49 protein-coding genes are annotated in these 48,823 nt (G+C 63.2%); 25 read left to right on the top strand and 24 right to left on the bottom strand.

The features are described from left to right. Positions 1-128: 128 nt before the first annotated feature. Positions 129-701 carry a hypothetical protein gene (locus tag ACZYOF_RS20760; RefSeq protein ID WP_463716954.1) on the bottom strand — a complete coding sequence of 191 codons (573 nt, stop codon included), beginning with the start codon at positions 699-701 and terminating at the stop codon, positions 129-131. Between the two features lie 225 nt (positions 702-926). Here ACZYOF_RS20760 and ACZYOF_RS20755 point away from each other — a divergent pair, with 225 nt between their 5' ends. Next, positions 927-1,382, top strand: a complete 456-nt coding sequence (locus tag ACZYOF_RS20755; protein ID WP_282530206.1) for a hypothetical protein — start codon at positions 927-929, stop codon at positions 1,380-1,382. 65 nt (positions 1,383-1,447) lie between these two features. Here the strand turns inward: ACZYOF_RS20755 and ACZYOF_RS20750 are convergent, their stop codons facing one another. Genes ACZYOF_RS20750 through ACZYOF_RS20730 form a run of 5 tightly spaced genes read right to left on the bottom strand, consistent with a single transcriptional unit; the run spans position 1,448 to position 6,214 of the window. Continuing rightward, positions 1,448-2,257 carry a GntR family transcriptional regulator gene (locus ACZYOF_RS20750; RefSeq protein ID WP_130581603.1) on the bottom strand — a complete coding sequence of 270 codons (810 nt, stop codon included), beginning with the start codon at positions 2,255-2,257 and terminating at the stop codon, positions 1,448-1,450. Next, positions 2,241-2,744 carry a MaoC family dehydratase gene (locus ACZYOF_RS20745; protein ID WP_130581604.1) on the bottom strand — a complete coding sequence of 168 codons (504 nt, stop codon included), beginning with the start codon at positions 2,742-2,744 and terminating at the stop codon, positions 2,241-2,243. Before ACZYOF_RS20745 ends, ACZYOF_RS20750 begins: the two co-directional genes overlap by 17 nt. A 4-nt stretch (positions 2,745-2,748) precedes the next feature. Beyond that, on the bottom strand, positions 2,749-3,873 hold the full coding sequence (locus ACZYOF_RS20740) for a CaiB/BaiF CoA transferase family protein (RefSeq protein WP_463716953.1): 1,125 nt from the start codon (positions 3,871-3,873) through the stop codon (positions 2,749-2,751). Further along, positions 3,870-5,039, bottom strand: a complete 1,170-nt coding sequence (locus ACZYOF_RS20735) for a CaiB/BaiF CoA transferase family protein (protein ID WP_463716952.1) — start codon at positions 5,037-5,039, stop codon at positions 3,870-3,872. Before ACZYOF_RS20735 ends, ACZYOF_RS20740 begins: the two co-directional genes overlap by 4 nt. Next, on the bottom strand, positions 5,036-6,214 hold the full coding sequence (locus ACZYOF_RS20730; RefSeq protein ID WP_463716951.1) for an acyl-CoA dehydrogenase family protein: 1,179 nt from the start codon (positions 6,212-6,214) through the stop codon (positions 5,036-5,038). Before ACZYOF_RS20730 ends, ACZYOF_RS20735 begins: the two co-directional genes overlap by 4 nt. Before the next feature lie 213 nt (positions 6,215-6,427). On the opposite strand from ACZYOF_RS20730, the gene ACZYOF_RS20725 reads away from it, so the two are divergent. The 9 genes from ACZYOF_RS20725 to ACZYOF_RS20685 are packed head-to-tail and all read left to right on the top strand — an operon-like array spanning position 6,428 to position 14,759. Then, positions 6,428-7,291: a branched-chain amino acid ABC transporter permease gene (locus ACZYOF_RS20725; RefSeq protein WP_463716950.1), complete on the top strand. Its 864-nt coding sequence runs from the start codon at positions 6,428-6,430 to the stop codon at positions 7,289-7,291. Continuing rightward, positions 7,288-8,265: a branched-chain amino acid ABC transporter permease gene (locus tag ACZYOF_RS20720; RefSeq protein ID WP_463716949.1), complete on the top strand. Its 978-nt coding sequence runs from the start codon at positions 7,288-7,290 to the stop codon at positions 8,263-8,265. Before ACZYOF_RS20725 ends, ACZYOF_RS20720 begins: the two co-directional genes overlap by 4 nt. After that, positions 8,262-8,966: an ABC transporter ATP-binding protein gene (locus ACZYOF_RS20715; protein WP_282530213.1), complete on the top strand. Its 705-nt coding sequence runs from the start codon at positions 8,262-8,264 to the stop codon at positions 8,964-8,966. Before ACZYOF_RS20720 ends, ACZYOF_RS20715 begins: the two co-directional genes overlap by 4 nt. Before the next feature lie 35 nt (positions 8,967-9,001). Continuing rightward, positions 9,002-10,177: an amino acid ABC transporter substrate-binding protein gene (locus ACZYOF_RS20710; protein WP_282530214.1), complete on the top strand. Its 1,176-nt coding sequence runs from the start codon at positions 9,002-9,004 to the stop codon at positions 10,175-10,177. A gap of 7 nt (positions 10,178-10,184) precedes the next feature. After that, the gene (locus ACZYOF_RS20705; RefSeq protein WP_282530215.1) at positions 10,185-10,949 is read left to right on the top strand and encodes an ABC transporter ATP-binding protein; all 765 of its coding nucleotides are present in this window, start codon (positions 10,185-10,187) and stop codon (positions 10,947-10,949) included. Next, positions 10,942-11,649 (top strand): nitroreductase, encoded by a 708-nt coding sequence (locus ACZYOF_RS20700; protein ID WP_463716948.1) that lies wholly within the window; start codon positions 10,942-10,944, stop codon positions 11,647-11,649. The genes ACZYOF_RS20705 and ACZYOF_RS20700 overlap by 8 nt, the downstream gene beginning before the upstream one ends. 7 nt (positions 11,650-11,656) lie before the next feature. Beyond that, positions 11,657-12,616 (top strand): hydroxymethylglutaryl-CoA lyase, encoded by a 960-nt coding sequence (locus ACZYOF_RS20695; protein ID WP_463716947.1) that lies wholly within the window; start codon positions 11,657-11,659, stop codon positions 12,614-12,616. Next, positions 12,613-13,572: an HpcH/HpaI aldolase/citrate lyase family protein gene (locus ACZYOF_RS20690; protein ID WP_463716946.1), complete on the top strand. Its 960-nt coding sequence runs from the start codon at positions 12,613-12,615 to the stop codon at positions 13,570-13,572. The genes ACZYOF_RS20695 and ACZYOF_RS20690 overlap by 4 nt, the downstream gene beginning before the upstream one ends. Then, positions 13,569-14,759 (top strand): CaiB/BaiF CoA transferase family protein, encoded by a 1,191-nt coding sequence (locus tag ACZYOF_RS20685; RefSeq protein ID WP_463716945.1) that lies wholly within the window; start codon positions 13,569-13,571, stop codon positions 14,757-14,759. Before ACZYOF_RS20690 ends, ACZYOF_RS20685 begins: the two co-directional genes overlap by 4 nt. Before the next feature lie 93 nt (positions 14,760-14,852). On the opposite strand, the gene ACZYOF_RS20680 is transcribed toward ACZYOF_RS20685, so the two are convergent. From ACZYOF_RS20680 to ACZYOF_RS20670, 3 genes are all read right to left on the bottom strand, one after another. Continuing rightward, the gene (locus ACZYOF_RS20680) at positions 14,853-15,038 is read right to left on the bottom strand and encodes a hypothetical protein (protein ID WP_463716944.1); all 186 of its coding nucleotides are present in this window, start codon (positions 15,036-15,038) and stop codon (positions 14,853-14,855) included. 229 nt (positions 15,039-15,267) lie between these two features. Further along, positions 15,268-16,494: a class I SAM-dependent methyltransferase gene (locus ACZYOF_RS20675; protein ID WP_463716943.1), complete on the bottom strand. Its 1,227-nt coding sequence runs from the start codon at positions 16,492-16,494 to the stop codon at positions 15,268-15,270. A gap of 70 nt (positions 16,495-16,564) precedes the next feature. Beyond that, positions 16,565-16,807 carry a DUF3551 domain-containing protein gene (locus tag ACZYOF_RS20670; protein ID WP_130581505.1) on the bottom strand — a complete coding sequence of 81 codons (243 nt, stop codon included), beginning with the start codon at positions 16,805-16,807 and terminating at the stop codon, positions 16,565-16,567. Positions 16,808-17,132: 325 nt separating this feature from the next. On the opposite strand from ACZYOF_RS20670, the gene ACZYOF_RS20665 reads away from it, so the two are divergent. Beyond that, a complete protein-coding gene (locus ACZYOF_RS20665; RefSeq protein ID WP_282530221.1) occupies positions 17,133-17,444 on the top strand; it encodes a hypothetical protein in 312 nt (103 codons plus the stop codon). 18 nt (positions 17,445-17,462) lie between these two features. On the opposite strand, the gene ACZYOF_RS20660 is transcribed toward ACZYOF_RS20665, so the two are convergent. From ACZYOF_RS20660 to ACZYOF_RS20650, 3 genes are all read right to left on the bottom strand, one after another. Next, positions 17,463-19,442: a hypothetical protein gene (locus ACZYOF_RS20660; protein ID WP_463716942.1), complete on the bottom strand. Its 1,980-nt coding sequence runs from the start codon at positions 19,440-19,442 to the stop codon at positions 17,463-17,465. A gap of 409 nt (positions 19,443-19,851) precedes the next feature. Further along, complete coding sequence (locus ACZYOF_RS20655) at positions 19,852-20,355, bottom strand: class I SAM-dependent methyltransferase (protein WP_463700242.1); 504 nt, start codon at positions 20,353-20,355, stop codon at positions 19,852-19,854. 122 nt (positions 20,356-20,477) lie between these two features. After that, positions 20,478-21,035, bottom strand: coding sequence for an HNH endonuclease (locus ACZYOF_RS20650; RefSeq protein WP_028163793.1), 558 nt, complete (start codon positions 21,033-21,035; stop codon positions 20,478-20,480). A gap of 190 nt (positions 21,036-21,225) precedes the next feature. Between ACZYOF_RS20650 and ACZYOF_RS20645 the strand changes: the two genes are divergently transcribed. Then, complete coding sequence (locus tag ACZYOF_RS20645) at positions 21,226-22,986, top strand: chloride channel protein (protein ID WP_463716941.1); 1,761 nt, start codon at positions 21,226-21,228, stop codon at positions 22,984-22,986. 13 nt (positions 22,987-22,999) lie between these two features. Here the strand turns inward: ACZYOF_RS20645 and ACZYOF_RS20640 are convergent, their stop codons facing one another. The 8 genes from ACZYOF_RS20640 to ACZYOF_RS20605 all read right to left on the bottom strand — a co-directional run bounded on the left by ACZYOF_RS20640 (position 23,000) and on the right by ACZYOF_RS20605 (position 33,711). Beyond that, the gene (locus ACZYOF_RS20640; protein ID WP_463716940.1) at positions 23,000-23,974 is read right to left on the bottom strand and encodes a peptidyl-alpha-hydroxyglycine alpha-amidating lyase family protein; all 975 of its coding nucleotides are present in this window, start codon (positions 23,972-23,974) and stop codon (positions 23,000-23,002) included. A gap of 128 nt (positions 23,975-24,102) precedes the next feature. Then, positions 24,103-25,890: a flavin-containing monooxygenase gene (locus ACZYOF_RS20635; protein ID WP_463716939.1), complete on the bottom strand. Its 1,788-nt coding sequence runs from the start codon at positions 25,888-25,890 to the stop codon at positions 24,103-24,105. Between the two features lie 92 nt (positions 25,891-25,982). Beyond that, positions 25,983-27,068, bottom strand: a complete 1,086-nt coding sequence (locus ACZYOF_RS20630) for a DUF2855 family protein (protein WP_463716938.1) — start codon at positions 27,066-27,068, stop codon at positions 25,983-25,985. Positions 27,069-27,312: 244 nt separating this feature from the next. After that, complete coding sequence (locus tag ACZYOF_RS20625; RefSeq protein WP_463716937.1) at positions 27,313-28,674, bottom strand: FAD-binding oxidoreductase; 1,362 nt, start codon at positions 28,672-28,674, stop codon at positions 27,313-27,315. Between the two features lie 110 nt (positions 28,675-28,784). Then, positions 28,785-29,645 carry a helix-turn-helix domain-containing protein gene (locus tag ACZYOF_RS20620; RefSeq protein WP_463716936.1) on the bottom strand — a complete coding sequence of 287 codons (861 nt, stop codon included), beginning with the start codon at positions 29,643-29,645 and terminating at the stop codon, positions 28,785-28,787. A gap of 133 nt (positions 29,646-29,778) precedes the next feature. Further along, positions 29,779-31,347 carry an acyl-CoA synthetase gene (locus ACZYOF_RS20615; protein WP_463716935.1) on the bottom strand — a complete coding sequence of 523 codons (1,569 nt, stop codon included), beginning with the start codon at positions 31,345-31,347 and terminating at the stop codon, positions 29,779-29,781. Continuing rightward, positions 31,337-32,518, bottom strand: coding sequence for an ABC transporter substrate-binding protein (locus tag ACZYOF_RS20610; RefSeq protein ID WP_463716934.1), 1,182 nt, complete (start codon positions 32,516-32,518; stop codon positions 31,337-31,339). The genes ACZYOF_RS20615 and ACZYOF_RS20610 overlap by 11 nt, the downstream gene beginning before the upstream one ends. 218 nt (positions 32,519-32,736) lie before the next feature. Then, entirely contained in the window at positions 32,737-33,711 is a 975-nt protein-coding gene (locus ACZYOF_RS20605; RefSeq protein WP_463716933.1) for an NAD(P)H-dependent flavin oxidoreductase, read from the bottom strand. A 133-nt stretch (positions 33,712-33,844) separates the two neighbouring features. Here ACZYOF_RS20605 and ACZYOF_RS20600 point away from each other — a divergent pair, with 133 nt between their 5' ends. After that, the gene (locus ACZYOF_RS20600; RefSeq protein WP_463716932.1) at positions 33,845-34,732 is read left to right on the top strand and encodes a LysR family transcriptional regulator; all 888 of its coding nucleotides are present in this window, start codon (positions 33,845-33,847) and stop codon (positions 34,730-34,732) included. 99 nt (positions 34,733-34,831) lie between these two features. Here ACZYOF_RS20600 and ACZYOF_RS20595 read toward each other — a convergent pair whose 3' ends face one another. Further along, entirely contained in the window at positions 34,832-35,482 is a 651-nt protein-coding gene (locus tag ACZYOF_RS20595; protein WP_130583376.1) for a DNA-3-methyladenine glycosylase family protein, read from the bottom strand. Between the two features lie 117 nt (positions 35,483-35,599). On the opposite strand from ACZYOF_RS20595, the gene gluQRS reads away from it, so the two are divergent. Together gluQRS and ACZYOF_RS20585 are read left to right on the top strand one after the other, a co-directional pair. Continuing rightward, a complete protein-coding gene (gene gluQRS / locus ACZYOF_RS20590) occupies positions 35,600-36,472 on the top strand; it encodes a tRNA glutamyl-Q(34) synthetase GluQRS (protein WP_463716931.1) in 873 nt (290 codons plus the stop codon). Between the two features lie 86 nt (positions 36,473-36,558). Then, positions 36,559-37,809, top strand: coding sequence for an ATP-binding protein (locus ACZYOF_RS20585; protein WP_463716930.1), 1,251 nt, complete (start codon positions 36,559-36,561; stop codon positions 37,807-37,809). Here ACZYOF_RS20585 and ACZYOF_RS20580 read toward each other — a convergent pair. Beyond that, the gene (locus tag ACZYOF_RS20580; RefSeq protein WP_130583378.1) at positions 37,736-38,629 is read right to left on the bottom strand and encodes a YihY/virulence factor BrkB family protein; all 894 of its coding nucleotides are present in this window, start codon (positions 38,627-38,629) and stop codon (positions 37,736-37,738) included. The two genes, ACZYOF_RS20585 and ACZYOF_RS20580, sit on opposite strands and share 74 nt — an antisense overlap. Positions 38,630-38,750: 121 nt before the next feature. Here ACZYOF_RS20580 and ACZYOF_RS20575 point away from each other — a divergent pair, with 121 nt between their 5' ends. The 6 genes from ACZYOF_RS20575 to ACZYOF_RS20550 all read left to right on the top strand — a co-directional run bounded on the left by ACZYOF_RS20575 (position 38,751) and on the right by ACZYOF_RS20550 (position 42,906). Beyond that, positions 38,751-38,945 (top strand): twin transmembrane helix small protein, encoded by a 195-nt coding sequence (locus ACZYOF_RS20575; RefSeq protein WP_035690040.1) that lies wholly within the window; start codon positions 38,751-38,753, stop codon positions 38,943-38,945. Between the two features lie 42 nt (positions 38,946-38,987). After that, positions 38,988-39,560, top strand: coding sequence for a cob(I)yrinic acid a,c-diamide adenosyltransferase (locus tag ACZYOF_RS20570; RefSeq protein ID WP_130583379.1), 573 nt, complete (start codon positions 38,988-38,990; stop codon positions 39,558-39,560). A 162-nt stretch (positions 39,561-39,722) separates the two neighbouring features. Next, positions 39,723-40,472, top strand: coding sequence for an electron transfer flavoprotein subunit beta/FixA family protein (locus ACZYOF_RS20565; RefSeq protein ID WP_130583380.1), 750 nt, complete (start codon positions 39,723-39,725; stop codon positions 40,470-40,472). After that, entirely contained in the window at positions 40,473-41,423 is a 951-nt protein-coding gene (locus ACZYOF_RS20560) for an electron transfer flavoprotein subunit alpha/FixB family protein (protein ID WP_394569795.1), read from the top strand. 234 nt (positions 41,424-41,657) lie between these two features. Beyond that, positions 41,658-42,539 (top strand): 3-hydroxybutyryl-CoA dehydrogenase, encoded by an 882-nt coding sequence (locus ACZYOF_RS20555; protein WP_130582593.1) that lies wholly within the window; start codon positions 41,658-41,660, stop codon positions 42,537-42,539. Between the two features lie 178 nt (positions 42,540-42,717). Next, the gene (locus tag ACZYOF_RS20550; protein ID WP_028163775.1) at positions 42,718-42,906 is read left to right on the top strand and encodes a putative motility protein; all 189 of its coding nucleotides are present in this window, start codon (positions 42,718-42,720) and stop codon (positions 42,904-42,906) included. Here ACZYOF_RS20550 and tlpA read toward each other — a convergent pair. After that, complete coding sequence (gene tlpA, locus ACZYOF_RS20545) at positions 42,903-43,580, bottom strand: thiol:disulfide interchange protein TlpA (protein WP_463716929.1); 678 nt, start codon at positions 43,578-43,580, stop codon at positions 42,903-42,905. The genes ACZYOF_RS20550 and tlpA overlap by 4 nt on opposite strands. Positions 43,581-43,700: 120 nt before the next feature. Between tlpA and argH the strand changes: the two genes are divergently transcribed. The 4 genes from argH (at position 43,701) to ACZYOF_RS20525 (ending at position 47,378) form a co-directional block, all read left to right on the top strand. After that, positions 43,701-45,098 carry an argininosuccinate lyase gene (gene argH, locus ACZYOF_RS20540; RefSeq protein WP_463716928.1) on the top strand — a complete coding sequence of 466 codons (1,398 nt, stop codon included), beginning with the start codon at positions 43,701-43,703 and terminating at the stop codon, positions 45,096-45,098. A gap of 92 nt (positions 45,099-45,190) precedes the next feature. After that, positions 45,191-45,463 (top strand): LPS translocon maturation chaperone LptM, encoded by a 273-nt coding sequence (gene lptM, locus ACZYOF_RS20535; protein WP_282530242.1) that lies wholly within the window; start codon positions 45,191-45,193, stop codon positions 45,461-45,463. A gap of 7 nt (positions 45,464-45,470) precedes the next feature. Continuing rightward, positions 45,471-46,736 (top strand): diaminopimelate decarboxylase, encoded by a 1,266-nt coding sequence (gene lysA / locus ACZYOF_RS20530; protein WP_463716927.1) that lies wholly within the window; start codon positions 45,471-45,473, stop codon positions 46,734-46,736. A 414-nt stretch (positions 46,737-47,150) separates the two neighbouring features. After that, positions 47,151-47,378, top strand: coding sequence for a hypothetical protein (locus ACZYOF_RS20525; RefSeq protein WP_130582602.1), 228 nt, complete (start codon positions 47,151-47,153; stop codon positions 47,376-47,378). Positions 47,379-47,714: 336 nt separating this feature from the next. On the opposite strand, the gene ACZYOF_RS20520 is transcribed toward ACZYOF_RS20525, so the two are convergent. Then, complete coding sequence (locus tag ACZYOF_RS20520) at positions 47,715-48,623, bottom strand: NAD(P)-dependent oxidoreductase (RefSeq protein WP_463716926.1); 909 nt, start codon at positions 48,621-48,623, stop codon at positions 47,715-47,717. Positions 48,624-48,823 lie beyond the last annotated feature (200 nt).

The following is a 48,823-nucleotide window of genomic DNA, read 5'->3' as shown; positions in this document are numbered from 1 at the left end:
CTGAACAACGGACGTATCCGCTTCTTGATCTCCCGAAGCGACGCCGCCCACAACGCAAGCGTCTCCTCAATCGACGCTGCCTGCGTCCACGATCTTCGAATCATGGTTGCCCATGGATTCAGAAACCACTAAAAAAACAACTGTAATGTTAGGGCCAGGAGTTCGCCTAACGCCCGAGTAAATGGCTTGTCCTTGGTGCGAGCTTTCCAGGAGTCATTGATGAGGCCCCAGAGTTTTCTGAGACGGTCGGTCACATCAGCCTGTACCCCGGAATTGAGCGGGACGAACACGGCCTCCTTGCCTGTAAGGCGCTCAGCAATCACCACACCGGGAAAGATGATTTGATTGTTGGGAAAAAGGCTTCGTGCGAAAGCAACAACCGGGCTCTCGGTCCGAATTGCTCCTAGTCCATCGATCTTGACGTCGCGAACGACTCGGGACTTAGGTGCCCCTTCGTAAAGGGCGAAGACATTTGGTCCGGTGTCGTTGGCGATGGAATCGCTCTTCAAGTATTGAAATACCGAGACATCGATCTTCTCGTCGACTAAAACGATCGCGAAAATGCCAGCATGACGCGCTTCCAGCTTCGCCAGCGCTTCTGAACTCAAAAGGTCCTGGGCGGAGCGGATTTCACCGGAAAAGTTCTTCGTCCCTGGCTCCGCGGATAGCGCTTCAAGCAGAGGCCTTAACGGTTCAGCCATGATCGCGGGGCTCCCAATTCTTGGTGCTGTGCCGTTACTCGAATTCAGCTAGCGCGAGTTCTCAAGTAGCGTGAGACTACCATAAGTTGTTTATGCTTGCAGTATCGATTCCGGATCTATCGAAACTTCGTGTCCCGGAGCGTCCGGAAAGCCGAAAAATCTCAATGATTCCGTAGCCGGTGCGACACATAAAAAGGTCGCATGGGACTCAAAAGAGCATCCAGGATGAGCATGATGATCCGAACGGCTTTCTCATTTGTGGCTCTGCTGGCCGTGGTCCAACCCGCGATGGCCTGCCGTCACGTGCAGTGGCATACGAGCACCCTGTTGGACTCGCTGCCAGCGGGGGCCCGGGACGAGCCGGTCATCGCGCGCGTCGAGCCGATTCAGCTCTTGAGGCCACCATGGGTCAACGGCGACGACTGGAGATCGACGCCTCTGATCAGAGTACGCGTGATTGAAGCCATCAAAGGCGTGCAGGAAGGGCAGACATTCGTCGTTGATAGCCGTGGCACGTCTTGCGACCAAGCCTTTCCCCGGAACGATCCGAGATTCCAGGCTTACATGATCAACTGGCGTCCCTACATCGTGGGCCGCTTCGAATCCAGCAATTCCGGTGAAGTCTTTCGTGGCGCGTGGAGGCGAGACCTGGCGACCGGCGAGCTCTTGTTTGCGCCCTGATGATCGCACCGCGCTTGGTTAGGAACTCACCAAGATCGTTCTGAGGTTGCAGATCTGGCCGCAAATCATCCCCTCACGCGCCGCATCGTCATCGAGTGGCGGAACCGCGAGGCCGGGTGCGTATTGATGGCGACCTGCGCGATCTTTCCCGTCGCCAACTTGTAGGTACGCTGCACTTCGAGCGCCGTCGTTCCAGCTTTCACTTTCAGTCCGCTCGCCAGGGCGGGCGAAATCAAAGCCGCGGCGATCTCCTGGTGAACTTCGACGATGCTTTGGCCGAACAGATCTTCGATCAAATGGAAGATCGGCCCTCTGTGGCGCTGCAATAGCCGGCCGACCGCGGCAAACTCTCTGTTGATATAGACCTCGGTCCAGCATACGGGAAGTTCGCTGCCCTCGGTGTGGCGGAAGCCGCGCACCGAAAGCCAATGTTCGCCGCTTGCGATTCCGGTCCGCGCGGCGAGCTTGTCGTCGATCTCGATCATTTCGATCGTGTCGATCGCGAAGCGCACGCCGGTCGCGAAGGCGACGAGGTCGTTGATCGACATGACCTCGTGGACAAAGGAATCGGCGGGTCGGGGAGGGACGACCGTCGTGCCAGCGCCTTGACGCGAGGAGACCAGATTGTCCTCGCGCAGTCGTCTCAGGGCTTCCCGCACCGTGTAGCGGCTGACCGCGAATCGTTCGCACAGCTCCTCTTCGGTCGGAAGCTGCGATCCCACAGGATAGACGCCGCTTACGATCTCGTCCTTCAAGGCACGGACAACCTGGAGATAGAGTGGTTCGTCGGACTTGACGTTGGCCGGCGCACGGCTCGGCGGCCTGCCTTTCGGCGTGCCGCTGCGACGTGCCTTCGTGTCAATCTTCGATCCCATAACCTCTCTTGGCGATCAGCGCGGTGCGCTCGAAGCTGATGAACTGTGTCCCGTCAGCCTTTTTGCCGATTGTGCGGACCGTGACAAGTCCTTGTCCGGGCCGCGAGGTCGATTCTCGCTTCGCGAGCACCTCCGATTCTGCGTAGATCGTATCCCCGACGAATACGGGGGCCGTCAGCTTGATGTCGTTCCAGCCGAGATTGCCGACAGCTTTCTGGCTGATGTCGCTGACGCTCATGCCGACCACCATCGACAGGGTCAGGCAACTATTGACCAGCGGCCGCTTGAACTCCGACTTGGCGGCATATTCCTTGTCGAAATGCAGGGGATGGGTGTTCATCGTGATCAGGGTGAACCAGGTGTTGTCGCTTTCGGTAATGGTGCGGCCGGGCCGGTGCTCATAGACATCGCCAACGTTGAATTCGTCATAGTACCGTCCAAAGCTTTCGCGGTAGCGCTGGGGGCCGGTCTGATCGTAGCTTTGCATGCTGTCACTCCGAAGCTGGGATGTCGTTGAGGAATGCGGCCGTGTGCTCACCCAACCCAGGTTCATGCAGATTGGGCTGGGCGGGCTCGTGACGGAAGCGGATGGGGGGACCGATATGACGTCGGTTCAGCTCATCGCGCCGGATCATCCCGCGTGCGATCAGGTTCGGGTGCGCCAAAGCTTCAGGCAGGGTGTTGACACGGCCATAGCAGACATCGATCGTCGCAAGATACGCGTTCCATTCCGGCAGCGTCTTCTTGCGGAATTCAGCGGTGAGGAAGTCCATGACAGGCTTTTGATGCGGCCCTGGACCGCGCAGGCACGGTTCGGCCAGATCCGGCCGACCGAACGCGCCGAGCAGGTTGTGAATGAATTTGGGCTCCTGCCCGGCGAGGACGAGATAGCGGCCATCAAGCGTTTCATAGGGGCGATAGAAGGCGGCGCCGCCGGTCGTGCGTTCGTGCGCCGGAATCGGTTGGCGGTTTTCCGCAAATGCAGGCCCCAGGATATTCAACATCCCGCCGACCATGACCTCGTGCATGCTGATGTCGATGTAGTCGCCGACTCCCGTCTGTTCGCGACGCAGCAGAGCCATCAGGACGCCGGACAATCCCTGAAGTCCGGCGAGAACGTCGGCGGCGGGAATGCCGGGCATCGCCGGCTTTTCGTCACTGCCCAGCGTCATGCTGAGCAGACCGCTTTCAGCTTCCAGGGCCAGATCGTGCGCCGGCCGGCCGCGCAGATCGCCATCCTGCCCGAATGCGCTGATCGAGCAATAGACAATGCGTGGATTGCACGCTCGCACAGCCTCGTAGCCGACGCCGAGGCGGTCCACTGTCCCCGGCCGGAATGACTCGACGAAGACGTCGGCCGTCTCGCAAAGCGAGAGCAGGGCGTCGCGTTGAGCGCGATCCTTCAGGTCGAGCACGACGCTGTTCTTGCCGCGATTGAGATTGCGAAAGAAGACCGTGCTCGGCCCGTCGGAAAGCCCGATGTGCCGGCCGGGATCTCCCTCGCCGGGGGCTTCGATCTTGATGACCTCAGCGCCATGGTCGGCCATTGCCAGGGTGAGATACGGGCCCGGCAGAAACACCGAGAGGTCGATGACGCGGATACCTTCGAGCTTCATGGAGAACGAACCGGTGCAGTCGAGCGCGCCTTGCCGACATAGGTCGGATTGTCGGCCCCGTATGGCGAGCAAGCCGCCTGGCTCGGGCGCTGCCCATTGATCTTGATCGGGTTCGCAAGCACCCGCATGTTCGGCTTCGCCGGGTGCGAGATGACATTGATCATTCCCGAGGTCTGCAGGAAGGGATTGTCGAGCGCCTGCGCCAGATCGAGCACGGGGGCGACGGGCAGCACGCCATTGAGCTTGCCAAGCCAGTAGGATGTCGAATGCCGGCGCATATCGGCATCGATGATGGATGTTAGCTCATCGCGATTGGCCTGACGCAAGGCCTGGGTAGCGAAGCGTGGATCGGAGGCAAGATCCTTCCTTTCGATCGCCTTGATCAGCTCCCCCCAGAACTTGTCGGTCATGCACATGATGAACAGCCAGCCGTCCGAGGTTGGAAAGGTCTGGACCGGAGCGACCGAATAGTGGGCGCTGCGTGGTTGCCGCGAGGAAATGTGGCCCTCGTTAAGATACCAGGTCGCGACATAGCCGAGCTGGTGCAGCGCGACGTCGAGCAGGCAGGTGTCCACGTCGCAGCCTTTGCCGGAACTGCGAGCCTGAATGATCGCGGAGAGGAGCCCCACGGCTGCGGTCAGTCCGGTGGTCTGATCGATGATCGAAGGAGCCCCGAGGCGCGACGGCGGGCCGTCAGGCTCGCCGGTCAGATGCATGAGGCCCGCTTCCGCCTGCATCAGGTAATCATAGCCTGGCCATGACGCGCGATCGTTGTCCCGCCCGTAGGCCGAAAGATGGACGCACACGATGCTTGGGTTGACCGCCGCCAGTGAGCTGTAGTTGAGGCCGAGCTTCGAGGGCAGGTCGCCCCTCAAGTTGTTGAGAAGGGCGTCCGCGCCCGCCGCCAATTCCCTCAGCGCCGCCCTTCCTTCTTCGCTGCGCAGGTCGATGGCGACACTCTTCTTGTTGATATTGAAGGCCTGGAAGTACTCGCTGTCATTGGTACCCAGCATGAACGGGCCGGTGTTCCGCGACGGGTCGCCGCCGATCGCCGCGTTCTCGATCTTGATGACTTCGGCGCCGAGATCGGCGAGCAGCATGGTGGCGTAGGGACCCGCGCCGAACTGTTCTACCGAGACGATGCGCACACCCTGGAGTGGCTTCATAGCGCGGGGTTCCTCTTGATGAGCTGCTTGGAGATGATGATGCGCTGCATTTCGTTGGTGCCTTCGCCGATGCAGGTTAGCGGCGCGTCGCGATACAGGCGCTCGATGTCGAATTCCCGCGAATAACCATAGGCGCCATGGATGCGCATGCCTTCGATCGAGTTCTCGAGCGCGGTTTCGCTTGCGAAATACTTGGCCATGCCCGCCTCCATGTCGCAGCGCTCACCGCGGTCGAATGCCTGGGCGGCGTCGAGCGTGAGCAGCCGCGCGGCACGCGCGCGGGTTGCCATTTCGCCGAGCTTGAGCTGAATGGCTTGATGCTCGCAGATCGGCTTGCCGAAGGTCTTGCGGATCTGGGCGTATTCGGCAGCGAGTTTCAGCGCCCCTTCCGCGATGCCGACGCCCCGCGAAGCGACGTTGATACGGCCTAGTTCCAGTCCTCCGGTGGCCTGAAAGAAGCCCTGGCCTTCGACCCCGCCGATCAGGTGATCGGCGGGCAGGCGATAATTCTCGAAAATCAATTCTGCGGTGTCGATCGACTTGTAGCCGAGCTTCGGCAGCTTGCGGCCGACCGTGAAGCCTTCCTGCTTCGGCGCAATGAACAGGCTCATGCCGTTATAGCGCGGCTGGGCGTTGGGGTTGGTCTTGACCAGCATTGCGAAGCACGAGCCTTCGGCGCCGTTGGTGATCCAGGTCTTGGTGCCGTTGATGACGTAATGGTCGCCGTCGCGCCTGGCGTTCATCCGGATGCCCTGCAGGTCGGTGCCGGCATCCGGTTCGGTCAGCGCCAGCCCGCCACGAATCTCGCCCGAGGCGAGCTTCGGCAGCCACCGCGACTTCTGCTGCGAAGTGCCGAATTTCTGGATCGCCAGAGCGAGCATCAGGTGCGAATTGATGATGCCCGTGATCGACATCCATACGGACGAGATGCTCATGACGATCTTGGCATAGGTTGATGCCGACAAACCGAGGCCGCCATATTCCGGCGCGATGACCGCCCCGAACAGGCCAAGCTCCTTCATCTGCTCGACGACCTGATGCGGATAGCGATCGGCGTGATCGTACTCGCGCACGATCGGCTTGAGCTCGCGCCCGACCCAGCGCTCGATCGTGTCCAGGATCTGGCTTTCTTCGTCCGCGCCCATCGGCGTGTAGCTGCCAAGCGCCTGCGTCATCGGGCGAATCCTCCAAAGTTGTACGGACAAATTATCCGCTTCTTGCAAATTGATCTATAAACGCAGCCTTGACGACAAGTAAAGTACCAAGTAGTTGTCAGGACAAAATTGGGATCTTGATCGGGGAGGAATTATGTCGCGCATGCAATCCGGCCATCCTGAATCGTTCAATGCATCGCGCCGCGCTTTGTCGCTGCCCGTGGTGGTTCTTCCATGCCGGTAGCGGATCTTTTGATCGGCGGGATTTTGCTCGGCGGCGTCTACGCCTTGATGGCGTGCGGGCTCAATCTGATCTTCGGCGTGATGCGGGTGATCAATTTCGCGCATGGCGACATTCTTGCAATTGCCGCGCTGTCCACCGTCTCGATCGCCGTCGGTTTCAAGCTGCCGTTCTGGGTCGCCATCCTAGTGGTCCCGCTCGGTTGCGCGGTGTTCGGCGTCCTCATTCATCTGCTGATCCTGCGGCGCATTGAGGGGGCGCCGATGATCATGTCGCTGCTTGCGACCTACGCGCTGTCGACGATACTGGTCAACGTGGCGATCCTGATCTGGGGCGGCGGCTACAGCGGTCTGCCCGGCGTGCTCAGCGGATCGCTGCGCGTCCTCGGCGTCAACGTATCGATTTCCCGGCTGGTGTCGTTCGCCTGCGCGATTGGTGTCAGCCTTGCCGTATGGTGGTTGCTCGAGTTCACCCGCTTCGGTCGCGCGGTGCGGTCGGTGTCGCGTGCGCCGGAGCTCGCGAGCATTTCCGGCATCGCCATCGAGCGGATTCGCCTTATGACCTTCGCGTTGGGCACCGCGATGGCCGGGTTTGCCGGCGTTCTCGTCGCGCCCGCGTTTGCGGTCGATCCGCAGCTTGGCTCGCGTTTCATCATCAAGGCCTTCGCGGTCATCATCGTCGGCGGCATGGGTAGCTATCCAGGCGCCATTGCCGCCGCGCTGCTGCTTGGTGTGATCGAGGTTGTCGGGAGCTATCTTGCCGGCGCGGTGATCGGCTCAGCCTTCCTGTTCCTGTTGATGCTGGCTGTGCTCCTGGTTCGCCCGCGCGGACTGCTTGGTGCGGGAATGCGCGTATGAACCGTATGAAGAAGGTCAATTCCCTCGGCGTCGCGGGTGTGGCCGGCGTCGCCGCACTCGTTCTGCCTCTCATCGGCTCCGACTATACCGTCTCCTTTTCCATCCAGCTCCTGATCTTCCTGGTGCTGGCCTACTCCTGGAATTGGATCGGCGGATATGCCGGCTATACCCATTTCGGACAGGTGGGTTTCTTCGGCATTGGTGCATATGTCGGGTCGCTCCTGAACTTTCACTTGGGCGTGCCCTGGTATTTCGCCGCCATCATAGCGGGCCTTGCGGGAGCTTTAACCGCGATCCCGCTCGGCGGCGCCATGCTGCGCTTGAAGGGACCGTTTTTCGCCATCGGCATGTTTGGCCTGACGCGGGTATTGGAAGCCTTTGCGCTCGGCTTCGACTCCGTTACCGGCGGCGGCACCGGCATCTATCTGAAGCCGGTCAGCGATCTCCGTCCGGTCTACTATGTCGCGGCGGCAGTGGCCGGGGTCATGCTGTTCCTGACCTGGAAGCTCGACAACTCCCGGCTCGGCCTCAAGCTGCTGGCGATCCGCGAGGACGAGGATGCCGCGGAGTCGTTGGGCATTCCAACCACGCGACTGAAGATCGGCACGTTCGTGGCGTCGGCGATCGCGCCGGCTGCGATGGGCTCGCTCTATGCGGTCTATCTCGGCTTCATCGATCCGCCCACCGCCTTCGCCCCCAATATCGAGCTCACCACCATCGCGATGGTGCTGCTCGGTGGCATGGGTACGGTGCTCGGGCCGCTCTGCGGTGCGGTCGTGCTCTCCGTGGTCAACGAATTGCTGTGGGCCAACTATCCTCAGATCTACCTGGCCTCGGTCGGCGTGATCATCTTGCTTGCGGTGCTTTTCATGCCGCGTGGCATCGTCAGCCTCGGCATGAAGACCGGCTGGGTCACCGTGAGCCGGCCGCTGTTTCGCCGGCTTGCCGCACGCCATGGCGAGGCACTGTCATGAGCGACACAATCGTTGCCGTCGAGAAGGTCTCGAAGCGTTTCGCGGGCCGGATCGCGCTCGATTCCGTGGACATTGACGTGACGCGGGGTTCGATCACCGGCGTGATCGGCCCCAACGGTTCCGGCAAGTCGACGCTGTTCAACATCATTGCCGGCACGTTACGGCCCGACACCGGTCGCGTCCTGGTCGACGGGCGCAACATCACCTCGGCGTCGGCGGCGGAGATTTGCGGGCTGGGCGTTGCGCGCACCTTCCAGATCAGCCGACTGTTCGCGGAAATGACGGTGCTGGAAAATCTCGTGGCGGTCGCGCGCGGCCGTGACGATCGTGCAGCGATTGCGCTGGCAATGGAACTGCTGGAATTCCTGGAGATCGCTGATATCGCCGACCGCTGGGGAGCGGAGCTTTCCTACGGTCAACGCAAGCTCGTCGAGATCGCCCGGGCGTTGATGCTGCAGCCCAAGGTCATGCTGCTCGATGAGCCGTTCGCCGGCATCAATCCGCGCCTGCAGAACCGCATCGTCGAACATTTGAGGACGCTTTGCGCCAAGGGCATCACGGTGTTCTTCATCGATCATGAAATGCGCATCGTCCTGAACGAGTGCGATCTCGTCTACGTCCTGGCCGAGGGACGGTTGATCGCCCACGGCGATACCGCGACCGTCCGCAACGACGCCAGGGTATTGCAGGCCTATTTCTGAACAAAAAACCGCGCACAGTTGCAGGGAGGAAAGAGATGATATGGAGGTTCGTTCTGGCGGCAGCCGTAACCGTTGCCGCGCTTGCGCCAGCCGCCTTTGGCAACGCGGCTGAGCCGGTGCGGATCGGTGTGGCGTTGTCGCAGACCGGCAATCTCGCGGACTCCGCGGGGCCATATTTCAAGGGCCTCGACCTCTGGCGCGAACAGGCCAATGCTCGCGGCGGACTGGCCGGCCGCCCGATCGAGTTCGTCGTCTATGACGACCGCTCGGATCCGGCGACTGCGGCGCGGCTCTATGAGAAATTGATCACCAATGACAAAGTCAATCTTGTGATGTCCTCGCTGGGATCGGCGACCGCCGCCACGGGGTCGGCGGTGGCGGAGAAGCACAAGGTTATCATGATCAATGGCGGCGGCGCGGCTGAAGCCATCCAGCAGCGCGGTTTCAAATATGTATTCCAGACCGCCGCGCGGATCTCTTCCTATGCTGACGGCATCGTGCCGATAACGGGGAAGTACCACATCAAGTCGATAGCGCTGGTCTCGCGCGACTATGCCGCCGCACGCGACATCAGCAAGGCGATCAAGGAGTCGCTGAGCGGCAAGGACGTCAAGGTGGTGATAGACGAATATTTTCCGGCCGGCACTGCCGACTTCTCGTCCCAGATCGCCAAGGGACAGCAGCTACAGCCCGACCTTTGGATCGGATTGCTTTACCCAAGCGAGGCCATCGAAACGGTCCGCCAGTTTCACTCGATGAACTACATGCCGAAATTCTTCATCGCCAATGGCGTCTCGCAGGAGGATTTCATCACCTCCGCGGGGAAGGACGCTGAATATGCGCTCGGCATGTCGCTCTACGAGCCGTCGCTGCCGAGCGAAGGCAACAAGGAGTTCGTCAAGACCTACCGCGACAAATACGGCGTCGACCCCGGCTACTACGCGGCCTTTGGGTTCGTCGCCGGCACGGTGCTTGAGGCCGCTGTGAAGAAAGCGGGCTCGATCGACACCGAAAAGGTTCGCGAGGTTCTCACCACCTTGAAGCTGGGCACGGTGATGGGCAAGCATGAGGTCGATCCGACCACCTATATGCAGATCGGCGTACGCGGCCTCGTGGTTCAGGTCCAGAACGGAAAACGCGAGGTGATCTGGCCTGAGGAGTACAAGACCGCCGAGCCGAAATTGCCGATCCCCGCCTGGGACAAGCGCTGAGGTCCGCATGACCGTAATCCCTGCGCCACTTGAGGTTCGGAACGTCACGTCGGGCTATGGCGACGTCGCGGTCATCCGCGGCGCGAGCCTGGTTTTCCCGAAGGGTGTGATCACGACCATCGTCGGCTCGAACGGCGCCGGCAAGTCGACGGTGGTCAAAGTCGCGGCTGGCCTGCTGCGAGCCTGGAAGGGCAACATCAAGGTGCACGGCACCGACATTACCCGAGAGCCTGCCGACCGGCGGGTCTACCGCGGCATTGCTTATGTCCCGCAGGGCCGCATCGTCGTTCCGGAAATGACGGTGCGCGACAATCTGATGATCGGCGCGCATATTCTCGGCAACAACCGCGCGAGGATCGAGGCGGCGACCGAGCGTGTGATGCAGTTGTTTCCTGCACTCAAGCCACGCATGAAGCAGCAGGCCGATACCATGAGCGGCGGCGAGCAGCAGATGCTTGCAATCGGCCGGGCGCTGATGACGAGCCCCGAGATCATCATGCTTGACGAACCCTCGCTTGGCCTATCGCCGAAATTTGTCGATATCGTCTTCGAGCGGCTGATGTCGCTGCGTGACGAGGGCATGACCGTGGTGATGGTCGAGCAGAAGGCTTCGCACGCCCTCGGCATCTCCGACCGCGGCTATGTCATGCACCTCGGCCAGGTGGCCTGTGAAGGCAGCGCCAAGGATTTGCTGGCCAATGAGGATGTCAAGCGGCTGTTTCTCGGAGAGATCCCGGAAAGCATGAAGGCGCTGAGCTTCACCGATGCATGAAAAGTCAGAGTCCGCCAACGTCGCTTCCGTTGTCGATGAAGCCATTAACTCGCGCCAATCCGTGCGGGCTTTCCTGCCGACGCCGGTCGCGCGCTCCACCGTCGAGGAACTGCTGAGGCTCGCGAGCCGCAGCGCCAGCGGCAGCAACATCCAGCCATGGCGGGTTCGGGTGATCGCGGGGGACGTCAAGCAACGGTTGACGAAAGCGATCTTCGATGCCGTCGCGCGCGACGGCTTCGGGCCGTATCAGCGCGAATGGAACTATTACCCCGTTAACTGGCGCGAGCCGTTCCTGTCCCGCCGCCGCAAGATCGGCTGGGACATGTACAGCCTGCTTGGCGTCGCCAAAGGCGATTTCGAGGGCACGCAGCAGGCGCGGATGCGCAATTACGAATTCTTCGGCGCTCCCGTCGGCATCATCTTCACGCTCGACGAAGACCTGGAGATGGGGAGCTGGCTCGATCTCGGGATTTATCTCGGCACGCTCATGATCGCAGCACGCGGTCGGGGACTGCACACCTGCCCGCAAGCGGCATTCGCCGATTTCCACAAGATCATCCGGCCGATCCTCAACATTCCCGAGAAGGAGATCGTCATCTGCGGGATGGCGCTCGGCCACGTCGATCTGGAGGCGTCGATCAACGCGCTTGTGACCGAGCGCGCGGCGCTGGAGGATTTCGTCACCTTCGAAGGCTTGTGAGGCCGCGATGTCGCTCAGTCTTCCCCAGAAGATGGTTGTCGCCGAAGTCGGTCCGCGCGATGGGCTGCAGAGCTTCGCAGGCTGGATCGACACCGACACCAAGGTCGCGATGATTGATCGCTTGTCCGATCTTGGGCTGCCGGTCATCGAAGTCTCGAGCTTTGCCCATCCGAAGGCCGTTCAGCATTTGCGCGATGCGGAGGAGGTGTTCGAGCGTATCAAGCGGCGGCCGGGAACGGTGTACCGTGCGCTGGTGCCGAACGCCCGCGGCGCCCAGCGCGGCACCAAGGTTCGGGTCGACGAGATGCTCGGCCTCATCACCATCAGCGCGACCTATACGCGCAAGAATCAGAATATGACGATCGACGAGGCGATCGCGCAGAACCTCGAATCGTTTCGGATCGCCGAAGCGGGATCAATCCCCTTCGTCATGGCGCTCGGCATGGCCTTCTGGTGTGCTTATGAGGGATTGATTCCGGAAGACAATGTGATCGCCGTGGTCCGCCGGCTGCATGACGGCGGCGTGCGTCGTTTCTATCTCGCGGGCTCCCTCGGCATGGAGGATCCGGCGCATGTCAGTCGCCTGGTCTCCCGCCTGGTCGAGCTGTTTCCGGATTCGGCCTTCGGTTTTCACATCCATAATCTCGCGGGGATGGCGACGGCCAACATCCTCGCCGCGCTGGACGCTGGCGTTGCTTGGCTCGAGGGCGCGATCTGCGGGATCGGCGGCGGTATTGCAATGCCGACCAGGCTCGGCTCAGTCGGCAATTTCCCGACCGAGGATCTGGTCGCGATGCTGGATGAGATGGGGATTGCGACGGGGATCGATCCGGAGCAAGCGGTGCTCGCGTCGCATGAGATCGCACGACTGCTGCGAATCGAGCCGAAGAGCCATCGCGCGAACGGAGCGACGCGCAAATCCGTAAGCGAACTCGGCGCCCACAACCCTCATATGAGATACTCATGACGTCCAAGGTGACCTTCCGATCGCTTCTCGCTGTGCCGGCTACATCGCCGCGCTTTCTCGAGAAGGCCGCACAAACGCCCGCGGATGCGATCTTCATCGATCTCGAGGATGCGGTGATCGCCCCGCTGAAGGAGGGGGCAAGGGGTGATGCGATCAAGGCCATCAACGAGCTCGATTGGGGCCGGCGCGTCGTCGCCGTTCGCGTCAACGGTTTCGGCACCCCTTGGGGCTGCCGCGACATCCTGGACGTGGTCGAGGCCTGCGCGCGGCTCGACTACATCTTGCTTCCGAAATGCGAATCCGCCGCCGACGTGCATGCGGTGGAGGTCATGATCGCGTCCGCCGAGGCGGCCGCGCCGCGCGAGCGCAAGGTGGGGATCATGGGACTGATTGAGACCCCGCGCGGGGTCGCCGACGTCGAAGCCATCGCCCGCTCGGGCGGTCGGCTCGGCGCCCTGGTGTTCGGCGGCGGCGACTATCAGCTCGATCTGGGAAGCTTCCAGCGGGCGGTCGGCGCGCCGTCCGCCGACTACGTGGTGCTGACCGACGACGACGGGCGCGGCGGGCGGGAACGCCACTGGAACGACCTTTGGCATTTCGCGACCGCGAGGATCGCGAACGCCTGCCGGGCCTTCGGTCTTCTGCCGATCGACGGCCCGTTCTCGGTGATCCGTGATGCGGACGGCTTGCGCGCAGCGGCAAGGCGTGCAGCGGCGCTAGGCTACGAAGGCAAGATGGCGATCCATCCCTCGCAGATCGACACCATCCACGAGGTTCTGACGCCATCAGCGGATCAGATCGCGTGGGCGCGCGAGCTGATCGATGCCATGGAAGTGGCGGCTCGTGAGGGTAGGGGCGCGGTAAAGGACAAGAACGGCGACATGATCGACCTGATGCACGTCAAGCTCGCCAATAAGCTCTTCGAACGGGTGGCCCGCATCCGGAGCGTATCATGAGCGCGCTGGCGGGAATCCGGGTCCTCGATCTTGGTACGTTCATCGCCGGGCCGCACTGCGCCACCATCCTTGGCGAGTTCGGCGCCGAAGTCATCAAGGTCGAGCCTCCGAAGACTGGCGACTCGCTGAGGCGGCTCGGAACCAATACCGATTGCGGCGATACCCTGGTGTGGCTGTCCGAAGCGCGCAACAAGAAGTGCGTGACGCTGGATCTCGGCAGCGAGCGGGGGCGTGAACTCCTCCGGCAACTTGCGGCGAAGTGCGACATCATCGTGGAGAACTTCCGGCCCGGCACACTCGAAAAATGGGGGCTCGGTTACGACGAACTTAAACAGATCAATCGGGGCGCGATCCTCGTTCGGATCTCGGCCTATGGACAGGACGGGCCGATGCGCGCGCAGTTGGGCTTCGCGCGCATTGCGCACGCCTTCTCCGGATTGACTTATCTCGCCGGCGAACCCGGCGGCGTCCCGGTGGTGCCGGGTTCGACCTCGCTCGCGGACTACATGTCCGGGATGTATGGTGCGATCGGAGCCTTGGTCGCGTTGCGCGCCCGGGAGACGACCGGTGAGGGCCAATGCATCGACCTGGCGCTCTACGAGTCCGTATTCCGTGTGCTCGACGAGATCGCGCCGGCATTCCAGAAGTTTGGTTATGTGCGCGAGCGCATGGGGGCCGACACGGTGAATGTCTGCCCGCACAGCCACTACCAGACCAAGGACGGCAAATGGGTGGCCATCGCCTGTACGAGCGATCAGATGTTCGCGCGCCTGGCGGAAGCGATGGGCCGGCCGGATCTCGCCTCGGCAGAGCGCTACGGTCCGAAGGACCTTCGACTCGCTGCCCGCGAGGAGGTCAACGCGATCGTCGGCAACTGGGTCGCCTCGCTCGACTGTGAAGCCGTGCTCAAGCTCTGCGCCACCGGCGGCGTCCCGGCAAGCCTGATCTATAGCATCGAGGACATTTTCAGGGATCCGCAGTACCGTGCGCGGGGTAACATCCAAATGAAGGACTCCCGCGCCGGTACGATCGCGGTTCCGGATGTGGTGCCACGCCTTTCGGAGACGCCGGGCGAGATCCGATGGCTGGGCGCCGGCCTCGGCGCCCAAAACCATGAGGTCTATGGCAAATTGCTGGGGCTTGGCCCGGATGAGATCGACGATTTGCGAAGGAACGGGATAATCTGACCGTTCCTCAAGATTGCTTCGATCGGCATTCGAGACCGCCCGACGTCTCTCCGCTCACCTCGGCAAAACACCTACGCAGAACGGTTGATCGGTTCAATCTGGAGGGAATTCCTGGGCTATGGCGGGGCCGATGACGGCGGCACGCCGGACCAACGAGATCGGGCCAAAGACCGAAGAACCCAAAAGCCCGACGGCTCTATCCAAATCATCGGCGCCGGAATGCTGACCAGCCAGGAAAAGCAAATCCTGACCGACGAAGAACGGCAGAATCTCGTTCAATAGGGGCTGCCGGCGTTTTGTGGAATTTCGCCTGCGGCGCGACCCGAGATACCATCGACAAGGCGATCAAGAGGCGACGGTGTTGCGCTTGCAACACCGTCGTGAAGGGCGCTCCCTAGAGCATGATCTTTTCGGAAAACCGGTTTCCACCTTTCCGGATCATGCTCTAGCATTTCGTCCTGCTCAGGAGCTTCGGCTTCGCCCTTCGGTCATGATCTTTCCAATTCGGTTATCGCTCATGAGCGACAGGCAAGCTGTCGATACTCCACAAGGCCAAGGACTTGTCCGAATAGTCGCCGCCGGCCTCCGTGCAACCCTCATTGAGTATTGTATCCGGACTGGGAAACAGAAATGGAGCAGACCGAAGGTTCAGCGGCCGCCAGTCTCCATCTTCAATATCACGGTTCTGGCGAATACCCGGGAACGTCGTCGTTAGTAGCCATTTGCTTCCGGATCGCTTGATGTTTTCGATCGCGCGGCTGATCTGCGCAAATGAGAAATGCACGAAACAATCCCTGCACAAGACAAGATCGTGTCGTGGAATTGGATCTTCGACAATGTCCATGCGTCGAAATTCCCGGTCGTCCTTGCTATGCTTCAGCAAATTGGCCTCGATGATCTCAGGTACAATATCGGCGCCAAGATATCGAATGTCATCCAGGTCAGTCTCAGCCATCCATGAGAAGTCGCCGCAGGGCAGATCCAGAAACGTTCTCACGCCCAGGCCGCGCAGCAAATCCGACAATTCCTTGCGAAGCTTCTGCGTCGCAGTGATTTCGGAGCCGACGCCCGATACAGACGATTTTGCTCCCCAAAGATTGGTCTGATAGATCAGTTTGAAGCGCGCGGCGCGATCGAGGCCGATGAATTCCTGTCGTCGCTCCGCAAACCGCCTTTCGGCAAGTGCCGGACTACGTTCCCTACCAAGAAGGGTCACACAGGAACGAAGAAGCTCATATTGGCTCGCCGAGGTCTCGTTAAAGGCTTCGTCTCTGTTGCTGACGATATCGTCGTAGCCGATCGGACTAACGAATTGGCCCGCCGTAAAATCAACTCTGCGTCCATCGAGGCAATTGTAGAAATGCCACGCCCCATCGACCTTTGTCTTCAGGATATCTCCACCGAGCATTTCCTGAACCACCAAGGCGGTGACTGCGCATTGCCCTGCTGCTGGGTTGTCGCGCTGCCATTTGCTGCTGGTCTCGGCGGACCATGATTGTTGCAGCCGTCTATAAAGATCAAGGTATGATGAACATCCGGCTGTCAAAGGTGGATCCCCGTTGTAGCGGGCACCACAGTAGCGGGTGAGGCCAGATGCGACAACCATTGGATGAGTATCCGCCTTCACTCGAGGCGGGTTCGTCCCGGCTGCCCGAACATTCGAGCTGCCTATCAGCACGTCGGCTACCGGGCCAATACCAGACTCCGGGCCAATACCAGACTTGGCCGCTGCCATCACATGATCGATTTCGCCTTATGATGCACAGCGGACCAAGCCATCTGATTTGCTTGCGACACACGTGGCGTCAGCGGTGGTGCGACCTGACCCGAATTGTCGGGACGATCACAAAATCAGGGTTGGCAGCGCAGTAGGCCAAGCGGCCTGATGCGGTAGCCTGACATTGCTGGTAGCTGGTGAATCCACAATCGCCCGTGCCAGCAAACTCTTCGCCTTGGAGGCAGTACCGGTACTCGCTAGCTGCGACCGGGGTTACGCCAGTTGCGAGGACGGTCGCGGACGTCGCGAGAGCAAGAAGGAAGGTACGCATCTTTCTCTCCCACGTTGAAGTGCCCCACTCGACGCTGGGACCAAACGTGGGGGTTCGACGTGAACTGGCTCACATCACTGGACTAAAATTTTCGAGATCGACCGCGCAGATGATCGTAAGCAATGGTCCTTGGAGCTTGGGAGCGTCGAAAATGTTAACCTCTCGGCCTCGAGAATGCCGTCAGCCCCGACCGGTACAGTCTTTTATGGACCGGCGGCCAAGGTGATTGCAGACTGGTGCGACACAGCAGCCACGACATCTTGGTAGACGTCCGTGAAAGACTGGCGCAATCTCATGCGTTGTCATCCGCACGAGGAGCAGTCAAATGAAGGCCATGTCAGCGCTCGCAGCACTGGTGCTTTTGCTCGCCCCGGCTTCCGGCGCACAGGCATCCACGTTCGGTCATTGGTGTGAGCGGGCGGTGAAACAGCGGACGCTGACGCCCTCAGCGTATCGCCGGGTCAATCTCATCGAATGGCAGCAGCCGGTCTTCTTCACCCCCTATTTTGCGTGGCCTCCGCAGCAGCCGCACAGCCGCCTCGAGGCGTTCGTAGAGTATGACATTCACAACAGGTTCGGCGTTCCGCTGCGGTCTATGGCCAAGTGCGTCTATGGTCGAGAAAGCGGTTGGCCTTGATATTCCCTGTACCGCGATTCAGGTGTGCGTCGGCCAGTGTCGCTCGCGAAACCAGGTGCGGTACTCCGACGACATCTTCGTGCGCTGCGCCTGCGGCGCATGCCGCTTGCAGGTGGATGCCTCCTCGCTGTTATCTGGCGCGCCCCACCTCACCTCGACGCAGTCGTTCGGGTTATAGGCCATCTCGAAGCTCGCGGCCCGGTCAAGGACCTCCTTGAGCGACAGCGTCCACTGCGAGCCATCGCTGCGGGTGTAGGATATTTTTCGCGAGGCGAGTTCGGACGCAAGCACCCCTTGCAGTTCGCTTTGCACGTCCGCGATGCTCCTGCCGTTCGGCATCGCGTAGCGCGCCCCACGCCGCACGACGCGATCAGGATAACCCCGCACGACGTCCATCGCGATCAACAGGCGGAAATCGCGCGCCGGTGTGGAGTAATCCTCCCAGGCGCCCGAGGTCTCGAAGATCGAGGGGCCGTTGGGCATGGCCACCTCGCCGGCCTGCTTCTCCTGATATTTTCGTCCGTTTTCGACCGAGGTCACACGCGTCTTCACCTGCTCGTTCAGGCTAGCGATGGCGTCCGTCATCGCTTTCACGGGATCGAGAGGCTCGGGCGACATCACGTCGTCCATGCGATCGTAAAAATCCTCGGCACTCATCTTTGACTGATCAAGCGAAAAATCGGCGTACTGTGGATTGTTGGTGATTTCGGCGTTGGCCAACCGCCGCAACGAACCGCCTTTGTCGCGCACGATCGGCCGGAAGTGCTTGAAGCCCGGGCTGCCGAGCGCAGGATCGTGCACGAACAGGAAATTGCCGCGCCAGAAACGCTTTCGCGTGATCGACCCGTCCGGCTCGGCATCGACGGCGAGGAAGACGCCCGGCTTGCCGTCCATCTCCGGCACGCGATGAACGAGCATCAACACGTGTCCATAGGGGTCGGCGTACACCGTGCCCGGGCGGAGCGTATCTTGCGCCAGCGGAACGGTGTAGAAATCGGTGTTCTCGTCGCTCGCGGCGACCCGCACGGCGCCGGTATGCACGACGTCGCCGACGTCCCGCAGATATTCACCGAACGTTGTCGGCGGCTTTGGCTGCGGCTTCTGCGGAGCCGCAGCCGGCGCTGGTGTCTGGGCCGACGGGGGCCCGCCGAACATGTTCAGGATCCTCGGCGTCTGCCCAGGCAGCGTGGCGTCGGCGATCGTCGCCGGTGCGATCTCCTGTTCGGGCGGCGCCGGCGGACGTGTCACCTCCGGATGCTCCATGTCGAACCACTGGTAGCATTTGGGCGCCCTGCCGCCGGTGCCGCGTGAGCAATTGGAATAGCCGAACGGCAGCCCCACCTTGTAGGCAAAATAGGCGCGCAGGAAATACACGAAGTCGGCGCAGTCGGGGCGTAGGCCGGTCTTCACACTGTCTTCACCGCGACCAAGATAGTTGAACAGGAAATTGCGTGACCGGTCGCGCAGGACTTCATGCCAGGCTTTCCAGGACAGATCCTGATCGGGAGGCGCGTCGAACAGTTTCTCGATCCACGCCGAGAACAAGGCTTCCGTCTCGTGATTCCAGCCGTTGTGCACCTTCCAGAAGCGGCCGGGGGGAATAGCCACAGGGGCCGGTTTGCGCGCGCTCACGGAGATGTCGTGAGTGATCGTGCTGCAATCCGCCGTCGGGTGGTCGAGCGCGAGCGTGGCGTGCCACGTCCCCGCGGCCGGCTCGGCAACCTCGGCGAACCAGGAGTACGGCGCACCGCCGTGCCGATCGGACGATTTGGCCGCGACGCTTCCGTCGGGCGCGACCAGCGACATCACACCCTCGAGCGGCTTTTCACTGACGATCATGACGCGCAGCGGCGCCCCCTTCCACGGAGCGAACGGCGAGGGCAAGACCGAGATCTCGGCCGCCTCCCGGCACGGGCCCGACGCCGCGTGGGCCGGCGATCCCAATGTTGCGAAAATGAACGCGGCTGTTGCAGCAGAAAACCGGCTGGCGAGATGCATTTTGACAACCTTTCTGGAGGAAGCCGGAACCGCACTCGGCCCTTCCGATCCCCACCCGGACGTCCTGGCTCGGCCGCTGCTATTTTCACGCGCCGTCGCTGTCCCGGCTGAGGTCAGTTGCCACTCCAGCCGGCGAAGCTCTCAAAGCAGAAGCCGAGCATGCGAATAACCGAGGACCACGATTGTCAGGCGAAACGCCGTAGATATGGCGAAAACCGGCGCGGCGCGATTTTGTGAAGTGGTTGTGGCCGCGCTGCCACGCAGAGGTCAGTGATACTGACCAATGCGGGATGTCCCTGCGGGTCCAAAAAGCGGCGGTCGAGGCAGGCGCACAGCGATGTCCGCCCTGGTTCAGACAACCGACATGGTGAAAGCGCGCGCGGTTCAGCTCAGGGGCCAGCAGGCGACATTACCCCAAGTCATTCCGTCGACAGAGGTACACCGTTCGTCCGCCCGCCTGCGCATCGTTCGTCGCGTGTTCCAGCACGCTGAACCCAAAACGCTCGGTAAACATCTCGTATTCGGCAGGTGATAGGCTCGCGTGATACAGCGGATCGCCCCTGTATTCGCCAACGCTCTCACAGTGCTGCGGTCCGGTATTGAACATCAATATCGTTCCGACAGAGGCGTGGTCAGCAAAAACCGCAAACATTCTTCGCTGGTCGTCGTGATTGAGATGAAAGAAGCTGTCCCACGCGAGTATGCCGTCGAACCGCCGACCGAGCCACAATTGCCGCATATCCGCGACAATCCATTCTTGATCGGGCAGCCGATCACGGCAGAACGATATCATTGTCGGTGAGGAGTCGACGCCGGTCACGCGCAGTCCTCGTTCAATCATGTGCTGCGCAACCGGTTGCCCTGGACCACAGCCGAGATCAAGCACCGTGGCGTTCTTGGCGAGTCGGCCGATGAAGCGGTCGTGCCAGACCTTATCGTTCCAATGGGCGTTCTGACGATCGCGGTCCCACGCTGCTGCGTGCTTCTCGTAGTGAGGGATAATCTGGCTGGCGAGGTCAGATACGGTCGCACCCCTTACGGATCCAGCTCGGTGTCCCAGTACAGGTAGTCGAGCCAGCTATCGTGCAGATAGTTTGGCGGGAACAGGCGGCCGTTGCGGTGGAGCTGGTGCACGGTCGGTGCGAACGGCGTCTGCTTCGGAAACATCTTGGCCTGCTGCGTCGTCAGGTTGCCCTTCCTGAGGTTACAGGGCGAGCAGGCCGCGACGACATTCTCCCAAGTCGTCTGGCCGCCTTTGCTGCGCGGGATGATGTGATCGAAGGTGAGATCGTCAGGCGAATTGCAGTACTGGCAGGCGAAACGATCGCGCAGGAAAACGTTGAAACGCGTGAAGGCGGGGTGCGTGGTCGGCTTGACGAAGGATTTCAGCGAGACGACGCTTGGGAGCTGGATTTCGAAGGACGGGCTCCGGACCGCCCGGTCGTAATATTCGACGATATTTACGCGATCGAGGAAGACTGCCTTGATCGCATCCTGCCACGACCATAGCGACAGGGGGTAATAACTCAGCGGCCGAAAGTCCGCGTTCAGGACCAGTACCGGCCAACCGCCTTGCGAGACATGTGCGTTCAAGTAACGCTCCCGGCCTCCATATCGCTGCGAAGCAGCATGTACTGACATACTACATGCAGCGTGACGGGATTGTGAAGAGCGTTGAGCCGTTTATCGTATTCCACGCTGCCATGATCCCGCCGTGATTGCCACCCGCCTGCAGGGCCCGTAAACGAGGCCGCAGATACCTCCTGCGTCGGCGGCCTCTGCAATGCTCACCAAGTCCCGCTATCTCGAGGCTCCACGCCGGCTGCGCGCCTTCGTCCGCGCGCATGAAACGAGCCTGGTGGTCCTGGCGGTGCTGACGGGAACCATTGGCGGGCTGGTGGTCGCGGCCATGAGCGGCGCGGTCTCGGTCCTGCATGTCGCCCTGTTCGACCTGCCGTTCGGCGAGCGGCTCTCCAGCCAGATCAGCCTCGACCCGCTGCGCGCCGTGCTGGTTCCGAGCCTGGGCGGGCTGCTGCTGGGCCTGGCCTTTCTCGCGCTGGCGCGCTGGCGGCCGAAGCGCGAGATCGATCCGATCGAGGCCAATGCCCTCTATGGCGGGCGGATGTCGTTCCGCGGCAGCGTGATCGTCGCGTTGCAGACGATCTGGTCCTCCGGCGTCGGCGCCTCGGTCGGGCTCGAGGCGGGTTATACGCAGCTCTCCAGCGGCATCGCAGCTTCGGTCGGCCGCGCCTTCCACCTGCGCCGCATCGACCAGCGCATCATGGTCGGGTGCGGAGCGGCGGCGGCGATCGCCGGCGCCTTCGGCGCGCCGCTGGCCGGCGCCTTCTATGCTTTCGAACTTGTGATCGGCGGCTATACGCCCGCGAGCCTGGCGCCGGTCGGGGTCGCCGCGGTCGCCGGCTATTTCGTCGCCCATTCCTTCAGCGTGCTGACGCTGGGGATAGGCGTCGATACCGTCGGCGATGTGCTGGGGCGCGACCTTGCCATCGCCGCGCTGCTCGGTGTGCTGGCGGCGCTGTTCGGCATCGCCATCATGCGCGGCGTCACGCTGTGCGAAACGCTGCTCGGAAAGACAGGGCTCTGGCCGCCATTGCGTACGGCGCTCGGCGGCTTTGCGGTCGGGCTGATGGCGCTGCTGACGCCGCAGGTGATGTCCTCGGGTCATGGCGCGCTGCATCTCGGCGGCATCGTGTCGATGCCGTTCGCCTTCATGGCTGGCGTGCTGATCCTGAAAGCGATCGCCTCGATCGTCTCGCTCGGCAGCGGGTTTCGCGGCGGCTTGTTCTTCGCCACGCTGTTCATGGGCGCGCTGGGCGGCCGGCTGTTCGCCGCCGGTTGCGACATGCTGTGGCCGGGCCTCCAGCTCGATCCCGACGTCTATGCGGTGATCGGCATGAGCGCGTTGTCGGCGTCGGTGATCGGCGGACCGCTGACGATGTCCTTCATCGCGCTGGAATCGACCGGCAATCTCTGGCTCACCACGGCGGTGCTGGTCTCCGTCATCATCTCCACCATGATCACGCGGGAACTGTTCGGCTATTCATTTGCGACCTGGCGCTTGCATCTGCGCGGCGAGACCATCCGCAGCGCCGCCGATGTCGGCTGGATCCGCGATCTCACGGTGGACAAATTGATGCGCCGGGATATGACGACCGTGAATGCGGACGTGCCAATAGCGCAGTTCCGCAAGCAGTTCCCGCTCGGCTCCAAAACCCAGGTGGTTGCGGTCGATGGCGAGGGGCGTTACGCCGGGTTGGCATTGATCGCGGACGCGCATGCGGCCGATATCGATATGCACAACGGCCTCGCCGGCATTCTGCGCCACAGCGACGTGGTGTTGCATCCGTCCATGAACATCCAGGAAGCGATTGCGGTATTCGATGCAGCAGAAGCGGAATCGCTCGCCGTGGTCGAGGAGGGCGCGGAGCGCTGTCCGATCGGCCTCCTCACCGAAGCGCACGCGATGCGGCGTTACGCCGAGGAATCCGAACAGCGCCGGCGCGAGGTGATCGGCGAGGTCTGATCGCGGCAGGAAACTACGCCGGAATCTTCTCCAGCTTCTGCAGGCAGCGCGCCACCCTCACTTCGGCAGGCATCTCGGCATCGGGAAAGCTGGTCTTCCAGTCGGTGACGCCGACCTCGCCGACATAGATGTCGCCCCTGGAATCGAGCGCGATGCCGTGCGGCGCCAGGAACTTGCCGGTCTCGACACCGGGACCGCTTTCGCCGCCGAGCCGCGCGATGCGGTTGCCCTTGGCGTCGACGATGGTGAGCCGTGGCCCGAGATTAGGCACCTTGCGGTTGACCGCCATGCCCGGACCGAGTTCGCCGATCACGAAATTCGGTTGCCTGCCGCCGCAACAGCAGAGCGCGCAGGGACGGTGCAGGTTATTCCACTGCGTCTCGTATTTCCCGTTGCCGTCGAACACCTGCACGCGATGGTTCTCGCGGTCGGCGACATAGACAAAGCCGTCAGCATCGGTTGCGATGTTATGGACGATGTTGAATTGCCCGGGATCGGTGCCGGGCTCGCCCCAGCTCTGCATCAGCTTGCCGTCAGGCGTGAATTTGTGGACACGTGCGTTGCCGTAGCCGTCGGAGACGTAGATCTCGCCCTTCGGCGACAGCGCGGTGTGGGTGCAGCGGTTCAACGGCTCGCCGCTCATGAACGGCGCGGGCTTGCTCGGGATGCCGATCGTGAGCAGCACCTTGCCCTCGGGTGAGCATTTGCGCACGGTGTGGTCGCCGTCGTCGGTGCAATAGAGGTTGTCATCGGCATCGATGTGCAGGCCGTGGGCGCGGGAGAACAGGCCTTCGCCCCAGCTACGCGGGAAATTGCCGTCGCGGTCGAACACGACCATCGGGTGCGCGCCGCGGTTGAAGACATAGATGCGGTCCTTGCTGTCGACCCCGACGGAGGCGACGTCGGTGAGCTGCCAGCCGTCGGGCAGCTTGGCCCAGTTCTGAACCACGCGGTAGCGGTGCTCGCCGGAGCCGAGGATGGTCGGCATGTGATTTCCTCCCCCAGGTCGTTGTCATTCCGGGATGCACCGCAAGGCGCAGGCCCGGAATCCATACTCACGATGGTGGTTATGGATTCCGGGCTCGCGCTTCGCGCGCCCCGGAATGACGGTGTGAATCATGCAAACGTCGCCCGCGGCCCGACGTCGCGCGGCAGCAGGCCTTCCTCGATCGCCTTGATCTGCAGCGCCAGATGCTTCGAGCCGATCCGGCATTGCGCCAGTCCGCCCGCGATCAGCCAGAGGCCCGCCTGGCGCGTGCGGGTGTACATGTTGCGGAGCTCCTGCTCCTCGCCAAAGCCCCAGATCGTGCCGACGCGGTCGGCGACATCGGCGCCGAACAGCTTCTTCACCAACTCCTCCTGGCGCTTGTAGCCGGTCGCGAGCACCACGAGGTCGGCAGCGGCCAGCTCGCCATCCTTCATCCTGGCGCCATCGGCCACAAACGTCGCGACGTCGGCAAACTGCTTCAACGCGATCTCGCCTTTCACGATCAGGTCGGAGCAGCCGACGTTGAAATAATAACCGCCGCCGCGGGTGAGATATTTGAACTGCCAGCCGGTGTTGTCCTCGCCATAGTCGAGCTTGAAGCCGACGCGTGCCAGGCCCTCGAGCAGGTCCTTGTCGAGCGCCTTTGATTTTTCAGCCACCATCGCATGGCTCTTGCGCCCCAGCTTGAGCGGCATCGACATCGTGATCAGATCGTTATCGTCGAGCGTCCCATCATTGTAGGGTGCGTAGACGAGCTGCGCCGACGGCTCGATGCTGACCACCAGCGTCGGGCTGCGCTGCACCAACGTCACGTTGGCGCCGCTGGAATAAAGGTCCTGCGCGATGTCGTGGCCGCTATTGCCGGTGCCGATCACGATGGCGCGTTTGCCTTTCCAGTTCTCGCCGTCGTCATAGCGGCTGGAATGCATGACCTTGCCGGAAAAATCCTTCAGGCCGGCAATATCAGGCACGTTCGGAATGCCGCTGACGCCGGTCGCAAGTACCACATGGTGCGGATGCATCTCGCGCCTCGCGCCATCGGCGCAGCGCAGCCTCACCGTCCAGCGGCCTTCGTTCTCCTCGTATTGCCCGCCTTCGAACTCGGTGCTGGTCCAGAAGTTCAGCTCCATGGCGTCGACATAGGCTTCGAACCAGTTGGCGAGCTTGTCCTTCGGGATATAGGTCGGCCAGTTCGGCGGGAAGTGCATGTAGGGCAGGTGGTTGACCTGCACCTGGTTGTGCAGCGTCAGCGCGTGATAGCGCTTGCGCCAATTGTCGCCGATGCGCTCCTCTCGGTCGACGATCAGCGTATCGACCTGTAACTGCTTCAGCCGTGCGGCGATGCAGAGCCCGCTCTGGCCGCCGCCGACAACGAGCACGGTCGGATCGCGGTCGGCATAGTCGGTCGACGCCTTGCGGAGGTCGAGCCAGTTCGGCCCGCGGAAATCACGCGAATAGGCATTGCCGCGCGGGCGGTTGACGCCGAGCTGCTCCTCAAAACCCTTGAGCTCGCGGAGCTCGGTCAGGAGCGTCCAGGCCTTCAGCGTATTGCCGTCGGTGGCATCGGGGATCAGGCGGACGATGCCGCTGCCGCGACCGATCGTGGTTTCGAACTTGAACATCGCCTCGATCGCATTGGTGCCGGCGCGCATCACCTTGCGTGGTGCGCGGCGGTCGGGATCGATCGTCAGGCGGCGTGGTGCCGCGCGGCCCGCATGCCGCTTCAGCTCGGCAATGATGGCGTCCGCGCCGTCGACGGTCTGGATGTTCCAGCTCAGCGCCAGTATGTCGCGCCAGAAACTATCGGGGAGAAACAGGAAATTGAGCGCGCCGTCGCCGGGCTTGCGAAGTGCGTCCTCGAATCGCGCGAGCCAAGTGTCGGCGGCCACCGAGATGTCGTCGGTCTTGTCGAGCATGAGCGTTTCCCATCACGGCCGTCTCCGCGGCGTGTTCCCTTGCAGCCTACACCTATTCGGCAGGCCGCAGAAAGGCCGTGACGGGATGTCGGCTATTCCGAGAGTGTAAGGATATGCCCCAATTCCGGCGGCACCCGGCCGTTGAGGGTATCAATATAGGCCGTTTGCACGGCGGCAGGCCCGCGGCCTTCGGTCACCTTGAGCCATTGTTCGAGCTTTGGCGCGAAGCCGGACCAGGCTGGGCCGAAGCGGGTCTCGATTCCGCCCGGTCCCCACTCCTTGGCGCGCTTGCGGATCTGCTCGGGCGCGGAGAACCAGCTCGGCTTGGCGCCCGGCAGCTCCGGCTCGTTCTCCGATGAGCGACGATGCGTCAGTCCGACGCGCCCGGAATACTTCATCTGCGCACCGAAATGCCGGTGCAGCGTTTCACGCAAGCCGCTGTTGCCGGCCATGTCGATGAACGCCGCCGGCCGATCGGCAGCCAGCGATGCGACGCGATCATAGGTGATGACCTCGTCGTAGCAGCCGAGCGATTTCACGAAGCCGGTATTCGATGGAGAGGTCAGGCCGATCACCTTGATGCCTCTGGTGTGCAAGAGATGCGCGAGCCCGAAGGCGGTCTTGCTGGAGGCGGAGGAGAGCATCACGCTCTCGGCGCCAAAAAATCCGTTCTCGGTGAGGAAATCGTCGACCAGGAACGACAACATGAACAATGGCCGCAGCAAGGCCTGGTAGTCGCCCTGCCGCCCGGCAAAGGCGGCATTGCCGCTCACGCGCGCATAGGCGTTGTAGACCGGCGCCACGCCCTGCCGATGTGGGGCGCCGTCGCGCAGGCCGCGCTTGCTGACATCGGCGGCCTCGATCACAAGATGCGTCGCCATCGGAAAATAGCCGAACAGCCGTTCGCCTTCGGAAACGTTCGGATGGCGGGAGGCGATCACCTCGCCAAATCCCCACACCGGAATGTTGCCGAACCCTTCCGGTGCAGGGAAGAGCTGCCAGTATTTCAGCTCGTCGCCGAGCACCGCATAGGTGATGTTGTTGGCGGTCAGCGCAAAGCTCGTCACCTTGACCAACAACGTCTCGCTTGGAAGCGCGGCGGCATCGGGCAGCGTCTGCTCGATGAACTTGCATTGCTTGAGATCGTTGCGGGCGACGACGAAGTCGGTCGATTTCATGGCGGCGGCTCCGGCTCGTGACGTGCCGCCATCTTTGCGTCGGGCGATGGAGGTTTTGCAACAGCAACATAGTTTAAAACGCTGTTCGCTTCCGGCGGATGCGACGAACCGGACGCCGGCCTGACAAGCCGTTTGAAATTGTGGGTCCGAGGAAGACGCGGTGCCGCCCTTCTTGCCCTGAACGCGGTCAGCATGAACGCGACAGCAGTGCTAACGACATGAATCAGCATGGGCGTCCTCAGCGTTAAGCGGATCGCGGCAGGGGAATGGCGGAAGAGAAAACGTTGTCGGGATCGTAGTGATGCTTGATCTCCATCAGTCGCTCGGCGTTGCCGCCGTAGCTCTGTCTTGCGCGATCGAGTTCATCCTTGCCGAGAAAGTTCGGGTAACCGCCGGGCAGCGCTGAAGCGAAGCGCTCGCGCGTGCCGCGCGTCCAGTGCCGGTGCCGCGGTTCGTCGCTGGCGTCGGAGCGATCGGGGAAGCTTGCCAGTATTTCGACCAGCACGTGATCGCGACGCAGTCCGAACGCCGTCGCAGCTTCCGCGACACGGGACGCAGCGCCGCGGAATTCGTGGGTGATGATCGCACAGCCCGGAGAGACGGCGCTCTCCATTGCGTGGATGAACGCGTCGATAGCGTCGCGGTCGAGCGCCGGCAGCCAGCAACTGTCCATCACGGTCTGCAATCCATTGGCGATGTAGGGATCGAACATGCCGAGCAGGGCCGCGTAGGATTTGCGCTCGGTACCGCCTGCGAGCAGCGTTCCCAGCCGGGCGAACGGCTGAAGTCTCGCTTCGCCGTCTTCGGGCCGGCCGCTCCAGGTTGGAACGATCAGGACCATTGTCGCGCCGCTCGGATCGGCCATGAGCGTGTGCTGCACTGTCAATTCCTCCGGCGCCGATGCCATCAATGCGCTGCATCGTTCGAGCACCGCGCGGGCCTCGGAGAAGGGATAGACGAGCATGCCGGAATGGACGCTCGGCAGTTCATGGACGCGATGGCGCATCGCGGTCACCACGCCGAAATTGCCGCCGCCGCCACGCAGCGCCCAGAACAGATCGGCGTTGCTCTCGCTGTCGGCATGCACGATGCGGCCGTCGGCCAGCACGATCTCGGCGGCGAGCATGTTGTCGATCGCCAGTCCGAAGCGTCCGATCAACGGACCGTAGCCGCCGCCGAGCGTGAGCCCGGCGATGCCGACGCTCGAAACCGATCCCGCCACCACGGCCAGTCCGTACGGATCGGTGACAGCAACGACGTCGCCGGCGCGGGCACCGCCTGCAATCGTGGCGCTACGACGGTCGGCGCTCAGCACGACGTTGCGCATGCCGCTCAGGTCGATCACCGCGCCCTCGCAAAGCGCGCGGCCCGCCCAGTCGTGTCCGCCGCCGCGAACCGACAGTGGCAACTCGCGCTCGCGCGCCGCCCGGATCGCATCCTGGACGTCCCTGGCGGTCCGGCAATGCACCACCGCGCCGGGCGTGACGCCGACCTGCTTGGCCCAGATGCTGGTCGCCGCCGCATAGCGGTCATCGCCAGGCAATGACACCAGCCCAGGCAAGTCCTCGCTCAGGCCGCAACAGGCGGCATCGATCGTAGCAGACATGGCTTCACTCTCCTGTGATCGGCGCGAGCGGAATGCTCGGCGTTATCTGCCGATTTACGGAGAAGCGGGCCGTGCGTTCGTGAAGATTCCTGCGGTTTTGCTGGTTACGCTCAGGCGAACTCGGAGGGCGCGACGCCGTACACGCGCCGGACCCATCGCGACAAATGGCTCTGATCCGCAAACCCGGTGTCAACAGCGATTTCGGCGAGGCCCATTCGTCCTTCGCGCATATGCCGCGCCGCTGCCTGCAGGCGGAGATGGACGACGTAGCGATAGGGCGTCATGCCGACCGAGCGGGTGAATACGCGCGAAAAATGGAACGAGCTGCGGCCGGCGAGTACGGCCAGATCGGCGACCTCAATCGGCTCGGCGAGATTGGTGAGCACATAGTCTCTTATCCGCTCCAGCGCGCGTTGACCGAGCCGACCGCGAAGTGGGCGTCGGGGCGTCGACGTATAGTTGGACACCAGGCGGCCGACGAAGCGGCTGGCGGCTTCGCTCCAGAACAGCGGACCGTTCGGATAGCCTTGCGCGCTCTCCGCTGCCAGCGACTGCGCGGCCTGCTGAAGCGAGTGATCGTATCCCGACAGCCGCTCCGGAAGCTCGGCTTCGAGCGCAGAATCTTCCGCGGCCGCAAGCGCAAGCTGGGTCGGCTTGACCGCGATCAGCAGCATATCGGCCGTGCCGTCGGCGTCGGCGGAGCAGCCCATGCCGGCCGGACAGATTGCAAGTGCGCCGTGGGTCGTCTCGTGCCGAAGCCGCCGTCCGGCTATTCGGCAATCGAGCCGCAGATGGGGTGACATCTGAAGGAAGACGAGGTGCTGTTCCGTGGTGGTGCTGAAATGCGCCCCGCCGTCGAATAGCGCCCGGAACACGCGCACGCCGCTTTCGCCCGCCGGACCGTCCGCTTGGGACGTCGTCGGGGGGCTGCCATCCTTCTGAGCCCATCGCACCTGACCGAACTTCGCCACGCCGATCGCGCTCCGCCAGCAATGCATGAAACAAGCCTGCTAGATTGGGCGCGGATGGAGGCCGCGAAAGGGCGGCGAAGCCGCCCCTAACGCACACGTGAAAAGGCGTGAGAGCGCATTTGCCTCGGCCGTGTCAAACGGATGCGCGGAGCGTGCCTGCGCGATGCAGATCGCGCAGCTTGCGCTTGAAGATCTTGCCGGTGGCTTCGCGCGGCAGCGCATCCATGAACTGGATGTCCTTCGGCACCTTGAAGTTGGCAAGCTTGCTGCGCAGGAAATCCTGCACGGCGGTGACCGACAGTGTGGCGCCCGGTTCGGGTTCGATGCAGGCGAACAGCCGCTCGCCATATTCGTCGTCGGCGACGCCGAACACCGCGCAGTCGCGGACGCCTTCCATGCCGATCAGCGCGTTCTCGATCTCGGCGGGATAGATGTTGACGCCGCCCGAGATTACCATGTCGCGCTTGCGGTCGCACATGAACACATAGCCGTCCTCATCGAGATAGCCGACGTCGCCGACGCTGATGAGGCCCTCACGCCCGGCCTCGGCGCGCGCCTTGGCGTTGCCGTGATAGTCGAAATCCGGGATAGCGGTCTGCCGCATGAAGATCTCGCCGGGCTCGTTGACGTCGCATTCGGTCCCGTCGGGGCGGAAGATCTTCACGATGCCGCCCTCGATCACGCGGCCGACGGTGCCGGGCTTTGCCAGCGCCTCCGCCGCCGAATGCCAGATCGGGATTCCGGTCTCGGTGGAGCCCAGATATTCGTTCACCACCAGTCCCCACCAGTCGATCATCGCGCGCTTCACATCCTGCGGACATGGCGCGGCGCCGTGAATGATGAAGCGCAGCGAGGAGACGTCGTAGCGTCGCCTCGTTTCCTCCGGCAGCCGCAGCAGCCGCACGAACATCGTCGGCACCATGTGCATGTGGGTGACGCGGTGGCGCTCCACGAGCTGCAGCAGCTCCTCGGGATCGAAGCGCGGCTCGAGCACGATGGTGCAGCCGCAGCGGAACGCCAGCATGCCGTAGCTGTGCGGCGCCGAATGATACATCGGCCCGTTCATCAGGACGATCTGGTTGTCGTTCGGCTTGATGCCGTAGGCGATCGCGCTGACGCGGGCGGCCGCGGCCTGCAGTTCCGGCGGCATCGGCTTGCGCCGCACGCCCTTGGGCTGGCCTGTGGTGCCCGAGGTGTAGAACATCGGCGAAGCGCCGATCGGGGCATCGGTCAGAGCCGGATGCGTGTCGCGCCAGTGGTCCCAGTCGGTCAGGCCGTCGGGCACCTGGGTCAGTCCAGGCGGCACGCCATAGGCCACGGCGATCTCGGGCGGCGTCGCCACGACCAGCAGCTTGAGCCCGGCGGGCAGCCCATCGCGTATCTGCGGCAGCAGATCGGCGTGACAGATCAGGACGTCCGCGCCGCTATCCGAAAGAATGTAGGCGACTTCCTCGGCCTTCAGGTGCCAGTTGATCGGCACGATCGGGCTGCCGAGCGCGGCGGACGCAGCCACCGCCTCGAACAGCGCGAAATCGTTCCGCAGCATCATCGCGACCGGCTGGCCATCGCGCACGCCGAGCGCGCGTAACCCGGATGCCGCGCGGGCGATGCGCTCGTTGATCTCGCCATAGCCGATCCGGCGTTCACCGCTGATGATCATCTCGCGCTCCCGATCGTTTCTGTCATCATGCTCAGCGGTCATCGAGAATCTCGCCAAAGCTCACCCAGCTCTTGCCGTTGAATCGCCGCAACTGCAACTGCTGGAACGGCAGATAGTCATCCGGACCGGTCGATACGGTCATTCCCGGTAACAATAACGGCAGCTTGACCTCGCGCAGCGACGTCGCCTGGCGCAGGATGTTCTCGCGGCTGAAATCATCCTTGCATGCCCTGAGCGCGGCCATCAGAAGTGTCGCATAATGGTAGCCGGCGGCGTAGTTCGAATTGTTCAGGTCGGCATTCGGCAGATACTGCTTCATGAACGCAAAATATTCTTTCACGCCTGCGTCATCGGCCCACTGCACGTCCATCGTGTCCTTTTGATTGCTCGAAGAGATCAGGCCGACTGCATTCGCCAGTCCCGCCGGCTCCAGGAACGAGATCGAGGAAGCTGAGGTGGGCACGAAGAACAGCTCGGGCTTCCAGCCGAGTTCGGCGACGCCCTTGATCGACTGCGATGTGAATTTCCCGAGCACCACGGCGAACAGCACGTTGGCGCCCGAGGCCTTCAATGTCGCCAACTGCGAACTGATCGTCGGCGCGCTGGTCTCGTAGCTTGCTTCCGCGACGATCATGCTGGCGGCCTTGGACCCGAGCGCGCGCTTGAAGCCGGCGACATAGTCGCGGCCGAAATCATCGTTCTGGGAGAGGATCGCGATCTTCGCATCGGGCTTGGCCTGCAGCACATATTTGGCATAGACGACGCCTTCGGATTCGTAGGCCGCCATGCCGGGCATGGTCCAGGGGAAATTCTTCGGGTCGGCCCATTTGGTCGCGCCGCTCAAAAGGAACAGTTGCGGGACCTTCTTGCCGTTGAGGTAGCGGTGCACGGCGCTGTTGGTCGCGGTGCCGAGCGAACCGAACATCATCAGCACCTCTTCCTGCTCGACCAGCTTGCGGGTCTGCTCGACCGTCTTGGGCGGGGAATAGGCGTCATCAAGCGTGATGAACTTCACCTTGCGGCCGTTGATGCCGCCTTCGGCATTGATCCTGGCAAAGAAGGCTTCCTGCGTCCGCCCGATGGTGCCGAAGCCGGACGCCGGCCCGCTATAGGGCAGGGTCTGGCCGATGCGGATGTCGTCCTTGTCGTCGGCGAAGGCCGCCGTGATCGCACCCAGCGTAAACAGAACGGCCAATGCGTGCCGCAGCTTCATGGTCTCTCTCCCGATGATCAAAAAGCGTCTTATTAGTTTTGGAGCGGCCGATGCCGCCTCTCCCTCTCCCCGTTCTTACGGGGAGAGGGTTGGGGTGAGGGGCTGCCTCCGCAAACACGGTGGCAGATGGACTCGCGGAGGTGCCCCTCACCCGAAATTCAAGCTGCGCTTGAATTTCGACCTCTCCCCGCGAAGAGCGGGGCGAGGTGAAACCAGGTTCACGCGCTTGCGCGTCTCAGGAAATCACCGCGCGCTTCGGTGAATTCCGCCTTGAGCCGCGCCACCAGTTCGGCGACCGGCGGCGTGTCGGTGATCTGGCCAATGCCCTGGCCCGAACCCCAGATGTCGCGCCACGCCTTGGCCTTCGTGTTGCCGCCGGAGCCGAAGTTCATCTTCGACTTGTCGGCGACAGGCAGATTGTTCGGATCGAGACCGGCGGCCACGATCGACGGTCCGAGGTAGTTGCCATGCACACCGGTGAACAGGTTCGAATAGACGATGTCGTGGGCGGCATGTTCGGTCAGCGCCTGCTTGTAGCGCGGATCGGCATTGGCCTCTTGGGTGGCGATGAAGCGGGTGCCCATGTAGGCGAGGTCGGCGCCGAGCGCGAGCGCGGAGGCGATGCTCCAGCCGTCGGAGATCGCGCCCGACAGCAGGATGGTGCCCTTGAACCATTGCTTGACCTCGCGCACCAGCGCGAATGGCGACAGCGTTCCGGCATGTCCGCCGGCGCCGGCGCAGACCAGGATCAGGCCGTCGACGCCCTGCTCGGCGGCTTTCCGCGCATGCTTGACGTTGATGACGTCGTGAAACACCACGCCGCCATAGGAATGCGTGGCCTCGACGATTTCCTGTGGCGGCCGCAGCGAGGTGATGATGACGGGGACCTTGTGCTTCACGCAGGTTTCCATGTCCCGCATCAGCCGGTCGTTGGAGGCGTGGCAGATCTGGTTGACCGCGTAGGGCGCGACCTTCCTGCCCGGATTTTGCGCCTTGTATTCGCCGAGTTCGTCCTCGATCTGCGTCAGCCATTCGTCGAGCTTCTCGGCCGGCCTGGCGTTTAATGCCGGAAACGAGCCGACGATGCCGGCTTTGCACTGGGCGATCACGAGATCAGGCCCCGACACGATGAACAGCGGCGAGCCGACCACCGGCAATTCGAGACTGTTGGCGAGCGATGCTGGCAACGGCATGTCTGATCCTCCCGGCGCCTGCGGCACCTTATCTTGACGCCGTCAATATAGGGCTGGACGGCGCGACGACGGCGTTCAATATTGAACAGTCAATCTACCAGGAATGAACGGGCTATCGACGCGAGGCAGTCGGATGGATTGGGACTTGTGCAAGACCTTCGTCGCCGTGGCGGAGACCAGGAGTTTCGCCGCGGCCGGGCGCCGCCTGCGCGCCAGCCATCCGACCGTCGGCCGCAAGATCGCGGCGCTCGAGAAGCAACTCGGCACCCGCCTGTTCGCGCGTTCCAATGACGGATTGTCGCTGACCTCGCAGGGTCGCAAGTTTCGCGAGCATGCCGAAGCCATGGCGGCTGCGGCACTCCGCGCCGAGGCCGCGGCTTCCGCAACCGGCGAGCAGGCGAGAGGCGTCGTGAAGCTGTCGATCGGTGCGACGCTGGCCGCGCACTGGCTGATGCCGCGGCTCGGGCCGTTCCTGCGTGACCACGACCATATCCAGCTTGAGATCATCACCCATCCGTTTCCGGCAAGCGTGCGCCGCCGCGAGGCCGACGTGGTGCTGCGGCCGGTCGACGCTGGCGAGGAGAACCTGATCGGGCGCAGAATAGGCCGGCTCGGCACCGGGTTCTACGCCTCGCGCGACTATGCCGCGCGGCGCAAGCTGCCGGAGCGGCGCGACGAGTGGCGGGGGCACAGCATCATCGGGTTTGCCGACCAGGCGTCGAACGCGGATCTGGCGCGCTGGAGCGACTTCATTACGCGGCAAGGAACGGTCGTAATGCGCTGCTCGTCGCAAGGCGACATGCTGGCCGCTGCGCGCGCCGGCCTCGGCATCTCGGCGCTGTCGTGCTTCGTCGCTTCGAGCCACCCAGATCTGGTGCGGGTCGCACCGCAGAAGCTCGGCAGCGTCTCCGATCTCTGGCTGCTCGCGCATCCGGACCTGATCGAGCTGCCCGCCGTCCGCGCCGTCACCAGCTTCGTCACAGCCAGTGCCCGCGAAGACCGCATCAGGCTGCGCGGCTAGCGACACCTTTCGTAGCCCGGGTGGAGCGGAACGCGTAACCCGGGACACCTGCATCGGCGTCGACGAGCGGTCCCGGGTTACCCTGGCGCTTCACCCGGGCTACGAAGCTGCGATCACGCCTTCGCGTTTCTTCAGCACCCGGTAATAGGCCCACCACAGATGCGCGGCGGCGCCGCGCAGCGGGCGCCAGGGCTCGGCAAGCGGCGCCATCTGTTTTGCGGTCGGCCGCTCCTTCAACCCCAATCCGATCTTCACCGCCTCCTGCACGGCGAGATCGCCCGCCGGCCAGGCGTCGCCATGGCCGAGGCAGAACAACAGATAGATGTCCGCGGTCCATGGGCCGATGCCGGGCAGTGCGGTCAGCGTGTTGTGGGCGATGTCGGCCTCTTCGTTCGCGAGCACGTCGAGGTTCAGCCGTTCGGCGGCGAGCTCGCGCGCGATGTGCTTCAGCGTCTTGATTTTCGCCGCCGACAGGCCGAGCCGGCCAAGCCGATCGGCGCGCGCCTTGCCGATCGCATCATGATGAAAGGGATCGAACGCCTTGCTGACGCGGCCCCAGATCGCCGCGGCGCTCGCGGTCGAAAGCTGCTGGCCGCAGACGATCGCGGCAAGCCCGGCGAAGCCCGGCTCGCGCTGCCGCAGCGCCGGCATGCCGGTGACCTCCAGAACCGGCCTCAGCCGCTTGTCCTGCTTCACAAGAGTTTCGATTGCGTCTTCGAGGTCTGACTGAGTTTCGAAGTGGATGAGCATGGAGGAACAGTCTCGTCGCGTCATGCGCGGGCTTGACCCGCGCATCCATCTGCTATCGATAAGAGTCCTAGAGGATGGATTGCCGGGTCAAGCCCGGCAATGACGAATTCCAATACAATGTCGCCACCCGTTTTCCGATTCGCGCCGAGCCCGAACGGTTATCTCCATCTCGGCCACGCTTTTTCGGCGTTGTTGAATTTTGATCTCGCGCGCGAGGCCGGGGGACGATTCCTGCTGCGGATCGAGGACATCGACCCGACGCGCTGCCGGGTGGAGTTCGAGACTGCGATCTACGAGGACCTTGCGTGGCTCGGCATGGCCTGGGAGACGCCGGTGCGGCGTCAGTCGGAGCATCTCGATGCCTATCGCAAGGCGGTCGAGCAATTGACCGCGCAGGGCCTGCTCTATCCGAGCTTCGAGAGCCGCGCTGAAATCGCGCGTCTGGTCGCCGAGCGCGAGGCGGCTGGACCATGGCCGCGCGATCCCGATGGTGCGCCGCTCTATCCGGGCGCCGCGCGATCGTTGCCGGCGGTCGACCGGCTGCGGTTGATCGAGGCCGGCACGCCTTACGCGCTGCGGTTGAATATGGCGGCGGCTCGCGCGCGGGTCAAAGATCTGACCTGGACCGAACAGGCCGAGGGGCCGGCCGGCGAGCACGGAACCGTACCCGCCCGGCCGGAGGCGTGGGGTGACGTCATCCTGGCGCGCAAGGAGACGCCGACCAGTTATCACCTCTCGGTCGTGATCGACGACGCCCTGCAGGGGGTGACCGACGTTATCAGGGGGCAGGACCTGTTCTGGGCGACCAGCGTGCACCGGCTGCTGCAGGCGCTGCTCGGGATCGCACCGCCGGCCTACCGGCACCACAGGCTGATCCCCGATTCGGCCGGGCAGAAACTGTCGAAGTCGACCAAGGCGACCGCCTTGCGGGAACTGCGCGCCGACGGCGCGACGCCCGCTGATATCCGTCGTCTCGTTGGCTTGTCTTAGAGCCAGGGGCCGTCGGCCAAAGGTCTCCGTGACACCGGCCGCCTCGGCATGCCATTCTGCCAGCCGGGGCAGGGTTCACGGGAATCATGGCGGCAAGATCGCGCGTTGGGCGCACCATTCGGCATCCCAAGAAGACGCCGTCGCGGAAGCGTGTCTTGAAGGCGGCAAAAGCACGCCGCGTGCGCGCGCCTGCGGAGGCAGGGCCCGGCGTGGTCGAAACCGCGCTGGCGGCTTTCGCGCATGAGGTCCGCACCCCGCTCACCGGCATTCTCGCGATCAGCAACCTGCTTGCGACCTCCGACCTCGACGAGCGCGAGCGACGCTGGGTCGATACCATCCAGGCCGGCGCCGAGCATCTGGCCAGCCTCGCGACCCTGTTCGTGGATGCGGCGCGAAGCCGTGGCCCCGGCCTCGAGATCCGGCAGGATTTCTTCGACCTGCACACGCTTGCCCGCAACGCCGGGAATTCACTCGCCGGGCGGGCGGCGGCCAAGGGCCTGCAGCCCTCGGTCGATATCTCCGAAAAGTTGCCCGCCTTCGCCGTCGGCGATTCCATTCGGCTGCGTGCGGCGCTGGAGAACCTGATCGACAACGCGGTCAAGTTCACCGAGCGGGGAACAGTCGCGCTCGCGGTCACGCCGATGCGCGCCGTGAAAGGCAAGGTCCGGGTCGCCTTTGCCGTCTCCGACAGCGGCATCGGGCTTTCGCTCGCCGAGATCAAGCGTCTGTTCCGTCCGTTCTCGCAGGCCAATGTCCGGGTCGCCTCGCGCTTCGGCGGCGCGGGCCTCGGCCTCTCCTCGGTCAAGCAGCTTGCGCGGGCCATGGGCGGCGACATCGTCGCCAGGCAGCGGCGAGGCGGGGGCACCACCTTCACGCTGACGATCGTGCTGGCGTCCGCCGGCGAACCGGCCGCATCCAAAGGCGATGCAGGGAGCGACGTCCCGGCGGGGTCGCCGCGCGCGCTGCGGCTGCTCAGCGTCGAGGACAATCCGTTCGGCCGCGTCGTGCTCAACACCATCCTCACCGAGCTCGGCCATCAGGCGGAGTTCATCGGCGAGGGCGAAGCGGCGCCGGAGCGGCTCACGCAGGGCGCCTTCGACGCCGTGCTGATGGATATGGTGCTGCCCAGCATCGACGGGGTCGAGGCGATCAGGCGTATCCGCGCGCTTCAGCCGCCGCTCGGCCGCATTCCGATCATCGGGATTTCCGGCCGCAGCGAGGACGAGGCGGCCTCGCGCGCGGCCGGCGCCGACGCGTTCCTGGTCAAGCCTGTGAGTCCGCGTGCTTTAGCGACTGCGCTGCTTGAAGCGATACGCCCTTCGGCAGACGCGACTTGATGATCGCCGCGTTCAACTCGCCGCCATAGACGAAGATCGCGGCGATGAAATACAGGAACACCAGCGCGATGATCACCGACGCGAGCCCCGCATACATCGTGACGTAATTGTTGGCGAAGCGCGCCAGGTACTGGCCGAACACGATGCCTGATATCAGCGAAGCCACCATGGTGAAGATGATGCCGGGCAGGATCTGCAGGAAGCTGCGGCGCCCCGCGGGCAGCCAGGCGTGCAGGATGAGCAGCGCGACGGTCAGCGCCGTGATCGTGATGCCGTAACGTGTGATGTTGAGGATGCGCTCGTTGCTCTCGACGAAGAACGGAATGAAGCGCCGTGCGGTCTCGAGTGTCAACGGACCGAGCACGATCAGGAACGCCATCGCGAGCGAGGTGACGGCGGCGATCAGGGTGTAGCCGATCGATTCGAGCCGGAGCCAGTACCAGCGCCGCCGCTCGACGACGGCATAGGCGCGGTTCAGCGCCACCCGCAGCGCTTCGACGCCGTTGGAGGCGAAATAGACCGCGAGCGCCGCGCCGATGGTGAGGATGTCGCCGCGGGTGGTCGTCAGGACGTCGTGGACCTGGCTCGACAGCGTGTCTGCGACCTGTTTCGGCCAAGTCTGCAGCAGCAGGCTGGCGGCCTGGTCGGCCAGTTCCTTGGAGCCGAAAAAGCCGGCGAGGGAGGTCAGCACGATCAGGAACGGGAACAGCGCCATCAGGGTCGACAGCGCGATATGGCTCGCAATCGCCCAGCCGTCGTCGGCGAGGAACGTGTAGAACGCATCCATCACGACGCTGTAGACGTAGCGAACCTGCTTCACTTCCCACCCTGATCCGGCCAGCCCAAGCCGCACACCAGCTTCCGATATAATCGCGCCAAACGCCAGATCGTTGCATTTGCCCCATGTGGCGCTTCGGATATCGCGGTGTTATGTAGCGTAGATGGCATCCTTCTTAAGTACGTTCATTCTCCCGATCGCGGTCGGCGCCGTCGGGGTGGTCCTGCTGCTCGGTCTCGCCAACATGATGCGCGGCGGCTCGCCGAACACCTCGCAGAAATTGATGCGGCTGCGCGTCTTGCTGCAATTCGTCGCCATCGTGATCGCGATGCTCGCGGTCTGGGCGATGGGGCGCTAGTTCTTACCTCTCCCTGCAGGAGGGATAGTCACGGAGCTGAACATGGTCGTGCTCAACAAGATTTATACGCGCACCGGCGACGACGGCACGACCGCGCTCGGAAGCGGTGAGCGGCGGCCGAAATATGATCTGCGCGTCAGCGCCTACGGCACGGTGGACGAAACCAATGCCGCGATCGGCGTGGTGCGGCTTCATCTTGCGGATAACCCCGCGCTCGACCGCATGCTCGGCCTGATCCAAAACGACCTGTTCGATCTTGGTGCCGACCTCGCGGTGCCCCAGCGCGAGGGCAAGGCGGAGCGTTTGCGGATGCTGGCGAGCCAAGTCGAGCGGCTCGAGCGCGACATCGACACGCTCAATGCCGAGCTCGCGCCGTTAACCTCTTTCGTGCTCCCCGGCGGTACCCCGGCGGCGGCCTATCTGCACCTCGCCCGTACGATTTGCCGCCGGGCGGAACGGATGATGGTGGAACTTGCGGCCAGGCCGGACGAGCCGGTCAGCGAGGCTGGCATCCAGTATATGAACCGCCTGTCGGATTTCCTGTTTGTGGCCAGCCGCTTCCAGAACGACAAGGGCGCCGGCGACGTGTTGTGGGTGCCCGGGCAGAACCGCTAAAGCGTTTTCAAGCGGATGCAATCAGAACCGGATATGCTCTAGAATGGGTTTGAAATCCCCGGGGCCGATTTTTGGCTTTCGCGCGTTGACCGCCGATAGCGGGACCTTTAGGTTCCGCGCCCAAGCCAATCAACCCCCTAATTTCAAAGCGAAAGAGGATCGATGAAGGTTCTTGTGCCGGTAAAGCGGGTCGTCGACTACAACGTCAAGGTCCGCGTCAAGAGTGACGGATCGGGCGTGGAGCTCGCCAATGTCAAGATGTCGATGAACCCGTTCGACGAGATCGCGGTCGAGGAAGCGTTGCGGCTGAAGGAAGCCGGCAAGGCGACCGAGGTCGTGGTGGTGTCGATCGGCCCGGCGCAAGCTTCCGAGACCATCCGCACGGGACTGGCGATGGGCGCCGACCGCGGTATCCTGGTCAAGGCCGAGGGCACGGTGGAGCCGCTCGCAGTCGCCAAGCTCCTGAAGTCGGTGGTCGAGGCGGAGAAGCCCGGCCTCGTCATCCTCGGCAAGCAGGCGATCGATGACGATAGCAACCAGACCGGCCAGATGCTGGCCGCGCTGCTCGGCTGGTCGCAGGCGACGTTCGCCTCCAAGCTCGAGGTCGAAGGTTCTGACTTCAAGGTGACGCGCGAAGTCGACGGCGGCCTGCAGACCGTGAAGCTGAAGGGCCCGGCGATCGTCACCACCGACCTCCGCCTCAACGAGCCGCGCTACGCCTCGCTGCCCAACATCATGAAGGCGAAGAAGAAGCCGATCGACGACAAGAACGCCGCCGATTACGGCGTCGATCTCACGCCGCATCTCGAAATCCTCAAGACTTCGGAACCGGCAGGCCGCAAGGCGGGCGTCAAGGTCAAGGACGTCGCCGAACTGGTGTCGAAGCTCAAGACCGAAGCCGGGGTTCTCTAAATGACGACATTGCTGATTGCCGAACACGAACACGAGAAGCTGAAGGACGTCACCAACAAGGCGCTGACCGCCGCCAGCCAGTTGGGCGGCGACGTGCATGTGCTGGTCGCCGGCGGCGGGGCGGGCACCAAGGCCGCGGCCGAAACGGCGGCGAAGCTCGCCGGCGTCAAGAAGGTGCTGGTCGCTGAAGGCGAGGCCTATGCCCACGATCTCGCCGAGCCGCTTGCCGCGCTGATCGTCTCGCTAGCGCCGTCTTATGATGCGATCGTCGCGCCCGCGACCTCGCGCTTCAAGAACGTGATGCCGCGCGTCGCGGCCCTGCTCGACGTCATGCAGGTTTCCGAGATCATCAAGGTGGTCGCGCCTGATACCTTCGAGCGTCCGATCTATGCCGGTAACGCGATCCAGACGGTGAAGTCCAAGGACGCCAAAAAGGTGATCACGGTCCGCACCTCGACCTTCGCGGCGGCGGGCGAGGGCGGCAGCGCGCCGGTCGAGACGGTGGCGGCTGCGGCCGATCCCGGTCTCTCCAGCTTCCTCGGCGAGGAGGTCGCCAAGAGCGACCGTCCGGAGCTCACCTCGGCCAAGATCATCGTCTCCGGCGGCCGCGCCATGCAGAGCCGGGAGAATTTCGCCAAGTACATCGAACCGCTGGCCGACAAGCTTGGTGCCGGCGTTGGCGCCTCGCGCGCCGCGGTCGATGCCGGCTATGCCCCGAACGACTGGCAGGTTGGCCAGACCGGCAAGGTGGTGGCGCCGGAACTTTATGTCGCGGTCGGTATCTCCGGCGCGATCCAGCATCTGGCCGGCATGAAGGACTCCAAGGTGATCGTCGCGATCAACAAGGACGAGGACGCGCCGATCTTCCAGGTCGCCGATTACGGCCTCGTCGCCGACCTCTACCAGGCGGTTCCGGAGCTCACCGAAGCGCTCGGCAAGCTCGGAAAATAAGCAAAGAGAACACCGGCCGGATGGTTCAGCCCCGGCCGGTGTTCTGTTTTTGAATGGCGTTTTCCGGCGAAGCAGGTACCCTCTCGCCGAAGCATGATCTCTACCCGGAGCGCCGCGTTGGCGCTAAGTGGGCGCCGGTTTAGGAAAAGGTCATGCACAAACGTAAGACTTGTCGGATATTGGGGAGGGACTTGGGCTAGGCGCGATGGACGCGCTGTCCCGGTGGATGACAACATGACGGTCGCAATCAAGAAGGTCGGCGTGATCGGCTCGGGCCAGATGGGTAACGGCATTGCCCATGTGGCGGCGCTTGCGGGTTTCGACGTGCTGCTCAACGACATTTCCGCCGATCGCGTGAAATCGGCGCTCGCAACCATCAACGGCAATCTGTCGCGCCAGGTGGCCAAGAAGTCCATCACCGAGGAGCAGCGTAAGCAGGCGCTGTCCCGGATCGTCGCGACCGAAAGCCTCGACGAACTGGCGGATTGCGATCTTGTGATCGAGACCGCGGTCGAGAAGGAAGAGACCAAGCGCAAGATCTTCCACGATCTCTGTGCGATCCTGAAGCCGGAGGCGATCGTCGCCTCCAACTCCTCCTCGCTCTCGATCACGCGGCTCGCTGCCTCCACCGATCGCCCCGAGCGCTTCATCGGCATTCATTTCATGAATCCGGTGCCGCTGATGGAGTTGGTCGAGCTGATCCGCGGCATCGCCACTGATGATGCGACCTTCGACGCTGCCAAGACGTTCGTCGGCAAGCTCGGCAAGCAGGTCGCGGTATCGGAGGATTTTCCGGCCTTCATCGTCAACCGCATCCTGCTGCCGATGATCAACGAGGCGATCTACACGCTCTATGAGGGCGTCGGGAATGTCGAGGCGATCGACGCGGCCATGAAGTTAGGGGCCCACCATCCGATGGGCCCGCTGGAACTCGCCGATTTCATCGGGCTGGACACCTGTCTGTCGATCATGCAGGTGCTGCATGAGGGGCTCGCGGATTCAAAATACCGGCCGTGCCCGCTCTTGGTGAAATACGTCGAGGCCGGCTGGCTCGGCCGCAAGACCCAGCGCGGTTTCTACGACTACCGCGGCGAAAAACCAGTCCCGACGCGCTAGCTGCTCCGGAAGCCGTAGGATGGGTAGAGCGAAGCGAAACCCATCGCGATGAAGCAAGCGGCCTGAATGATGGGTTTTGCTTCGCTCTACCCATCCTACGCACCGTGTCCCGGGCACGCGGGGAAGCATTCATTAACCCCCGCCGCCTATAGTGCGCCCGAATTGGGGAGTACCGCGTATGGACATGATGAGCATGGTCTCGGGCATTCTGGCCATGCAGGCCGGCGGCCTGCAGTCGCAGATTCAGACCTCGATCATCAAATCCAATGCGGACGCCGAGAAATCCGCGGTCCAGACCCTGCTGGGCGCGCCGTCGACGGCCAATCTGGCGCCGGGCGTCGGCGGCAACCTGAACGTCGTGGCCTAAATCCCCGCCGCGGCCGGCTGCACGGCGGCCGTGATCAGCTTCACCGCATCGTCGCTCGCCCATTCTGCGGGCCCCGCGATGGTCGCGATTTCGCAGCCGTTGCCGTCGACCAGCATCGAGGTCGGCATCCCAAGCGCCTTGCCTATGCTCTTAAGATCTTGGAAAACCTTGGCTTTCGCGTCGCTGAAATAGCCGAGCCGGGTCAGGTTGGCGTCTTTCAGGAAATTCTTCGGCTTGTCGAAGTCACGGGTGTCGATGTTGATCGCCACCACCTCGAAATCCTTGCTGCCGAGCTTGGCCTGCAGCGCGTCCAGCGCCGGCATCTCCTTGCGGCAGGGCACGCACCAGGTGGCCCAGAGGTTCACCAGCACGGTCTTGCCGCGCCAGTCGGACAGCTTCCTCGGCTTGCCCTCGGCGTCCTCGAAGGCGAGGTCCGGGACCCGCACGGGCTTTGTCGCCATCGTCAGCGCGGCGAGTTCGCCCTGCGCCAGCGGGGTGAGCTTCTTCGCCAGATCGACCGCGCCGCTGCAGGCCGGGTCGCCGGCCGGGCCGCGCCGCATCAGCCCGCCAAATCCGGAGACGCCGGCATAGCCGATCAGCGCGCCGACCAGCACTGCGCCGATTACGAGCGGGATCCGGCGCGCGGCGCCACGGGACGGGGGAGTTTCGGGCATATCGTTTGTCATTCCGCGTCAGATATGGCTAAGCAGGGCCAGCGCCGGTGGCCGGTCGGTTTTGACGGTCGGGCGATCAAGGGCAGGCCTGAAGTTTGAAGAAGTCGTGAGCAAGCAATCATGAGCAACAAGATGTGGGGCGGGCGGTTCTCCGAACGTCCCGACGCGATCATGGAGGAAATCAACGTCTCCATCGACGTCGATCGTCACCTTTATGCCCAGGACATTGCCGCGTCCAAGGCCCACGCCGCGATGCTCGCCGCGCAAGGCATTATCACCGCGTCTGATGCGAAAAATATCGGCAAAGGTCTAGACACGATTTTGTCAGAAATCGACAAGGGGTCGTTCGATTTCAAGCGCGCGCTCGAAGATATCCATATGAACGTCGAGAGCCGGCTGTCGGAGTTGATCGGCCCGGCCGCCGGCCGGCTGCACACCGCGCGCTCTCGCAACGATCAGGTCGCGACCGACTTCCGCCTCTATGTCCGCGACGCCATCGACGAGGTGGATGCGGCGCTGGCCGCGTTCCAGCAGGCGCTGGTCGACCGCGCGCTGGAACATGCGGCAACCGTGATGCCCGGCTTCACCCATTTGCAGACCGCCCAGCCCGTGACCTTCGGGCATCACCTGCTGGCCTATGTCGAGATGGCGGCGCGCGACCGCGGCCGCTTCGCTGACGCCCGCAAGCGGCTGAACGAATCGCCGCTCGGCGCCGCCGCACTCGCCGGCACCTCATTCCCGATCGACCGGGCCGCGACGGCAAAAACGCTCGGTTTCGACCGCCCGATGGCAAATTCGCTCGATGCCGTCTCCGACCGCGATTTTGTCCTGGAAACCCTGTCGGCCGCCGCGATCACGGCCGTGCACCTGTCGCGCTTCGCCGAGGAGATCGTGGTCTGGACCTCGCCGCTGGTTGGCCTGGTGCGGCTCAGCGACAAGTTCACCACCGGCTCCTCGATCATGCCGCAGAAGCGCAATCCGGATGCGGCGGAACTGGTGCGCGCCAAGACCGGCCGGGTGATCGGTGCGCTCACCGCGCTCCTGATCGTGATGAAGGGCCTGCCGCTCGCCTATCAGAAGGACATGCAGGAGGACAAGCAGGGCGCGATGGAAGCCTTTGCAGCGCTCTCGCTCGCGATCCGCGCCATGACCGGCATGGTCGAAGACCTCGTGCCCGACGAAGGGCGGATGAAAGCCGCGGCCGGCGAGGGCTATGCCACCGCCACCGACCTCGCCGACTGGCTGGTGCGGACCCTGAAAATGCCGTTCCGCGAGGCCCATCACGTCACCGGCCGCATCGTGGCGCTGGCCTCGGAGCGGGGCGTCGCCCTCCACGAGCTGCCGCTGACCGCGATGCAGGAGGTCGAGCCGAAGATCACCGCCGACGCGCTGAAAGTGCTGTCGGTCGAATCATCGGTGAAAAGCCGCACCAGCTACGGCGGCACCGCGCCTAGGAATGTGCTTTCCCAGGCGAAGGCCTGGGCAAAGCGGCTGGAAAAACAGCGAAAATTGGGCTGAACGACAAATTTCGCTGCAATCTCATGGTTATCCGGGGGCTCGCCAGAGCAAATCAATGTTTGTATGGTGCGGCCCGCATTGGGGATTTCGTCGTGACCAGTAACCACCGCCTGACCCGGTCGGGATGGGCTCTCATCCTTGTCGGCGTTGCCGCGCTGACGCTTGGCGGCTGCGGACGCAAGGGACCGCTCGACCTGCCGCCGACCGCGAGCTCGGCGCAGACGCCGGCCGCGCCGGACGGCGATACCGAGACCCGGCGGGCAGCCGAGCCCAGCCTGTTCAATCCGAACTACGGAACGGATGCGCCGCCGGCCGCGGCCAAGGGTCGCCAGCGATCCTTCGTCCTCGATCCGCTTCTCGACTGAGCGCGCCATGAATCATTTCGACTATCGCGACGGCGTGCTGCACGCCGAAGCGGTTGACCTGTCCAAGCTTGCCGAGATCGTGGGCACGCCGTTCTATTGCTATTCGACTGCGACCTTGGAGCGCCATTACCGGGTGTTCACCGAAGCCTTCGCCGGCGAGAAGGTGCTCGTCTGCTACGCCATGAAGGCCAATTCCAACCAATCGGTCCTGCGCACCTTGGCAAAGCTCGGCGCCGGAGCCGACGTGGTCTCGGGCGGCGAATTGAAGCGGGCGCTCGCCGCCGGCATCCCGCCGTCGAAGATCGTCTTCTCCGGCGTCGGCAAGACCGAGGCCGAGCTGCGCGCCGCGCTTTCCGCCGACATCCTCTGCATCAACATCGAATCCGAGCCCGAGCTCGAGCTGTTGTCGCGCCTTGCGGCCGAGATGGGTAAGACCGTGCGCATTTCGGTGCGCGTCAATCCCGACGTCGATGCCGGCACGCATGCCAAGATCTCGACCGGCAAGTCCGAGAACAAGTTCGGCATCCCGATCTCCCGTGCGAGAGACGTCTATGCCCGCGCCGCGAAGCTGCCGGGCATCGAGGTGCGAGGGGCCGACATGCATATCGGCAGCCAGATCACCGATCTCAGCAAGATGGAGACCGCGTTCCGGATCCTTGCCGAATTCGTCCAGACCTTGCGCGCCGACGGCCACAACATCTCGCATATCGATTTCGGCGGCGGCCTCGGCATTCCCTATTACATGGACCGCGAGGCGCCGCCGGCGCCGGACGCCTATGCCGCGATGGTCAAGCGCGTGACGCATAACCTCGGCTGCACGCTGATGTTCGAGCCGGGGCGGATGATCGTCGGCAATGCCGGCATCCTGGTCACCCGCGTGATCTATGTGAAGCATGGCGATGCCAAGAACTTCGTCATCATCGATGCCGCGATGAACGACCTGATCCGGCCGACGCTGTACGAAGCGCATCACGACATCCTGCCGGTGCGGCAGGCCAAGAAAGACGCGCCCATGATGGTTGCCGACGTGGTCGGCCCGGTCTGCGAAAGCGGCGACTATCTCGCGCTCGACCGTTCGCTGCCCGAGCCCAAGCCCGGCGATCTCCTGGCCATCATGACCGCCGGCGCCTACGGCGCGGTGCAGTCCGGCAGCTACAACACCAGGCCCCTGGTGCCGGAAGTGCTGGTCAAGGACGATCAGTATGCCGTCGTGCGCCCGCGGGTCGAGGTCGAGGCGCTGATCGCGATGGACAAGTCCGCGCCGTGGCTGTGAGCGGCGATCGGGAATTAATTCATTTAAACGCCGTCGCGATTTAACAGCTTGTATAATTCAGTTTAACGATCGGAAAATCCGCGCGACAGCGGAAATTTTCAATAACCAGGCCTCCCGGGCGAATTCCCGGTGGAGTACGGAAGCCTGAGGAGCCGTTTTGAGCTCTGACGGGGCGCGCCTGGGTAGCTTCGCCTTAACAAAACGGTGATCACACCATCCCACAGCCGCGGAGCGGCATCCGCGGACTCTCGATGTAACCGATAAGTCTCGGACAGCGCATAGTATTTTTGCTTTTTGGTCCCTGTCCCTGCGTCATTTTCGCATGCCTGCCATTTAAATATTAAATCTCCGTTGACAGGTATTTAAATTCGAGTGAGATTAATATTATCAAATACGGCTGTGTGGGGTGTAACAATGTCATTGCCAGGCTGGGTTCTCGCGATTTTCCTCTTGATGGCGGCGGCGGTGCCCGCCGGTGTGTACTTCACGGCCACGCTGTTCTTCCCTCCCGACCAAGTCTACACCTATGTCGGCCAGGGAACGTATCGTGGCGCGCCCGGCCCGCTCGCGGGCGCAGGACTTCCCTTCCTCGTCGCTGCAGGCGTCTATTGGTACGTCAGGCGCCGTCGCAACTCGAAATAGCGCTTGCGCTGTTGGGGGCCACAAAAGCGACCGACACAAAACATCTTCGTGGAAATCGCAAAGACCGCCGCGAGGCGGTCTTTCTTCTTGACTATGGCGGTTTTTACTTTTCGATTTGAGCGTCACCTTGCTCGGTGTCGTCCTCGCGAAGGCGGGGACCCATAACCACAGGATGGTGTTTGGTGCGAGCAAGTGGTTGCAGATTCGCACGTCGCCAAACCCTGTGGTTATGGGTTCCGGGTCCCGGCTTCGCCAAGAGGCTTCGCCAAGAGGCTTCGCCGCGGCGCGCAAGCCCGGGACGACAGCTACCCCGGGATGACATCTTACTTCGACAGTTCACTTCGCCGCGTGACTGCCCTTTGCGCCACCGACCACGACGCCCGCCGCTTTCTCGATCGGCTTGATCGCGGAGGTGAAGTCGGACTCCGCGCCCGTTTCGCGGATCACGGTTTCCCAGAGGCGGCCGACGGCTTCGGCGACTTCCATCGACAGGCCGAGCGACTTCATCTCTTCCACGCACAGCCGCACGTCCTTCACCATCAAGCCGGTGGCGAAGCCGAAATCGAACGTGCGCGGCAGCACCGAGCGCGGAAACTTGTCGCGGCTCGCCGTATTCATGCCCGAGCCCGCATTGATGACATCGATCATCACGGCCGGATCGAGCCCGGACTTCACGCCCATCACCACCGCTTCCGAGGTCGCAACCATTGCAGTCGCCGACAGGAAATTATTGGCGAGCTTCATCGTCTGCCCCGAGCCCGGCTTCTCGCCGATGAAGAACACTTTGCCGATCACGTCGAGCGCCGGTTTCAGCGCCTCGTAGTCCGCACGCGGACCGGAGACCATCACCGCCAGCGTTCCTTTTTCGGCACCGCCGACACCGCCGCTGACGGGGCTGTCGATCTGCACGATGTTGCGCTTCGCCAGCAGGCCGTGGATGCGTACCGCCATTTGCGAGCCGACGGTTGAGAGATCGACGAAGCGCTTGACGCGCTTGCCCTCGATCACGCCGCCGGCGCTGGTCGCGACCTCGAGCGAGGCCTGCAGCGAAGGCAGGCTCGCCATCACGGTCTCGACCCGGTCGGCGATCTCCTTGGGCGAGGACGCGGCTAGCGCGCCGCGCGCGGTCAGTCGCTCGACGGCCTCCTTGCGCGTATCGAACACGGTAAGTTGATGCCCGGCCTCGACCAGCCGGCGCGCCATCGGGAAACCCATGTTCCCGAGGCCGATGAATCCAATTTCCATGGTGTTTCCTTTATCGTTGTTTGCGAGGGCCGTTGCGGCGAAACAGCGCGCCACACACTCACTGTCGTCCCCCGCGAAGGCGGGGACCCATATGTGGACGGCCCCCGTGGCACAAGAGCTTTTGAGGTGATCGGATCGCTTGCATCCATATGTCCGGCCTGTTTGATGCGATCGGATGATCGCTGGCCAAGATGGGATGC

The sequence above is a fragment of the Bradyrhizobium sp. LeoA1Lang genome (assembly GCF_055413685.1).
Note: the sequence above shows the minus strand (reverse complement) of the source record. Positions and strands in the feature narration are given on the sequence as shown.

Bases quoted from the DNA above. Each gene is read 5' to 3' on its own strand.
- ACZYOF_RS20610 (WP_463716934.1), bottom strand. From the start codon at position 32,518: ATGAAGCTGCGGCACGCATTGGCCGTTCTGTTTACGCTGGGTGCGATC.
- ACZYOF_RS20600 (WP_463716932.1), top strand. From the start codon at position 33,845: ATGGATTGGGACTTGTGCAAGACCTTCGTCGCCGTGGCGGAGACCAGG.
- ACZYOF_RS20670 (WP_130581505.1), bottom strand. From the start codon at position 16,807: ATGCGTACCTTCCTTCTTGCTCTCGCGACGTCCGCGACCGTCCTCGCA.
- ACZYOF_RS20725 (WP_463716950.1), top strand. From the start codon at position 6,428: ATGCCGGTAGCGGATCTTTTGATCGGCGGGATTTTGCTCGGCGGCGTC.
- ACZYOF_RS20560 (WP_394569795.1), top strand. From the start codon at position 40,473: ATGACGACATTGCTGATTGCCGAACACGAACACGAGAAGCTGAAGGAC.
- ACZYOF_RS20720 (WP_463716949.1), top strand. From the start codon at position 7,288: ATGAACCGTATGAAGAAGGTCAATTCCCTCGGCGTCGCGGGTGTGGCC.
- ACZYOF_RS20555 (WP_130582593.1), top strand. From the start codon at position 41,658: ATGACGGTCGCAATCAAGAAGGTCGGCGTGATCGGCTCGGGCCAGATG.
- ACZYOF_RS20710 (WP_282530214.1), top strand. From the start codon at position 9,002: ATGATATGGAGGTTCGTTCTGGCGGCAGCCGTAACCGTTGCCGCGCTT.
- ACZYOF_RS20575 (WP_035690040.1), top strand. From the start codon at position 38,751: ATGGCATCCTTCTTAAGTACGTTCATTCTCCCGATCGCGGTCGGCGCC.
- ACZYOF_RS20550 (WP_028163775.1), top strand. From the start codon at position 42,718: ATGGACATGATGAGCATGGTCTCGGGCATTCTGGCCATGCAGGCCGGC.
- ACZYOF_RS20675 (WP_463716943.1), bottom strand. From the start codon at position 16,494: ATGGCAGCGGCCAAGTCTGGTATTGGCCCGGAGTCTGGTATTGGCCCG.
- ACZYOF_RS20665 (WP_282530221.1), top strand. From the start codon at position 17,133: ATGAAGGCCATGTCAGCGCTCGCAGCACTGGTGCTTTTGCTCGCCCCG.
- ACZYOF_RS20735 (WP_463716952.1), bottom strand. From the start codon at position 5,039: ATGAAGCCACTCCAGGGTGTGCGCATCGTCTCGGTAGAACAGTTCGGC.
- ACZYOF_RS20520 (WP_463716926.1), bottom strand. From the start codon at position 48,623: ATGGAAATTGGATTCATCGGCCTCGGGAACATGGGTTTCCCGATGGCG.
- ACZYOF_RS20570 (WP_130583379.1), top strand. From the start codon at position 38,988: ATGGTCGTGCTCAACAAGATTTATACGCGCACCGGCGACGACGGCACG.
- ACZYOF_RS20660 (WP_463716942.1), bottom strand. From the start codon at position 19,442: ATGCATCTCGCCAGCCGGTTTTCTGCTGCAACAGCCGCGTTCATTTTC.
- tlpA (WP_463716929.1), bottom strand. From the start codon at position 43,580: ATGCCCGAAACTCCCCCGTCCCGTGGCGCCGCGCGCCGGATCCCGCTC.
- ACZYOF_RS20525 (WP_130582602.1), top strand. From the start codon at position 47,151: ATGTCATTGCCAGGCTGGGTTCTCGCGATTTTCCTCTTGATGGCGGCG.
- ACZYOF_RS20705 (WP_282530215.1), top strand. From the start codon at position 10,185: ATGACCGTAATCCCTGCGCCACTTGAGGTTCGGAACGTCACGTCGGGC.
- ACZYOF_RS20695 (WP_463716947.1), top strand. From the start codon at position 11,657: ATGTCGCTCAGTCTTCCCCAGAAGATGGTTGTCGCCGAAGTCGGTCCG.
- argH (WP_463716928.1), top strand. From the start codon at position 43,701: ATGAGCAACAAGATGTGGGGCGGGCGGTTCTCCGAACGTCCCGACGCG.
- ACZYOF_RS20750 (WP_130581603.1), bottom strand. From the start codon at position 2,257: ATGGGATCGAAGATTGACACGAAGGCACGTCGCAGCGGCACGCCGAAA.
- ACZYOF_RS20715 (WP_282530213.1), top strand. From the start codon at position 8,262: ATGAGCGACACAATCGTTGCCGTCGAGAAGGTCTCGAAGCGTTTCGCG.
- ACZYOF_RS20630 (WP_463716938.1), bottom strand. From the start codon at position 27,068: ATGAAATCGACCGACTTCGTCGTCGCCCGCAACGATCTCAAGCAATGC.
- ACZYOF_RS20755 (WP_282530206.1), top strand. From the start codon at position 927: ATGAGCATGATGATCCGAACGGCTTTCTCATTTGTGGCTCTGCTGGCC.
- ACZYOF_RS20615 (WP_463716935.1), bottom strand. From the start codon at position 31,347: ATGACCGCTGAGCATGATGACAGAAACGATCGGGAGCGCGAGATGATC.
- ACZYOF_RS20585 (WP_463716930.1), top strand. From the start codon at position 36,559: ATGGCGGCAAGATCGCGCGTTGGGCGCACCATTCGGCATCCCAAGAAG.
- ACZYOF_RS20625 (WP_463716937.1), bottom strand. From the start codon at position 28,674: ATGTCTGCTACGATCGATGCCGCCTGTTGCGGCCTGAGCGAGGACTTG.
- ACZYOF_RS20745 (WP_130581604.1), bottom strand. From the start codon at position 2,744: ATGCAAAGCTACGATCAGACCGGCCCCCAGCGCTACCGCGAAAGCTTT.
- ACZYOF_RS20700 (WP_463716948.1), top strand. From the start codon at position 10,942: ATGCATGAAAAGTCAGAGTCCGCCAACGTCGCTTCCGTTGTCGATGAA.
- ACZYOF_RS20595 (WP_130583376.1), bottom strand. From the start codon at position 35,482: ATGCTCATCCACTTCGAAACTCAGTCAGACCTCGAAGACGCAATCGAA.
- ACZYOF_RS20635 (WP_463716939.1), bottom strand. From the start codon at position 25,890: ATGCTCGACAAGACCGACGACATCTCGGTGGCCGCCGACACTTGGCTC.
- ACZYOF_RS20760 (WP_463716954.1), bottom strand. From the start codon at position 701: ATGGCTGAACCGTTAAGGCCTCTGCTTGAAGCGCTATCCGCGGAGCCA.
- lysA (WP_463716927.1), top strand. From the start codon at position 45,471: ATGAATCATTTCGACTATCGCGACGGCGTGCTGCACGCCGAAGCGGTT.
- ACZYOF_RS20605 (WP_463716933.1), bottom strand. From the start codon at position 33,711: ATGCCGTTGCCAGCATCGCTCGCCAACAGTCTCGAATTGCCGGTGGTC.
- gluQRS (WP_463716931.1), top strand. From the start codon at position 35,600: ATGTCGCCACCCGTTTTCCGATTCGCGCCGAGCCCGAACGGTTATCTC.
- ACZYOF_RS20730 (WP_463716951.1), bottom strand. From the start codon at position 6,214: ATGACGCAGGCGCTTGGCAGCTACACGCCGATGGGCGCGGACGAAGAA.
- ACZYOF_RS20640 (WP_463716940.1), bottom strand. From the start codon at position 23,974: ATGCCGACCATCCTCGGCTCCGGCGAGCACCGCTACCGCGTGGTTCAG.
- ACZYOF_RS20685 (WP_463716945.1), top strand. From the start codon at position 13,569: ATGAGCGCGCTGGCGGGAATCCGGGTCCTCGATCTTGGTACGTTCATC.
- ACZYOF_RS20690 (WP_463716946.1), top strand. From the start codon at position 12,613: ATGACGTCCAAGGTGACCTTCCGATCGCTTCTCGCTGTGCCGGCTACA.
- ACZYOF_RS20740 (WP_463716953.1), bottom strand. From the start codon at position 3,873: ATGAAGCTCGAAGGTATCCGCGTCATCGACCTCTCGGTGTTTCTGCCG.
- ACZYOF_RS20645 (WP_463716941.1), top strand. From the start codon at position 21,226: ATGCTCACCAAGTCCCGCTATCTCGAGGCTCCACGCCGGCTGCGCGCC.
- ACZYOF_RS20565 (WP_130583380.1), top strand. From the start codon at position 39,723: ATGAAGGTTCTTGTGCCGGTAAAGCGGGTCGTCGACTACAACGTCAAG.